This window comes from Streptomyces sp. NPDC048734 (assembly GCF_043198675.1).
In the GTDB taxonomy this organism is placed as follows: Bacteria; Actinomycetota; Actinomycetes; order Streptomycetales; family Streptomycetaceae; genus Streptomyces.
The window spans coordinates 1-55,793 of sequence record NZ_JBICUZ010000011.1 but is presented as its reverse complement, the minus strand read 5'-3'; the positions used below and the strand labels follow the sequence as shown (position 1 = coordinate 55,793).

Genomic DNA, 55,793 nt, shown 5'->3' with positions numbered 1-55,793 from the left:
CGGCCGGGTCGAACGGCGTTCAGCCCAGCCGACGCGCCAGACCCCCCGTGCACCGCACCTCGTCCCCCGCCGTGATCAGCAGCGCCTCCACGTCCGGGAGTGACTCCAGCCACCGCAGTCCCTCCCGCGACCCCATCGCGAAGGCGGCCGTCGCCCAGCAGTCCGCCCAGGTCAGCCGGGGCGCGACGACGGTCACGGCGATCAGGTCGGTCACCGCCGACCGTCCCGTGCGCGGGTCGACGATGTGCGCCCCCCGCTCCACCGTCCCCGACGTGGCCACCGCCAGCTCGTCCGCCCCCGCCGCCGAGACCACCGCCGCCAGCCCGCCGGGCCGCAGCGGATCCGACACCCCGACCCGCCAGGGCCGGTCGGGACCGGGGACGCCCAGCAACTGCACGTCGCCGCCGCCGTTGACGCTCACCCCGCTCACCCCCGCCGCGGCGATCACCCGCGCCGCGCGCTCGGCCGCCCACCCCTTGACGATCCCGGTGGGGTCGAGCCGGCCGTCCCGGTAGCGCACGCTGAACCAGCCCTCGCTGGCCCGCTCCGCCTCCGCGCCCAGTTCCAGCACCTCGGCCACCTCGGGGCCGCACTCCTCGACGGTCAGCTCGCCGCGCGCCAGCCGGGAGACCTGACTGTCCTCCCGGTAGGTGCTGAACACCTCGTTCACCCGGTGCAGACCGGCGACCGCCTCGTCGAGGGCCGCCCGCACCGCCGCGGGTTCCCCGCCGCGGACGTCGAAGGAGAAGACGGTCCCCATGACCTCCTCCGCGTGCCGCACCACGGCGGGTGTCTGCGACGACCCGGCCACCGGGTCAGCCACCGGCCCGGTCCAGTGCCGACTGGAGGGACTCCCGGTAGCCGGCGCTGGTGTAGGTGGCGCCGGAGACGGCGTCGATGTCGGCGGTACCGGCGGCCACGGCGGCCTGGTTGAGCTGGGGGACGGCGTCGGCGGTGATCCGGTCGCTCTGCCCGCCCTTGGGTGCCTGGACCGCCTCCGCCTTGGCGATTCTGCCGCCGCTGACCGTGATCCGGACCTGCACGGCGCCGTACTGCGTCTGCGCGGCCTCCCCGGTGAAGGTGCCGCCCGCCTGGGCGTTACCCGAGCCCTCCGGTGCCTTCGAGGCCTCCGGCGCCTTCGATCCCTGCTGGGCCCCCGAACCCTGCGCCCCCGCGCTCGCGTTGGCCTTGTCGATCGCCGACTGGAGGGACTTCTTGTAGCCGGCACTGGTGTAGGTGGCGCCGGAGACGGCGTCGATGCCGGGGCTCTGCTTGGTGACGACGGCCTGGTTGAGTTCGGGGACGGCGTCGGCGGTGATCCGGTCGCTCTGCCCGCCCTTGGGCGCCTGGACCGCCTCCGCCTTGGTGATCTGGTTCTTGCTGACGGTGATCCGCACCTGCACGGCCCCGTACTGCGTCTGCGCGGCGTCCCCGTCGAAGGTGCCGGACACCGGGGCGGTGCCCGCCGCCCCCTGGGAGGCCCCCGCGCCCGCCTTCATCTTGTCGATCGCCGACTGGAGGGACTTCTTGTAGCCCTCGCTGGTGAAGGTGGCGCCGGAGACGGCGTCGATGTCGGCGCTCTGCGCGGTGAGGGCGGCCTGGTTGAGTTTGGGTACGGCGTCGGCGGTGATCTGGTCGCTCTGGCCGCCCTTGGGCGCCTGGACCGCCTCCGCCTTGGCGATCCTGCCGTCGGCGACGGTCAGGCGTACCTGTACGGCGCCGTACTGCGTCTGCGCCGCTTCACCGGTGATCGCCCCGGACGCGGCCGCCGCGGCCCCGCCCTGGGCGGCCTCCTGAGCCGCCGCGCCGGCGGCCTGGGAGGAGCCGGGGTCCGACGCCGGCTTCAGTGACAGCAGCAGCACGATCCCGGACACGGTGGCCGCGCCCGCGAGTACGACGCGCCGCAGAGGGTGGCTTTTCTTCATCGTTCCTGATTCCCGTCGCTTCCCGTTGCCTGCCGCGGATCCGCGGGTGTCCGTCGTTCCGGTTCCGTTGCCGGAGGGCCTTCGCCGGCTGTCCCTCGCCGGCCGTCCGTCTCCGGCCGTCCGTCGCTCACATCTCGAACGACTCGTGGTGGATGCGGCGGGCGGGCACCCCGGCGCCGCGCAGTGCCTCGTACACGTTCTGGGCGAAGCCGGCCGGCCCGCACATGAAGACGTCGTGCTCCCCGATGTCCGGCAGCTTGCGCTGCAGGGACTCCGCCGAGATGTCGGGGCGTTCCCCGTCGGGGCTGTTGACGGCGTACATCAGCCGTGCCCCCCGCTCGTCGGCGATCTTCGCCAGCTCGTCCCACAGCGCCAGGTCCTGAGTGCTGTTGGCCCGGTAGAGGAGCGTGATGTCGCCGGCCGCGCCGGGGAGCGTCTCGAACAGCGCCCGCATCGGCGTGATGCCGACGCCGCCGGCCACCAGCAGCACCTTGCCCTGGCTGCGCCGGGACGCCGTCATCGCGCCGTACGGGCCCTCGGCCCACACCTTCACGCCGGGCTTCAGACCGCGCAGCGCGGAACTGTGGTCGCCGATCGCCTTGACGGTGATGCGCAGCAGCTCGGGGCGGGGCGCCGCCGACAGCGAGTACGGGTGGGAGCTGAACCGCATGCCCGGCGCCATGAACCGCCACCGGAAGAACTGTCCGGCCTCCGCGCCGATCCGGTGCAGCTTGCGCCCGCCGATCAGCACCGACACGATGCCGGGCGTCTCCTCGATGACCGCTTCGACGTACATGCGGTGGCGCAGGTTCAGCCGGATCGGGGTGAGGACGCGGTACCAGACGACCAGCGCGGTGACCGACCCGTACAACGCGTACCAGACGGTCTTCGCGGCGGGTTCGACGGCGAAGTCGTTTCCGGTGGTGATCTGGTGCCAGAACGTCAGGAACACCGCGGCGTACGTCAGGAGGTGGACGTGGTACCAGGTGTCGTACGGCATCCTGCGGCGCACCGGGCCGATCGACGCCAGGCCGATGACCACCAGCAGGGAGGTGCCGATGGCCGCCTTGCCCATGTCGGGCAGCTGGTTCACGGAGTCGATCGTCTGCTGCACGATGTCGCCGAGCGACCTGCCGGACTGGAGCGCGTATCCCCACATGATGAGGAACACGTGCGCGAAGGTGAGGCTGAGCGTGTAGCGGCCGGTCATCGCGTGCCAGCGGGCGACCCGGTCCGAGCCGACCCGGCGCTCCAGCGCGGGCACCCGGGCCATCTGGAGGACGACGAGGGCCATCAGGTATCCGGCGAGCAGGCCGGTGATCCGGCCGGCGTTGAGGATCTTGCCGTTGGTGTCCGCGATGGACGCGGTGTTGTCCCACCACAGCCACAGCACACCCGCGGCGCCCGCCCAGACGGCGAGCAGCAGCGGGACGGCCGGGGAGCGGCGCGGACGGATGCGCCGCATCGTCTGGCGGCGGGCGGCACGGCCGCCGGCGATCGTCGTGGTCACTGTTCCTCCGTGGTGCGGACCCTTGGCCCACAGATACGGGTCACGGCCGCACAGTGTTCAGCGTCGTACCGAGTCGTCCACCGCTCGACGGCGCCCGCGGAACGGGTGTCCGTACCCGCGCCCGGCAGCGGGCCCGGCACCGGCGCCCGGCAGCGGGCCCGGCACCGGCGCCCGGCAGCGGGCTCGGCACCGGCGCCCGGCAGCGGGTTCAGCAGCGGGCTCTGCAGAGGGTTCAGTAACGGGTGATCGCCGTCCCTCCGCCGTCCGTCCCGATCGCGATGTGCGGTCGCTCCCGCGGGCGGGCCCACGCCAGGATCCGCCGCATCGCGTCCACCGGAACCGACACGCAACCCGCCGTCGCGCCACGCCCGTCGACGTGGAGGAAGATCCCCGCCCCGCGGCCGCGCACCGGCTCGCGGTAGTTGAACCCGATCACCAGGGCGTGCGCGTACTGCGTCCGGAAGTCGATCAGGTGCTCGGACTCGGCGGCACGGCAGTCGGCCGCCCGCGGTTCGCTCCACCGGTTGTAGGAGCGGGACGCGTTGTCCTGACACCACCAGGAGTCCTCGTGCACGCGCCGGTGGGCGTACGTCGTCCCGCGGGGCGGCGCCTGGACGCCGAACGCGAACGGCAGGTCGTACAGCCCGGTCGGTGTCGTCTCGGTGCCCTGCCGGCGCACGGCTCCCTCGACCAGCCCGTTCGCGCCGAACCGGGCCGGTGCGGAACCGGCCCGTACCCACCGGCCGTCTCGCAGGTCCCACCAGGCGAGGGTGCCCGTCGTGGCGCCGGTCCCCGGGGCGACGGCGGTGATCAGCTGGGTGCCGCCGCCCGTGTCCGCCATCCGCGCGGGGAGCGGGGGCGACCCGCCGGTGCCCGGAGCCGCCCCGAGCAGCGGCAGGGACGCACAGGCGAGGGCGGTGGCGAGGGCACGAAGGCGCATGGTCAGACGCTAAGCGGCGGCGGCCGCCCCGGCAGGCCGGGTGGGCCGACCGTGCCCGGCCTGCCGGGGCGGCCGTGAACCGGCCTGCCGGGGCGGCCGTGAACCGGCCTGCCGGGGCGGCCGTGAACCGCCCGGCCGTGAACCGCCCGGCCGTGAACCGCCCGGCCGTGAACCGGCCTGCCGTGCCCGGCCGTGAACCGCCCGGTCCCGGCACCACGCCCGTCCGCGTCAGACCGGACGCAGGGGCAGGGGGAGCGGGAGTCCCGGGAGGCCGTCCATGCTCGTCGCCACGTGTTCCTTCTTCGCGAAGTACGCGCTGAGCGACTCGTCGTCCTCGCGCGCGAACCGCTTTTCGTGCAGATCCCGGTCCTCGTCGTACGTCATGAAGGGCACCGCGTATCCGCAGGTGTCCCGGACCAGTTCGGCGTGCACGACGATGACCGCCCGCAGCCCGTGCCGGGTCGGGTCGATGTCGGGGAAGTGGGCGAGGAGGTCCGTGAAGCGGGGGTCGTCACGGAAGACCGGTTCGCCGCGGCCGTGCACGCGCACGATGTTCGGCGGCCCCTGGAACGCGCACCACATCAGGGTGATCCGGCCGTTCTCCCGCAGATGCGCGATCGTCTCGGCGTTGGAGCCGGCGAAGTCCAGGTAGGCCACGGTGTGTTCGTCGAGGACGGCGAACGACCCCTTCAGTCCCTTGGGGGAGAGGTTCACCGTGCCGTCGCCGGACAGCGGCGCGGTCGCGGTGAAGAAGAGGGGCTGCTCCTCGATGAACGTGCGGAGTCGGCCGTCGATGCGTTGATAGGTCTTTCCCATGGCTGACGATTATTCGGGAAAGTCGTTCGCATGTCTGAGCGATTTCGTGATCGGCCGCCGCGGCGGCCGCCCCGGACGGCGTTCCCCGGGGCGGCCACCGCGCCTGTCACGTCACTTGTTCAACGTGCAGGGCGCGAGGGCGTCGAGGCCCTGGGGCTTGGCGGCGGTGCGGCCGATGGCGGTCGCGATGCGGTTGACGGTGGCGACGCGCTTGTCCTCGAGGGGGCCGAGGATGGCGTTCTGGACGAAGTTGGGGCCGCCCTGGCCGACGGTGTCGACGAGGCGCTTGTTGGCCTCGGCGATCTGGGTGTTGAGGAGGGCGAGGTTGCGGTCCACCTCGGCCTTGGCGGTGGCGGGGATCGCGGGCAGCTGGGAGGCCACGTCCGGGCAGTTGATCGTTCCGGCGGCTCCGGCGTTGCCCGCGTTCCCGTTGTTCCCGGCGTTGCCCGCGTTTCCGTTATTGCCTGCGTTCCCGTTGTTCCCGGCCTGCTGACCGGGTGCCGCAGCGGCGCCGTTGAGGGCGCAGGGTGCGAGGGCGTCGAGGCCCTGGGGCTTGGCGGCGGTGCGGCCGATGGCGGTCGCGATGCGGTTGACGGTGGCGACGCGCTTGTCCTCGAGGGGGCCGAGGATGGCGTTCTGGACGAAGTTGGGGCCGCCCTGGCCGACGGTGTCGACGAGGCGCTTGTTGGCCTCGGCGATCTGGGTGTTGAGGAGGGCGAGGTTGCGGTCCACCTCGGCCTTGGCGGTGGCGGGGATCGCGGGCAGCTGGGAGGCCACGTCCGGGCAGCTGATCGTTCCGGGGGAGGCGAGCGTCCGGGCGTTCGTGCCGTTGCTCTTGGACGTCTCCCCCGCGAGGGCGGAGTTCACGACCACCGCGCCGGTCAGTGCCAGAGCGGCGGCGCCGCCGATGACCGCCACACGGCGCTTGTTGTACTTCGGAAGAGCCCTGGACATGCGGATGCCTCACTTGGGTCAGGAGTGGGTGGGTCGAACGCGGCGCCTGCGTCCAGCGGTGAGTACGGGTAAGCGGTTGCCGTTGTTCAAAGGCGTTTCAAAAACATCCGCGAGTCCGGCGGGTGCCCGGACCCCCGTCGGACTCGATTGACGAATCATGCGGAAGGCTGCATACTCATGCACGAGTCAGCCTGTGAAGAGCATCGGTCGGCCTGCGAAGATCCGAGTTCGCCCGCACCCCCTCTAGGAGCAACGCAAGTGAGCAGCAACAGCGGTGACGTACGGCTCTGGGGCGGCCGGTTCGCCGACGGACCCGCCGAGGCCCTGGCGAAACTGTCCGCGTCCGTCCACTTCGACTGGCGGCTCGCGCCCTACGACATCGCCGGTTCGCGCGCCCACGCGCGCGTGCTCCACAAGGCGGGACTGCTCACCGACGACGAGCTGACGGCCATGCTCGCGGGCCTGGACCGGCTGGCGGCGGACGTGGCCTCGGGGGCCCTGGTCGGCACCGTCGCCGACGAGGACATCCACACCGCCCTGGAGCGGGGCCTGCTGGAGATCCTCGGCCCCGACCTCGGCGGCAAGCTCCGCGCGGGGCGCTCCCGCAACGACCAGGTCGCCACCCTCTTCCGGATGTACCTGCGCGACCACGCCCGGATCATCGGCGGCCTCGTCGCCGATCTCCAGGACGCCCTGATCGGCCTGGCGGAGGCCCACCCGGACGTGGCGATGCCCGGTCGCACCCACCTCCAGCACGCCCAGCCGGTCCTCTTCGCCCACCACGTCCTCGCGCACGTGCAGCCCCTGTCCCGGGACGCGGAGCGGCTGCGCCAGTGGGACGAGCGCACGGCCGTCTCGCCGTACGGCTCGGGAGCGCTCGCCGGTTCCTCGCTCGGCCTCGACCCGGAGGCGGTCGCCGCGGACCTGGGCTTCGAGCGCGGCAGCGTCGGCAACTCGATCGACGGCACGGCCTCCCGCGACTTCGTCGCCGAGTTCGCCTTCATCACCGCGATGATCGGCGTGAACCTCTCCCGGATCGCCGAGGAGATCATCATCTGGAACACGAAGGAGTTCTCCTTCGTGACCCTGCACGACGCGTTCTCCACCGGCTCGTCGATCATGCCGCAGAAGAAGAACCCGGACATCGCGGAGCTGGCGCGCGGCAAGAGCGGCCGGCTGATCGGCAACCTGACCGGTCTCCTGGCCACCCTCAAGGCCCTGCCCCTCGCGTACAACCGCGACCTCCAGGAGGACAAGGAACCCGTCTTCGACTCCTGCGAGCAGCTGGAGGTCCTGCTCCCCGCCTTCACCGGCATGATCGCCACCCTCACCGTCCACCGCGAGCGGATGGAGGAACTGGCCCCGGCCGGCTTCTCCCTCGCCACCGACGTCGCCGAGTGGCTGGTCAAGCAGGGCGTGCCGTTCCGGGTGGCGCACGAGGTCGCCGGCGAGTGCGTGAAGGCCGCCGAGGCCGAGGGCAAGGAGCTGGACGAGCTGACCGACGAGCAGTTCGCGAAGATCTCCGCCCACCTCACCCCCGAGGTGCGCTCCGTCCTCAACGTCCCCGGCGCCCTCGCCTCCCGCAGCGGCCGCGGCGGCACGGCGCCGAGCGCGGTCGCCGTCCAGCTCGCCGAGGTGAAGGCGGACGTGGCCCTCCAGCACCGGTGGGCGGACGCCAAGAAGTAGCGGCTCCGACGTCACCGGGGTGTCGCGGGTTACGTTGGTCGCCAGCCGTACCGGAGCCGACCCAACGGAGCCCGCGATGCCCTTCGCCCGCCTCGCCGCAGCGACGACCCCCACCTGCCACATCGGCCTGGGTCTCGCCGCGGTCGGCCGTCCCGGCTACATCAACCTCGGCCGGGACCGCGACCTCGGGGACGACCGCGGCGTCGAGACGCTGCGCGCCCGCACCCACGAACTCCTCGACGCCGCCTACGCCCAGGGCGTCCGCTACGTCGACGCGGCCCGCTCCTACGGCCGCTCCGAGGAGTTCCTCGCCGACTGGCTGACGGCCCGCCCCGAGGTGGACGACGTCGTCGTCGGCAGCAAGTGGGGCTACACCTACACCGCCGGGTGGAGCACCGACGCCGAGCTGCACGAGGTCAAGGACCACACCCTCGCGACGTACGAGCGGCAGCGCGCCGAGACGGCCCGCCTGCTCGGTGACCGTCTCGACCTCTACCAGATCCACTCGGTCACCCCGGACAGCCCGGCGCTGACCGACAAGGAACTCCACGCCAGGCTGGCCGAGGCCGCGGCCGGGGGCCTCACCGTCGGCTTCTCCACCAGCGGTCCCGCCCAGGCCGACGCCGTCCGCGCCGCCCTCGCCGTCGAGGTCGACGGCACCCCCCTCTTCCGCACCGTCCAGTCCACGTACAACGTCCTGGAGACCTCGGCCGGTCCGGCCCTCGCCGAGGCCCACGACGCCGGACTCACGGTGATCGTCAAGGAGGGCATGGCCAACGGCCGTCTCGCCGGGCCGCACGCACCGGACGCCCTCCGGGCGGTGGCCGAGGAGACCGGCCTCGGCTGTGACGCGGTCGCCCTCGCGGTGATCCTGCGGCAGCCGTGGGCCGGGGTCGTCCTGTCCGGCGCCGCGACGCTCACGCAGCTCTCCTCCAACCTGCACGCGGCCGTCGTCGACATCGACGAGGACCGCCTGACCCGGCTCGCCGCCCTGGCGGAGGAGCCGGCCGCCTACTGGGAGCGGCGCGGCCGGCTGCCCTGGCACTGAGAGGTCACCCCGGAGCCACCACGCGAGGTGCGCATGCCGCCGGTGAGACATTTATGTCTCACATGGGTTAATGTCGTCTCATGGCTGTCGACCGTGACCATGTGCTGCGCAGTGCCGCGGCCCTGCTGACCCGCAGATCCACCGCGACCATGGACGAGGTCGCCAAGGCCGCCGGGATCAGCAGGGCCACCCTGCACCGGCAGTTCGCCGGACGCGACGCGCTCGTACGGGCGCTGGAGGCGCTCGGCATCCAGGAGTGCGAGGCCGCCCTGGACCGGGCCCGCCCCGACGACGGCCCGGCGAGCGGGGCCGTCCGCCGCGTGGTCCGCGAGATCGAACCCGCGGCCGCCCTGCTGGCCTTCCTCTACAGCGAGAACCAGCTGTTCGAGGGAGAGGAGCAGAACGCGGGCTGGGCCAGGATCGACGACCGTGTCGCCGCCCTGTTCCGGCGCGGCCAGGCCGACGGCGAGTTCCGCATCGACCTGACGCCGGCCTGGCTCACCGAGGCCCTGTACGGCCTGCTGGCCTCCGGCGCCTGGGCGGTCGCGGAAGGCCGCGTCGCCCGCAACGACTTCACCCACATGATCGTCGAGCTGCTGCTCGGCGGCGCACTGAGGAGGGAGGAAGCATGACCGGCACGCTGCGGCCGGCGGCCCCGGACGAGGCGGTGAAGCGCTCCGGCCGCTGGCTCGCGCTCTCCGTCCTCGTGTTCGCCGTGCTGCTGGTGGCCGTCGACGCGACCGTCCTCGGCCTGGCGACCCCGTACATCAGCGAGGACCTCGAACCCTCGGGGACCCAGCTCCTGTGGATCGGCGACGTGTACTCCTTCGTCATCGCCGGTCTGCTGGTCTCGATGGGCAGCCTGGGCGACCGGATCGGCCGCAAGCGCGTCCTGCTCGTCGGCGCCACCGCCTTCGGCGCGATATCCGTGCTGAACGCGTACGCGACGACACCCGAGATGATGATCGCCGCCCGAGCGCTGCTCGGCGTCGCCGGCGCGACCCTGATGCCCGCCACCCTCGCCCTGATCCGCAACCTCTTCCACGACCCGCGCGAGCGGAGCCTGGCCGTGGGCATCTGGGGCGCCACGGCCTCCGCCGGCACGGCGGTCGGTCCGATCGCCGGCGGCTTCCTCCTCGAGCACTTCTGGTGGGGCTCGGTCTTCCTCATCAACCTGCCCGTGATGGCGGTCCTCGTCGTGGTCGGCGTCCGGACCCTGCCCGAGTCCCGCAACCCGGACCCGGGCCCGTGGGACCTGACCGGCGTGGCGCTCTCCCTCGTCGGCATGATCGCGGTCGTCTCCGCCGTCAAGGAGGCCGCCGCCCACGGCCTCACCTGGGCCACGGCCGGCGCCGCCCTGCTGGGCGCGGCGGCGCTGTACGGCTTCGTCCGCCGCCAACTGACGCTGCCGGTACCGCTGCTGGACATGCGCCTGTTCCGCAAGCGCGGCTTCAGCGGGGCGGTCCTGGCCGACCTGCTGACCGTCCTCGGCCTGTCCGGCCTGGTCTTCTTCCTGTCCCAGTACCTGCAACTGGTGCAGGGCAGGAGCCCGTTGGAGGCAGGACTCGCCGAACTGCCCGCCGCGGTCGGCGCGGTGGTCGCCGGTCTGCTCGCCGGCCACGCGGCCCGGCGCTTCTCGGTCCGGGCGGTCGTCTCCGGCGGCCTCGCGGCGATCGGGCTGGCGCTGGCCGCCCTCACGGTGATCGACGAGAGCACCGGCTACCCGCTGCTGGGAGCGTCCCTGCTGGTCGTCGGCGTGGGCGCGGGCCTCTCGTTCACGGTCACGGCCGACGTGATCCTGTCCTCGGTGCCGAAGGAGGAGGCCGGCTCGGCGTCCGCGGTCTCGGAGACGGCGTACGAACTGGGCGCGGCCCTCGGCATCGCCGTCCTGGGCTCGATCGTGACGGGCGTCTACCGCGGCTTCCCGTCCCCGCCGGGCACGCCCGCGGGAGCGCACGAATCGTTGGGCGGGGCGGTGGAGGTGGCCGCGGGCCTGCCCGCGGCCACGGCCGGGGAACTACTGGCGTCGGCGCGCGGGGCCTTCGTCGACGGCCTCACGATCGCGGCGGGCGTGGGCGCGGCGGTGCTCCTGACGACGGCGGTGGCCGCGTGGTTCATGCTCCGGGGCCAGCGGCTGGACAGCCGGACCTGAGAGCTGCGGAACCGGGCCGGGCCGGGGAACCGGGCCGGGCTGCGGAGCCCTGCGGCGGAGCCCTGCCGGGCCGCGGCTCCGCCGCGGGGGCGCGGCCGTCCGCGGGGCGGCCGCGCCCCCGCCGCGCGTCCTCAGGCGGCCTTCGCCTTCGTGGCGTACATGTCCACGTACTCCTGCCCGGACAGCCGCATGACCTCCGCCATCACGGAGTCCGTCACCGCCCGCAGCACGTACCGGTCCCGGTCCATGCCCTCGTACCGGGAGAACTCCATGGCCTCGCCGAAGCGGACCGTCACCTTCGAGGGGCGGGGCATCCCCGAGCCGCCCGGCTGGATCTTGTCGGTGCCGATCATCGCGAAGGGCACCACGGGCGCGCCGGTCATCAGGGTGAGGCGGGCGATGCCCGTACGGCCCCGGTACAGCCGGCCGTCGGGGGAGCGGGTGCCCTCGGGGTAGATCCCGAAGACCCGGCCCTCCTCCAGGATCCGGCGGCCGGTCATCAGGGCGGCGACCCCGCCCTTGCCGCCGTCACGGTCGACGGGGATCATGCCGACGCCGGTGAAGAACCAGGCCATCAGCCGGCCCTTGAGGCCCTTGCCGGTGACGTACTCGTCCTTGCCGATGAAGAAGACCTGCCGGTCGCAGACCAGCGGCAGGATCATCGAGTCGATGAAGGTCAGGTGGTTGCCGGCCAGGATGACCGGACCGTCGCCCGGGATGTGCTCCACGCCCTCGACCCGGGGGCGGAACATCAGGCGCATGACCGGTCCGAGCACTGCCTTGATGAGCGCGAAGCGGGACAACGGGCCCTCCGATGTCAAGGGATAACGGTATGAGTCTGTGCAGGTGAGGACGATACTCGCGCCGCCGGGGGCGGCGCACATCGGGTTCACCGAGGTCTTACGCACTGTTGACCTACGTTTACCTGCACGGCCGATCCGCCGCGGGCCCGACACACGGACGGAACGATGTGACGGACATCGCGCCCCCGAGCTCCGCGAGGCCCCCACGGCCTCCGTGCCGGTGGCCGGGTGCGGCCTCGGCCGGTACCGACCGCGTACCCCGCCTCGCGCCACCGAATCGGACACCCCGTCATGTCGCCGTACGGCACGCGCCATCCACCGTCACCCGGGTGTTCCGGTCGAGGTCTCCCGGCGGTCATGTCCGCGCACCTACGATCGGCGCGCACGGGACGAGCCGATGGCAGGAGGACCCTCATGGGGACGCAGGAGTCGCAGGAGCCGCAGAACTCGAACGCCCGGACGGGCGGTACCGGACGGCGGGCGTTCCTCGGAGCGGCCGCCGCGCTCGGCGCCGCCGGAACGACCCTGGGCCTCGCCGGCACCGCGGGGGCGACCGGGGCGCGGCCCGCCGGCAAGGGCATCCGCAGCCTTCCCGTGCCGACGATCATCGGCCACCGCGGCGCCAGCGGATACCGGCCCGAGCACACCTTCGGCTCCTATCAGCTCGCCCTCGACCTCGGCGCCGACATCGTCGAGGCCGGTGACCTCGTCCCCACCAAGGACGGTCACCTCGTCTGCCGCCACGAGCCGGAGATCGGTGGCACCACGGACGTCGCGAGCCACCCCGAGTTCGCCGGCCGCCGGACCACCAAGCTCCTCGACGGCGTCTCCACCACCGGCTGGTTCACCGAGGACTTCACGCTCGCCGAGCTGAAGACGCTCCGCGCGACCGAGCGCATCCCCGCCAACCGCCCCCACAACACCCTCTACGACGGCCGCTGGGAGATCCCCACCTTCGAGGAGGTCCTGCGCTGGCAGGACGAACAGACCCGCAAGCGCGGCAGGCAGGTCTGGATCTACCCCGAGCTGAAGCACCCCACCTACTTCCGCAAGCTCGGCCTGAACCTGGAGGAGCGCGTCGCCGGACTGCTGCGCAGGCACGGCAAGGACGGCCGGAACGCGCCCGTCATCCTCCAGTCCTTCGAGCCGACCAGCGTCCGGCGCCTGAACAGGATGGTCGGCAACCCGCTCGTCGTCCTGCTCTCCGGCGCCACCACCCGCCCCTGGGACTTCGTCGAGACCGGCGACCCGCGCACGGTCGCCGACCTGGTCACCCGCGAGGGCCTGCGCGAGATCGCCGGCTACGCCCAGGGCATCGGCCCCACCCTCGACCTGGTCGTCCCCAGGGACGCGGCCGGCAACCTCACCACGCCGACCACCCTGGTGAAGGACGCCCACGCGGCCGGCCTCATCCTGCACCCGTACACGATGCGCAACGAGAACCCCTTCCTGCCCGCGAACTTCCGCAAGGGCACCGGCGCGGACGCCTACGGCGACGTGTTCGGCGCGTACAAGGCGTACTTCGCCACCGGGATCGACGGTGTCTTCACCGACCAGCCGGACACGGGCCGCCTCGCCCGCGAGGACTTCGTCAACGGCTCCTGACCCCGTCGGGGTGACGACCGGCCGCCCGGGCAACCCGCCCCCGGGCGGCCGCGTCGTGCCGCACATGACGTACGACACGCTCGCCGCCCCGCGCCCGCTGCTCGCGGCGGAGGCCGACGCCGAGGCGCACGCCACCGGACCCGAGCCCGCCGACCTCGAACAGGCCGTCCGGCTGCGGCTCCTGGACGCCTTGCTGTCGCCGCGGGACCTCAGGTACCGCCGGATCGCGGGGGAGTTGGGTATCTCACAGGGAAGTTCCGGACCGGAACGTTCCAGATGTCTGACATGTCGGCGACGTCCGCTCCGACCGGAGGTTGCGGCCCGTGGAGCGCGGGGATAGGAGTGTAGGACCACAGGCGATCAGGTGAGCGGGAGGCGTGCGCACATGGGCATGAGCGTGACCATCTCGGTGGGAACCGAGCAGGATGCCGAGCAGATCTTCAGGCTTCAATACCTGTGCTTCCAGGGCGAGGCGGCGCTGTACGGCAACTACCGCATCGCCCCCCTCGTGCAGACCCTCGACTCCGTCCGGCAGGAGCTGGCCTCCGACTGCGTCTACGTGGCGCGGCTCGGAGAGGAGGTCGTCGGCTCGGTGCGCGGCACGATCACCGAGGACGGCACGGCCTCCATCGGCAGGCTCTGCGTCCACCCCCGCCTCCAGGGGCACGGCATCGGCGCGAGGCTGCTGCGCGCGGCCGAATCGGCGCTGGCCGAGGAGCGCGGCGCCCTCAGGTTCCGCCTCTTCACCGGCCACCGCAGCGAGAGCAACCTCCGCCTGTACCGCCGGGTCGGCTACCGGACGGTGGGCACCTCGAAGGGCTCGGACGGCGTCCCGATGATCGTCCTGGAGAAGTCGGCGGACGAGTTCGCCGCCACGGCCTGACCGCCCGGGTTCGCCGCCGCGGCCTGACCGCCCGGGCTCAGCCCGCCCGCCGCGCCTTCCGCAGCCAGAAGAGAGCGGTCAGGGGCAGCAGCACCGGGATGAACACGTAGCCCATCCCGTAGTCCGACCACACGGTCGAGTCCGGGAAGGCGCCCGGGTCCACCAGGGTCCAGGTGCCCACGGCCAGCACGCCCGCCAGCTCGGCGGCGCAGCACACCTGCGCCGCCCTGCGTGCCGTCTCCCCGCCCCGCACCAGCGAGTACGTGATGAAGCCGTACACCAGACCGGCCGCCGCGGACAATGAGTACGCGAGCGGCGCCCGGTCGAACTCCGTGGCGATCTGGTACGCCGACCGCGACACCGCGCCGACCACCATCACGCCGTAGAACCAGACCAGCAGCAGACCGGGCCCGCCGATCAGCCGCGCCGGCTTCTCCCTGACGGCCGTCACCTCAGCCTCCCCAGATGTCATGGAGCCGCACCTCCAGGACGGCGAGCACGACCCCGCCGGCCGCCACCGTCACCGAACCCCACCGGGTCCGCTCCGCCAGCGACATGAACCCCGCCGCCGGAACGCACGCGAACGCGCCCAGCAGGTACGCCACGAAGATCGTCGTGCCCTGTGCCGGGTCCTCGCCCCGCGCCAGCAGCACGATCCCGACGACCAGCTGCGCCAGCGCCAGCACCGAGACCACGGCCATCCCGATGAAGTGCCAGTCCTTCGTCGGCTGGTCACGGTAGGCCGCCCAGCCGCACCAGGCGGCGAGCAGCAGCGCGGCGACACCGGTCGTCAGCGTCAGGGCAGCGAGCATGCAGTGACCTTATTACGGCCGTATGCGGCCCCCACGGCCGGGCCCGCGCCGCGAACCGGACCCGGTCGGCGGCCGTGGCGTTGACCACAACCCGCCCCGACCGCGGACCCGGTCCGGCCCTCGCGAGAAGGTCCCGCCCTCCTTGTCCGCGCTGGTCGGCGGCGGGGGAGTGGAGGGCTCCGTTTGTGTGGGCGCGCTGTCCACGACTGTCCAGCATGTGGACGGCCGGGTCTTGTCAGGACCGTGGGTCTGCTTTACTGATCGCATGACCACGACGAGCTGCCGCACCCTTGCGACCGAGGCGACCATGACGCCCGGTGCTCGTTGTATGTGTCGAATGTGCGCCTGTTAGAGGGCCCCCGCGCCACCTCCGAGCTCGCGCCCCGAAGCGAGACGCCGTGGCACGTCCATGCGCCCGAGTACGTGACGAGGCACCTCCCCCACTGCCTGGACGGCGCGGGGAGACCCATCGCGCACATGTTCTCCCCCGGTCCCCTCGCCACCGCGAGAACCGTGTCGCGTCCCTGACCGAATGCATCCGTGCCCGGGCACACCCACGCCCGCGCACTCGACAGTGACGGAAACCCACGTGATCACCACCACGGGCCTGAGCAAGGTCTACCGCTCGCGCGGCCGTGAGGTCACCGCCCTCGACGGCGTCGATCTGCACGTCCGCGAAGGTGAGGTGTACGGCGTCATCGGCCAGTCCGGCGCCGGCAAGTCCTCGCTGATCCGCTGCGTCAACCTCCTGGAGCGCCCCACCTCCGGCACGGTCACCGTCGCCGGCCAGGACCTCACCGCCCTCGCCGGCCGCGGCCCGCGCGCCGGCCGGGAACTGCGCGAGGCGCGCAGCCGTATCGGCATGGTCTTCCAGCACTTCAACCTGCTGTCGTCGCGGACCGTGCGGGACAACGTCGAGCTGCCGCTGGAGATCCTCGGAAAGTCCGGGAAGGAACGTTCCCGCAAGGCGCTCGAACTGCTCGACCTCGTCGGTCTCGCCGACAAGGCGGGCGCCTACCCCGCCCAGCTCTCCGGCGGCCAGAAGCAGCGCGTCGGCATCGCCCGCGCCCTCGCCGGCGACCCCAAGGTGCTGCTCTCCGACGAGGCCACCAGCGCCCTCGACCCGGAGACCACGCGCTCTATCCTCCAGCTGCTGCGCGACCTGAACCGGCAGCTGGGCCTGACGGTCCTGCTCATCACCCACGAGATGGGCGTGGTGAAGTCGATCTGCGACTCCGCGGCGCTCATGGAGCGCGGCCGCGTCGTCGAGTCCGGCACCGTCGGCGAGCTGCTCGCCACGCCGGGCTCCCAGCTGGCCGCCGCGCTCTTCCCGGTGGGCGGCGAGGCGACCGGCGGCGACCGGACCGTCCTCGACGTCACCTTCCAGGGCGAGGCCGCCACCCAGCCGGTCATCTCCCAGCTGTCGCGCACCTACAACATCGACATCTCGATCCTGGGCGCGGCCATCGACACCGTCGGCGGCCTCCAGGTCGGCCGGATGCGCATCGAACTGCCCGGCCGCTACGAGGACAACGTGGTGCCGATCGGCTTCCTGCGCGAACAGGGTCTTCGGATCGACGTGCCGGGCGCCGCCGACGAGCGGCCCCAGCTGGTGAAGGACGGTGCCAAGTGACCTGGTCCGAAATGCAGCCCCTGCTGGAGCAGGCGTGTTGGGACACCCTCTACATGGTGGGCTGGTCCACGCTCATCGCCGTCGTCGGCGGTCTTCCGCTCGGGATCCTCCTGGTCCTCACCGACCGGGACGGCCTGCTGCAGAACGTCGTCGCCAACAAGGTGATCGGGCAGGTCGTGAACATCGCCCGCTCGATGCCGTTCATCATCCTGATGGTCGCGCTGATGACCTTCACCCGCTGGCTGACCGGAACGACCATCGGCCGCGAGGCCGCCATCGTGCCGCTCGCGATCGGCGCGATCCCCTTCTTCGCGCGCCTGGTGGAGATGTCCGTCCGCGAGGTCGACGGCGGACTCGTGGAAGCCGTGCAGTCCATGGGCGGCAGCACCTGGAAGATCGTCCGCAGCGTGCTCGTCCCCGAGGCGCTGCCGTCCCTGATCTCCGGCGCCACCACGACCGTCGTCGCCCTGATCGGCTACTCCGCCATGGCGGGCACCGTCGGTGCGGGCGGCCTGGGCGACATCGCGATCCGCTACGGCTACCAGCGCTTCGAGACCGGCCTGATGTGGATCACCGTCGCCGTCCTGGCCGTCGTCATCTCCCTGCTCCAGTTCGGCGGCGACCTCGCGGCCCGCTCCCTGCACCGGCGCACCGGCAAGGGCGGTCCGCTGCTCCTCTTCAGGCCGCTGCGCGGCGTCCTGTCCGGCACGGTCGCCACCGACGCCGTCAGGAAGAGCTGACCGCGCCCCCCGACCACACCCCTCGCGCCACCCCCTCTGTTCTCCCCGCACACCCACCGCGGGGACGCACCACCTCAGGAAAGGCACTTTTCGTGCGTAACACCGCCAAGATCACCACCGCCGTCCTCGCCGTCGGAGCCCTCACCCTCGGGCTCAGCGCGTGCGGCTCGGACAAGGACTCCGGCTCCGGCTCCGCCGACACGAGCGGCCCGCTGATCGTCGCCGCGAGCCCCGTCCCCCACGCGGAGATCCTCACCTTCGTCAAGGACGAGCTGGCCAAGGACGCGGGCCTCGACCTGGAGGTCAAGGAGTTCACCGACTACGTCACGCCGAACACGGCGACGGAGGACGGCTCGGTGGGCGCCAACTACTTCCAGAACCAGCCCTACCTCGACGACTTCAACAAGAAGAACGGCACCCACATCGTGCCCGTCGTCACGGTCCACCTGGAGCCGCTCGGCCTCTACTCCAACAAGTTCAAGAGCGTCGACGACCTCAAGAGCGGCGCGACCGTCGCCGTTCCGAACGACACCGTCAACGAGGCGCGCGCCCTGAAGCTGCTCGCCGCGAACGGCCTCATCACGCTCAAGGACGGCGCGGGCAACTCGGCGACCCCCGCCGACATCAGCAAGAACCCGAAGAACCTCAAGTTCAAGGAGCTGGAGGCGGCCCAGACCCCGCGCTCCCTGGACGACGTGGACGCCGCCGTCATCAACGGCAACTACGCCATCGAGGCCGACCTGAAGCCCTCGAAGGACGCCCTCGTCCTGGAGTCCGCCACGGACAACCCCTACGGCAACTTCCTCGCCGTCAAGGAGGGCGACGAGGACGACCCGCGCGTGCAGAAGCTCGCCAAGCTCCTCACCTCCGCCGAGGTCAAGAAGTTCATCGAGGACAAGTACGCCGGTTCCGTCATCGCGTCCTTCTGACACGGGTTCCGACTCCGTCCCGGCCGGTCAAGTCCTGACGTACACGAACAAGTTCATCACGGGGTCCGCGCCGTCCGCCGGTGCGGACCCCGTGATGCGACCCGGTGCTTTCATGCTGCATGCTGAGCAGTTCAGCGGGCCTGACGGCCAACCAGGTCGGACCCTGACGGTTTCGAAGGTTACGGAGCGGCGCATGACGAGCACCTTCCCCAACATCTCCATCAGCACGGAGCGGTTGGTGCTGCGTCCCCTCGACGAGGACGACGTGCCCGCACTGGCCGAGATGATGAACGACGAACAGGTCACGGCCTGGACCTCCGTCCCCCAGCCCTTCACCGCCGAGAACGCCCGCGCCTGGATCACCGGGCACGCCCCCGCCGAACGCGCCTCCGGACGCGGACTCGACCTCGCCGTCACCGAGTTCCTCACCCAGCGGCTCGTCGGCGTCATCCGGCTCGGCAGGACCAACTGGCACGTACGGTCCACCGAGCTGTCGTACATCATCGCCCCCTGGGCCCGCGGCGAGGGCTACGCCTCGGAGGCCGCCCTCGCCACCGCCCAGTGGCTGTTCACCGACCAGAAGCTCGAACGCATCGAGCTGCGCACGGCCGCCGACAACACCGCCTCGCAGCAGGTCGCGCAGAAGATCGGCTGCATCAGCGAGGGCGTCCTGCGCGGCGCCTGCATAGCGCGCGTGCGCGCCGACGACGGCACCTGGAGCGAGGCGCGCACCGACTTCATCGTGTGGAGCCTCCTCCCGGAGGACATCGAGGGCGCGGGGGAGCACCTCACGGAGAGCGGCGGCTACCCGTCGTACGGCGACTGGAACTGACCTCGGGGCACCGCGCCGCCGCCGCCCGCCCCGCGCGACCAGGTACTCTCACGGAGCCCCGCCAGCCGCGCAGACCCCCGGGAGACAGACGACGATGGCCGACCGCGTCACGGTGATCGGCTGGGACGGCTCGCCGCTGACCGCCGCCGCCCGTTCGGCCCTGGGCGCCGCCACCCTGGTGGCCGGTGCCGCCCACCACCTGGCCCTGCCCGAGGTGCCCCCCGCCGCCGAACGCATCCGCCTCGGCAGCGTCGCCCTCGCCGCCCGCCGCATCGCCGGCCACCGCGGCACGGCCGTCGTCCTCGCCGACGGCGACCCCGGTTTCTTCGGCGTCGTACGGACCCTGCGCGCACCCGAGTTCGGCCTGGAGGTCGAGGTCGTCCCGGCCGTCTCCTCCGTCGCCGCCGCGTTCGCCCGCGCCGGCATGCCCTGGGACGACGCCCAGGTGGTCGTCGCCCACCGGCGCACCCTGCGCCGGGCGGTGAACGTGTGCCGGGCCCACCCCAAGGTCGCCGTCCTCACCTCACCCGGTGCCGGCCCCGCCGAGCTGGGACTGCTCCTGGAGGGCGTCCACCGCACCTTCGTCGTCTGCGAGGAACTCGGCACCGACCGCGAGCAGGTCAGCGTCGTCACCTCCGAGAAGGCCGCCGACCACACCTGGCGCGACCCCAACGTCGTCATCGTCATCGGCGGCACCACCGGCACACCGCCGGCGGGCGACGGCGGCTGGATCGCCGGCCGCGACCCGGGCACCGGCCCCCGCGGCTGGACCCTGCCCGCCGGGGAGTACGGCGGCGGACTGGGCGAAGGGGAGGCGGAGCTGCTGCGGGCGGCTCAACTCGCCCGGCTCGGACCGCGGGTGGGCGACCTCGTCTGGGACATCGGCTGCGGCAGCGGCGCCTTCGCCACCGAGGCCGCGCGGGCCGGGGCGGCCGTCATCGCCGTCGACCGCGTCCTGGAGGCGTGCGCCCGCACCGACGCCGCCGCGCGCCGCTTCGGCGTCCAGCTCCAGATCGTCCGCGGCACCGCCCCGCACGTCCTGGAGGACCTGCCCGAACCGGACGTCGTCCGCGTCGGCGGCGGGGGAGCGGCCGTCGTCTCGGCGGTCGCCGACCGCCGCCCGCAGCGCATCGTCACCCACGCCATGACCCGCGACGCCGCCGAACTCGTCGGCCGCGACCTGACCGAGCACGGCTACCGCGTGGAGTGCGCGCTCGTCCAGTCCGTCGAACTCGACACGCGGGCCTGGACGGAGACGGAGCGGAGCGTCGCGTTCCTGCTCAGCGGGGTTCTGCCGGACCGTTCGGACCGACCCGGTCCGCCCTCCCCGTGATCCCGTCGTCCCCCCGCGCGCGGTAGGCTGGCCGATCGTCGTACCGCATTCGGGCACCCGGCTTTTCGTCGGTCGATGTCCGGAAAACGCGTCTGTTTCGGGGTGGGTGTGGTACGGCAGAACCTGAGGGCGCGCAACGTGGCGCAGTCCACAGCGGAGCGTCGCGGATCGAGCTGTCGCGACGCGGCAACGGCCGCGACAATGCCACTGAATGGCTTTGTCGTCTTTTCCGGGCGGGTCGCTCGTGCCGCTGGGCACGGACGCTCGTTCTTCACTACGGGGCGGTCGGTGCGCCGTTCCGGGTGAGCTGGTCGTAGGAGCACTAACCGATGGGCGAGGGGTACGCATGACCGACACCGGCCAGGTTCCGGGCGAGGGACTGCCGGAGAACGCAGGCATGGTGGAGCAGCAGGGCGCCCCCGCGCCCGGCGCGTACACCTACCTCTCCGAGACCACCGCCCAGGACGAAGACCTGTTGCTGCTGCCCGGCGCCCAGAGCGCCTGGGGCAACGAGGTGGCGCCGCCCGCGCCGGAGCCCGTGGTCGAGGCGGTGCACGAACCCGGCCCGCACGAGACGGCGGGCCGCGACACCGGTTCCGTCGACCTGGGTGCCGTCCGCCTCCCGAACCCCTCGGCGCCGCCCGCGGCACCGCGGCGCCCCCTGCACCTCGGCCCGCCCATCCCCGACACCTCCGCGAGCCCGGTCCGCTCCCTCGCCGACCGGGGCCCCGCCGGCGCACCGGTGCGCCACCCCGGCACGCCCACCTCCGGGCCGGAGTACCTCGACGTCCAGCACCTGCGCGACATGCCTCCGCAGGGGGCGGCGCCGTGGGGCGCGCAGCCTGCCGGCCAGGCGCAGGTCGCCCCGGGGACGGCTCCCGCGGAAACGGTTGCCCCGGCGGCCCGGCAGCAGCCCGAGCAGCGGGGCGCGGCCCAGGCGGTCATGGCCCGCCTGGCCTCGGAGACGGGCGCGCCGCAGCCCGAGGACCCCGCGCGGACACCCCGGACACCGGAGGCGGCCGAGCCCGCGGCCGCCGAAGCGGCCGTGCCCACGGCCCCGGTGCCGCAGCCGGCGGACCCGGCCCGGACCGCCGACGCCGTGCCCGGACCGGGCCCGGAGCCGGCGGCGCGGGTACCCGAGCCCGTGCCGGACGCCGCGGCGCCCGGGACTCCCCAGGGGCCCGACGCGGACGCGGTCCCCGACGCTTCCCTGGCCCCCGAGGCGGACGCGGTCCCCGAGGCGGACGCGGTCCCCGATGACGAGGCGGCGCCGCCCGTCGAGGCGGCCGAGGCGCCGGCGGAGGTGCGGGCCCCCGAGGCTCCGGCGCCCGCCGCGACCCCCGAGGCACCCGCCGTCGAGATCGCGCCGGCTCCGCAGGTCCCGGAGGCCGCCGAAGCCGTCGTTCCTCAGGCGGCGGAGGCCGCCGTGCCCCTCGTTCCTCAGGCTCCGGAGGCTCCCCAGGAGCCCGAGGCCGTCGTCGCGCCGGATCCCGCGCAGGAGCCCTCGGCAGGCCCGGCCCTGACCCCGGACGCGCCCCAGACGGCCGGAGCCGTGCCCGCCCCGGGCCAGGCGCCCGAGCACGCGGTCGCCGCTCCGGAGGCGCCCGCCGCTCCGGAGGCGCCCGCGCCGGAAGCGGCCACGCCGCTGCCCGAGCCGATGACCGTCGCGCCCGCCGAGCCGGAAGCCCCCGCCCCGGCACCGGACGTCGTCGTGCCCGCCCCGGTGTCCCCGGCCGCCGAGACCCCGGCCCCCGAGGCCGCCCTCGCCGAGCCGGCCCCTGTCCAGCCGGACCACCAGGCGGCCCGGCAGCCCGACCAGCAGCCGGAGCCCGAGCAGACGGCCCCGGAGCACGCCGGGACGGAACCGCCCGCCGAGCCCGCTCCGAGCGCCGAGCACCCCCGGCCCGCCGAGTCCGCCCCGGACGCACCCCTCGCCCAGCCCGCCCAGGACGTCCACCCCGGCCCGGTGCCGCAGCAGCAGGAGCACCCGCAGGGCCCCGCGCACACCGCGGACCCCGCGTCCCGGCTCCCGGACGCCCCCGGCCCCGTCGTGGCGACGGTCCAGGACGCACCGCCGGCGGACCCGACGCCGGTCACCCCCGCCGTGTCCGCCCTCCAGCCCGCCGAGCACGTCCCCTCCCCGGAGCTCCAGCCGCATCAGCCGCTGGGCCAGTTCGTGCCGGTGGAGGGCACGGTGCCGACCACCCCGCACCTGGCTCCCACCCCGCCGCACGCCCTCGTGCTCCCCGCCGACGAGCCGGTGACCCCGGAAGTCACACCCGAGGCAGCCGTGCCCGAGGCAGCCGTGCCCGAGGCAGCCGTGCCCGAGGCAGCAGTGGCGGAGGCGCCCGTTCCCGGGACAGCAGTGGCGGAGCAAGCGTCCGTTCCCGGGGCGACCCCGGCCGCGCCGCCCGCCGTCGCCCCGTCGGCGGACATCCCCGCCCCCCGCGAAGCGGACCCCACCGCCCCGGACCCCACCGCCCCGGACCCCACCGCCCCGGACCCCACCGCCGTGGAGGCCGCCCCCGTGCAGGAGCCCGAACCGCAGGCCGCGCAGAACGCGGAGGACCTGGACACCAGGGCCGCCGACCAGGAAGAGAGCACGGCCGCGGTGGAGGACGTGAGGGAGTCCACCGGCCCCGCCGCCCCCGCGTACGACGACGCAGAGCGCGAGGCCGTCCTGAAGGTCATGCGCGAGCGCCGGGACATCCGCAACGGCTTCCGCGGCGACCCCATCCCGCACGAGGTGCTGCTGCGCGTCCTGGAGGCCGCCCACCACGCCCCCTCCGTCGGCCACTCGCAGCCCTGGGACTTCGTCGTGATCCGCTCCGCCGAGACCCGGCGCGCGATGCACGAGCTGGCGATGCGGCAGCGGGACGCCTACGCGAAGTCCCTGCCCAAGGGCCGGGCCAAGCAGTTCAAGGAACTGAAGATCGAGGCCATCCTCGACACGCCGGTGAACATCGTCGTCACCGCCGACCCGACCCGTGGCGGCCGCCACACCCTCGGCCGCCACACCCAGCCGCAGATGGCGCCGTACTCCTCCGCGCTCGCCGTGGAGAACCTGTGGCTGGCGGCCCGCGCCGAAGGCCTCGGCGTCGGCTGGGTCAGCTTCTTCGACGAGCGCGAGATGGTGCGCTCCCTCGGCCTGCCCGAGCACCTCGACGTCGTCGCCTACCTCTGCGTCGGGTACGTCGACGAGTTCCCGGACGAGCCCGAGCTGATGCAGGCCGGCTGGGCCAAGCGCCGCCCCCTGTCGTGGGTCGTCCACGAGGAGACGTACGGCCGCCGCGCGCTGCCCGGCGAGGACCCGCACGACCTGCTCGCCGAGACCGTCGCGGGGATCCGCCCGCTGGACGCCAAGGCGCTCGGCGAGGCCTGGGAACGGCAGAAGCGCATGACGAAGCCGGCCGGCGCGCTGGGCATGCTGGAGATCATCTCCGCGCAGCTGTCCGGGCTGTCCCGCCAGTGCCCGCCGCCGATCCCGGAGCCCGCGGCCGTCGCGATCTTCGCCGGCGACCACGGGGTGCACGCCCAGGGCGTCACCCCCTGGCCGCAGGAGGTCACCGCGCAGATGGTGGCCAACTTCCTCGGCGGCGGCGCGGTCTGCAACGCCTTCGCCAACCAGGTGGGTGCCGAGGTCTGCATCGTGGACGTCGGCGTCGTGGCCGACCTCCCGGCCACCCCCGGCCTGCTGCCCCGCAAGGTCCGCGCGGGCACGTCCGACATGACGACCGGCCCCGCGATGTCCCGCGAGGAGGCCAAGCAGGCCATCGAGGTCGGCATCGAGACCGCCCGCGACCTGGTGGCGGCCGGGAACAAGGCCCTCCTCACTGGCGAGATGGGCATCGCCAACACGACGGCCTCCGCGGCCCTCATCTCGGTCTTCACCGGCGCCGACCCGGCCGAGGTCACCGGCCGTGGCACCGGCATCAACGACGAGACCCTCGCCCGCAAGACCGAGGTCGTCCGCCGCGCCCTGGAACTCCACCAGCCCGACCCGGCCGACCCCGTCGGGGTCCTCGCGGCCGTCGGCGGCTTCGAACACGCGGCGATGGTCGGCCTCCTGCTGGGCGGCGCGTCCCTGCGCACGCCCGTGATCCTGGACGGGGTGAGCGCCGGCGCCGCCGCACTGGTCGCCCGCGCGATCGCCCCCGAGGTCCTCGCGGCCTGCATCGCGGGCCACCGCAGCGCCGAACCCGGCCACGTCGCCGCCCTCAACAAGCTGGGTCTGCGCCCCCTGGTCGACCTCGACCTCCGCCTGGGCGAGGGCACCGGCGCCCTGCTGGCCCTTCCGCTGGTCCAGAGCACGGCGCGGGCGATGCACGAGGTGGCGACCTTCGACTCGGCCGGAGTGACCGAGAAGTAGGACGCCCCGGGGTCGGCGGGCATGTGCTCCTGCATGCCCCCGGCCCCGCCGTACGCTGAACGCACCTCTAAAATGCGCACGTCAGGGCCGCTCCAGAGCCGCAGCGCCCGCCTCCGCCCGTTCGAGGAGCCGCCCCTCATGGCCGAACACCCCGCCTACCCCGTAGGCCTCCGCCTCACCGGCCGCCGTGTGGTCGTCGTCGGCGGCGGCCAGGTCGCCCAGCGACGCCTGCCGGCCCTGATCGCCGCGGGCGCGGACGTCCTGCTCGTGTCCCCCGAGGCGACCCCCTCCGTCGAGGCGATGGCGGACGCGGGGGAGATCACCTGGGAGCGGCGGGCCTACGCTCTCGGCGACCTCGCCGACGCCTGGTACGCCCTGATCGCCACCGGCGACCCCGACGCCAACGCCGCCGCCTCCGCCGAGGCGGAGCGCCACCGCGTGTGGTGCGTGCGCTCCGACGACGCCGACGCGGCCACCGCCTGGACCCCCGCGACGGGCCACAGCGAGGGCGTCACCGTCGCCGTGCTGACCACGGACGCCAAGGGCCGCGACCCCCGGCGCACCGCGGCCATCCGCGACGCGGTGGTCGAGGGCCTGCGCGACGGCACCCTGGTCGCGCCCCACCACCGCACCCGCACCCCCGGCGTCGCCCTCGTCGGCGGCGGCCCCGGCGACCCCGACCTGATCACGGTCCGCGGCCGTCGCCTCCTCGCCGAGGCGGACGTCGTCATCGCGGACCGCCTCGGCCCGCGCGACCTCCTCGCCGAACTCCCGCCGCACGTCGAGGTGATCGACGCCGCGAAGATCCCGTACGGGCGGTACATGGCCCAGGAGGCCATCAACAACGCGCTGATCGAGCACGCCAAGCAGGGCAAGTCGGTCGTCCGGCTCAAGGGCGGCGACCCGTACGTCTTCGGCCGCGGCATGGAGGAACTCCAGGCCCTCGCCGAGGCCGGCATCGCCTGCACGGTGGTCCCCGGCATCTCCAGTTCGATCTCCGTCCCCGGTGCGGCCGGCATTCCGGTCACCCACCGCGGGGTCGCCCACGAGTTCACCGTGGTCAGCGGCCATGTCGCCCCCGACGACGAGCGTTCCCTGGTCGACTGGCCCTCCCTCGCCAAGCTCACCGGCACACTGGTGATCCTGATGGGGGTCGACAAGATAGGGAAGATCGCTCAGACGCTGATGGCGCACGGCAAGCCGGCCGACACCCCGGTCGCGCTCGTCCAGGAGGGCACGACGGCGGCCCAGCGCCGCGTCGACGCCACCCTGGCGACGGTCGCCGAGACGGTCCGCACCCAGGAGGTCAGGCCGCCCGCGGTCATCGTCATCGGCGAGGTCGTCGGCGTCGGCCTGCCTGTCTCGGCGCGACCGCCGGTACGTAACCCCCGGTAGCAGACCTCTGTCAGGCCGTTGGCACCGCACCCAGGACAAGGCAGTATCACCGCTGTGGCCGATCTCATCACCATCGAGGATCCCGACGACCCGCGCCTGCGCGACTACACCGGCCTGACCGACGTGGAGCTGCGCCGCAGGCGCGAGCCCGCCGAGGGCCTGTTCATCGCCGAGGGCGAGAAGGTCATCAGACGGGCCAAGGAATCCGGCTACGAGATGCGCTCGATGCTGCTGTCCGCCAAGTGGGTCGACGTCATGCGCGACGTCATCGACGAACTCCCGGCCCCGGTCTACGCCGTCAGCCCGGAGCTCGCCGAGCGGGTCACCGGCTACCACGTCCACCGCGGCGCCCTGGCCTCCATGCAGCGCAAGCCGCTCCCGGCCGCGGCGGAACTCCTGCACACCGCCCGCCGCGTCGTGATCATGGAATCGGTCAACGACCACACCAACGTCGGCGCGATCTTCCGCTCCGCGGCGGCCCTAGGCATGGACGCGGTCCTGCTCTCCCCGGACTGCGCCGACCCCCTCTACCGCCGCAGCGTGAAGGTCTCGATGGGCGCGGTCTTCTCCGTGCCGTACGCCCGCCTGGACAGCTGGCCCAAGGGCCTGGAATCGGTCCGCGAGGCCGGCTTCACGCTGCTCGCCCTCACCCCCGACGAGAAGGCCGGCAGCCTGGACGAGGCGGCGCCCCACACCATGGACCGGGTCGCGCTCATGCTCGGCGCGGAGGGCGACGGCCTCTCCACCCAGGCCCTGGTCGCCGCCGACGAGTGGGTCCGCATCCCCATGTCCCACGGCGTCGACTCCCTCAACGTGGGTGCCGCCGCCGCCGTCGCCTTCTACGCCGTCGCGACCGGCCGCCCGTCGGCATAGGCTCCGTCCGCCCTCGCGGGCGACCACCCGCCGGACCCGCCACCGGTCTCCCGCACGTCCGCCTGCGCCTGGTGCCGGTGCCGTACGACGTCGTTCTCGCCGCCGAGGCCCCGGGCCGGGCCCTGACAACCCTGGACGACCGCGATGCCGAGCGCCACGAGCAGCGTCACCACGACGAAGACGAACAGCCGCTGCCGCAGCAGCCGCGGATTGGCGGGCCGCAGCCCGGTGCCCGTGGTGCGTGGTGTCCGCCGGCCGGTCCCGCTGCGCGGCGCGGGTCTGCTGCCGCTGCCGGAACGGGTGTTGCGGGAGGAGCCCGTGTTCCGCGAGGCCGGGGTCGGCCGGGCCCCCGGCCGGGACGAGGGGTTGCCGCCGCCCCGCGAGGCGCTGCCGCCCCGCGAGGCGCTGCCGCCCCGCGAGGCGCTGCCGCCCTGCGAGGCGCTGCCGCCGCGCGAGGGCGCCCCGCCCCTGGGCGGCACGGTCCCGCGCGCGGACGGCACCCCGCCGCGGGACGGCGGCGGACCGGGCTGCCGCAGCGTGCGCTCCGGGTAGCTGGTGTCGGCCAGCCGCCCGGTGGCCCGGTCGGCCTCACCCGCACGCGGTGCGGGCGGCCGCACCTCGGCCGGACCGTGGGCCTCACGGGCCGCGATCTCCTTCAGCCGCAACGAGAGGTCGAGCGTGCTGGGCCGCTCCTGCGGATCCTTCGCCAGACAGGACCGGATCAACGGGGCCAGGGCGTCCGGGACGCCGTGCAGATGGGGCTCCTCGTGCACCACCCGGTACAACATCACCTCGGAACTGCCGTGCCCGAAGGGGGAATCGGCGGTCGAGGCGTACGCGAGGGTGGCGCCGAGCGAGAAGACGTCGGTGGCCGGCGTGACGAGCGCACCGCGCACCTGCTCCGGCGCGAGGAACCCGGGGGAGCCCACCGCCGTACCGACGTGCGTGAGCGTGGAGGCACCCGTCGCCCAGGCGATGCCGAAGTCGATGATCCGCGGGCCCTTGGGGGAGAGCAGGATGTTCGAGGGCTTCAGGTCCCGGTGCACGACCCCGGCCTCGTGAACGGCGACGAGCCCCTCCGACAGGGCGGCCCCGATCGAGGCCAGCTCGGCAGCCCCGAGGGGGCCGTCGTCGGCGACCTTGTCGTGCAGCGAGGGGCCGGGCACGTACTGGGTGGCGAACCACGGCCGGTCGGCGTCCAGGTCCGCCGCGACCAGCCGGGCGGTGCACCCGCCCCGGATCCGCCGCGCCGCCGACACCTCACGCGCGAACCGGGACCGGAACTCCTGATCCTCGGCCAGATCGGGCCGGATCACCTTCAGCGCGACCCGCTGCCCCTTCTTGTCGGAGCCCAGGTAGACGACGCCCATCCCGCCCGCGCCGAGCCGTCGGTGAAGCTTGAACGAGCCGACGACGCGCGGGTCCTCGCGCCTCAGGCGCATCATCGCCATGTTCATCCCCGCTGCCCGGTCCGTGTGACGTGGCACAGCTTACGTTTCCACGGCCGCTCGCGCGCAGAGGCCGCGCCCTCTCGGTCCCACCGATTGTCCGTTCCGGGCGGGGGACGTGAAGAGTGGTCAGAGACCCGGCGGGCAGGCTCACTTCGCTTTTCCCGTGATCACAACCACCAGTCGTGGAAGGGGGATTGAACCCGTGAGGGCCGACCGGGCGGCGAGCGCCGCCGACGCCGGCGGGACGGCGCGAACCCATGACGGGACGGCCGGTCGAGCGGGCCGCCGGGTGGGGACCGGGGTGTGCGCAGGGGTGGCGGAAGTGAGCGAAGTCACCCGGTGGGGACAGTTGGGGAAAACCGGCCCGCACCGGGCACCCCCTTCCGGGAAGACCCCGAGACCCGCGACCCCGTCTCCACCCAGGGGAGTACTCCGCAGGTCATGGCTCATCCTCCGGGAGGCCCGGCAATCGGTACGAGGGCATGACGCCCGGCGCCCGCCGCACGCCTAGATTTGAGGTCGAGCGGCGGGTGCAGCACTCGTCCCCCGAGGTCAGACACCCGCCGCTCGCCAAGGACAACGGAGAACGGTCAGGAGAGGGACCATGGCCCACACGGCACCGCGGACGCACCTCCGCACCGCGCGACCCCGCCGTACGGGCCGCCGCCACCCCCTGGTGGCGACGGTCATGGCCCTCCCCCTGGCGGTCCTGCTCCTCGTCGTCTTCGACGGCTGGGAGACAGTGGCCACACAGGCGTCGTCCGTGGGTGTGATGCTGGGGCGCTGAGCGGCGACCCCAGGCCCGGAAGAGCGGTCCGGGCGGGGACATCCATCCATGAAACCCCGTGGGGACGGGGGTGCGGCGGACGGCAAAAAATGCCGGCGCAGCTGGGGAGCTGCGCCGGCATTGCCCTTTCGGGAGCCCTCCCCCGCAGCGCACCCCGCCCGGCGCGCCCAGCCCGTCCGGCGTTCGAGGACGAGGCCCGTTCAGGGCCGAAGCGGCGGTCTGGGGGCGGCAGCCGCCCAGGGGCGGGAAGGGCGGCGGGGGCGAGAACCCGCTCACCCACAGCAGCGCCCCTCGATACCCTGCGGAGCAGACCCGTACCGCCCAGGGAGCCCCGTGCCCACCCATTCCCTCCTCACCGCACTCACCTCCCGCGCCCGAGCCCACGCGCACACCCGTACCCCCACCTGCCCCTGTGGTGCGGCCACCCTCGCCGACCGCCCCGACGCCACCGTCGTCCGCCACGCCGACACCGTCGCCAAGGCCCACGCCCCGGACACCGACCCCGCCGCCCTCGTCCCCCGCCTCACCACCGCCACCCGCCTCCCCGCCGTCCTCCTGCCCCCGCTCGTCCCGACGCCGACCGTCCTAGGCACCCGGCTCGTCACCTTCTGGCCGTACGGCGCCCCCGTGGACCCGCAGGACCCGGACGCCGCCCCCTGGGAAGCCGCCGGCAGCCTCCTCGCCCGCCTCCACCGCACCCCCGCACCGACCCCGCTGCCTCCGATGCGCGGCCCCGCCAAGGCCGCCCGCGCCGTGGCCCGCCTCCGTGAGGCTGGGGCCCATCCCGGAACCCGCCCCGTCCTGAGCGCTTGGGCCCGCCTGCCCGCCTGGGCCCGCGGCGAGGCCCCGATGCCCGACGACACCACCGTCTGCCACGGCGACCTTCACCTCGGGCAGCTGGTCCGCCACCCCGCCCCCGACGGCCCGTGGCGCCTCATCGACGTCGACGACCTGGGCGTCGGAGTCCCCGCCTGGGACCTGGCCCGCCCCGCCGCCTGGTACGCCTGCGGGCTGCTCCCGCCCGAGGAGTGGACCCGCTTCCTGACCGCCTACCGGCAGGCCGGCGGCTCCGCCGTCCCCGCCGACGGCGACCCCTGGCCCGCCCTCGACGTCCCGGCCCGCGCCCTCACCGTCCAGACCGCCGCCCGCGCCCTCACCAAGGCCCTCGCCGCGCGCAGGGAGCTGGACGAGGTCGAGCGGGCCCTCGTCGACGCCTGCGCGCGCATGGGTTCGGTACCGGCCCCGTCGGCGCCGGACTCCGCGAAGTAGGGTGCAACCGACCGCAGTGGGACAGAGTCTGTCCTGGTGACAGGCGAAGCAGAACCGAACGGCGAGGAGTTGAGCCGAAGCATGCAGTGTCCGAAGTGCCACGCCCCGATGCACACGTACAACCGCAACGGCGTCCAGATCGAGCAGTGCAGCAACTGCCGGGGAATCTTCCTCGACTACGGCGAGCTGGAGGCGCTGACCCGCGTGGAGTCCCAGTGGACCCAGCAGGCCCCGCCGCCCCCGCCCGCCCCGCAGGGGTACCCCGCCGCCCCGGCCGCTCCCGCCTGGGGCGCCCCGCACGGCGGCCACGGTGGTCACTACGGGAACAAGCGCCACAAGAGCTTCGGGCACATGCTCTTCTCCAGCTGAGCCGCGCACACGAAGGAGCCCCCGGCCGCACTGGGCGGCCGGGGGCTCCGGGGTGTGGACGATACTGGGATTGAACCAGTGACCTCTTCCGTGTCAGGGAAGCGCTCTCCCGCTGAGCTAATCGTCCTCGGGAAGGTCACGACCAGGGGCCGTGGATGCTGCGTGCGCGATACTGGGATTGAACCAGTGACCTCTTCCGTGTCAGGGAAGCGCTCTCCCGCTGAGCTAATCGCGCGGGGGATCCGAAGATCCAGTGGACGATACTGGGATTGAACCAGTGACCTCTTCCGTGTCAGGGAAGCGCTCTCCCGCTGAGCTAATCGTCCTTGGAGGTGGAGACGGGATTTGAACCCGTGTAGACGGCTTTGCAGGCCGTTGCCTCGCCTCTCGGCCACTCCACCAGGAGTGTAGGGGACCGGGAAGGCCCCTTCTTCCTTCGAGCGGACGACGAGGCTCGAACTCGCGACCTCAACCTTGGCAAGGTTGCGCTCTACCAACTGAGCTACGTCCGCCTGTCGTTTCGGTCCGCTCGCGCGGCCCGGCGACGAGTTGAACTCTAGCGGATTCCGGGGCCAGTACAAAAACGCGTTTGTGCAGCGTGCTGCGCTGCGTCCCGCCGAGCACCCGCCCGGGCCACCGCCGGGACATCCCCGGGCCACCCCCGGGACACCCGTCCTAGACTCGACACCGTGCTCCACCTCCCGCCTCTCGCCCGCTTCGGCGACCGCGTCGCCACCGGCCTGCTCGACGTCACGGAAGACCCTCAGGCCCTGGACTCCACCGGTTTCTGGGCCGTGTCCGCCGATTTCGAGGGCCGTCTGGTCTGCGCCCGCTTCGCCGACGTACGGGTCGAGCCGGTGCCCGCTCCGGTGCCGGGGGCGTGGCGGGGGCCCGCGGCCGGTGACTGGACGTCGTCCCTGGACCGCGCGGCGTACACGGCCGGGGTGCGCCGGATCCGCGCGTACATCGCGGCCGGCGAGGTCTACCAGGCGAACCTGTGCCGGGTGCTCTCCGCGCCGCTGCCCCGCGGCGCCGACCCGGACGCGCTGACGGCCCTGCTCGCCCGCGGCAACCCGGCGCCGTATGCCGGAACGATTCGGCTGCCGGGGCACGGGGTCGAGATCGCCACCGCGTCCCCTGAGCTGTTCCTGCGGCGGGACGGGCGGGTCGTGGAGTCCGGGCCCATCAAGGGGACCGGACGCACCGAGGCGGACCTCCTCGAGAAGGACCACACCGAGAACGTGATGATCGTGGACCTGGTCCGCAACGACCTCGGCCGGGTCTGCGCCACCGGCAGCGTGACCGTGCCCGACCTGTGCGCCGTGGAGAAGCACCCGGGCCTGGTCCACCTCGTGTCCACCGTCCGCGGCGAGCTGCGCGAGGACGCCGGCTGGGCCGAGCTGCTCGCCGCCGCGTTTCCGCCGGGCTCCGTCACCGGTGCCCCCAAGTCCAGCGCCCTGCGGATCATCGACGAACTGGAGACGGCACCGCGCGGCCCGTACTGCGGCGGCGTCGGCTGGGTCGACGCCGACCGGGGAACCGGCGAGCTGGCCGTGGGCATACGCACCTTCTGGATCGACCGCGAGGCCGGCGCCCTGCGCTTCGGCACCGGAGCCGGCATCACCTGGGGCTCCGACCCCGAGGCGGAGTGGCGGGAGACCGAGCTGAAGGCGTCCCGACTGCTCGCGGTAGCGTCGGGAACGTACGAGGTGAGTGGAGAGGGACTGACGTGAAGATCTGGCTCGACGGCGGGCTGCAGGACAGCGAGTCCGCCCGTGTCTCCGTCTTCGACCACGGCCTGACCGTGGGCGACGGCGTCTTCGAGACCGTGAAGGCGGTGGACGGCGAGACGTTCGCGCTCACCCGGCACCTCGACCGGCTGACCCGCTCCGCGCGCGGTCTCGGCCTGCCCGACCCCGACCTCGACGAGGTCCGTCGCGCCTGCGCCGCCGTCCTGGCCGCGAACCCGATGCCGCTCGGCCGGCTGCGCATCACCTACACCGGCGGCCACGGGCCCCTCGGCTCCGACCGCGGCGAGCACGGGCCGACCCTCGTCGTCGCCCTCGGCGAGACCGGCCGCCGCCCCGACTCCACGGCCACGATCACGGTCCCCTGGACCCGCAACGAGCGCGGCGCCCTCACCGGCCTGAAGACGACGTCGTACGCCGAGAACGTCGTCGCCCTGGCCCGCGCCCACCGACACGGCGCCAGCGAGGCGCTGTTCGGCAACACGGTCGGCCGGCTCTGCGAGGGCACCGGGTCGAACGTCTTCGTCGTCCTGGACGGCGAGATCCACACCCCGCCGCTCGCCTCCGGCTGCCTCGCGGGCATCACCCGCGAGTTGACCGTCGAGTGGACCGGCGCCAAGGAGACCGACCTGCCGCTGGACGTGCTGGAGCGCGCCGACGAGGTCTTCCTCACCTCCACCCTGCGGGACGTCCAGGCCGTGCACCGCGTCGACGGCCGCGAACTGCCGGGCGCCGCGGGGCCCGTGACCGCCAAGGCGATGCGCGTCTTCGACGAACGGGCGGCCGACGACCTGGACCCCTGAGCCCCTGCCGTCGCTTCCCCACCCGCCCCGGTTATTCGGCTGACCCGGGGCGCGCCAGCGGGTAGAACACCCGTGATGACCACGACCCTGCGGCCGACCGAGCCGCTCCAGCGCAGTGCCGACGGGGCGCTGTCCCGCCGTTTCCAGGTGTGCGTGAACAGCCGCCCCGTCGGCGCGGTCCACCTCTCGACCCATCCCGGCTTCGGTCCGGCGGTCGCCCGCATCGACGACCTGCGCGTCGAGGAGGCCGACCGCGGGCGCGGCCGGGGTGCGGTCGCCGCGCTCGCCGCCGAGGAGGTGGCGCGCGGCTGGGGCTGCCGCAGGATCGAGATCCGGGTGCCCGCCGAGGCCGCGGCCGCCCTGCGGCTGGCGCACGCGCTCGGGTACGTCCACCGCAACCGCGGGATGGAGAAGCCGCTCGGCACCGCCGCGCCCCGGCTGCCCGACGGCAGCCGGGCCAGACCCATGACCGAGGCCGAGTTCGGGCCCTGGCGCCGGCGGGGCCTCGTCGAGTACGCGCGGGTCTGGATCGACCGCGGTGTCCCCGAGGAGGAGGCCTGGGCCAAGTCCCGGCGGGACAACCTGCTGCCGCGGGGCGTGGCCACGGAGGACATGCTGTTCAGCGTCCTGGAGCACGAGGGCGGCCGGGTCGGCACGCTGTGGATGTCCTTCGCCGGCGACAAGGCCTTCGTGTTCGACGTCGAGACCGACGAGCCCTTCCGCGGCAGGGGCCACGGCCGCACCTTGATGCTGCTGGCCGAGGCCCAGTCGATCGCTGCCGGCAAGCCCGTCATCGGCCTCAACGTCTTCGAGGGGAACACGCCCGCCGAGCGCCTCTACGACTCGCTCGGCTACGTACCGGTGGGGTACTCCCTCTACAAGCAGTTGCTCTGAGACGCCTCAGCCCTGTCCGGCCAGCAGCCGGTCCGCGATCTCCTCGACGCGCTCGCGGAGCCCCTCCTGGCTCTTGCCGCCGTCGAGGCGCTCGCCGCCGATGACGTACGTCGGGGTGCCGGTGATGCCGATCGCCTTGCCCTCGGCCTGGTCGGCGTCGACGATCAGGATGTGCCGCCCGTCGATGAGCGCCGTGTCGAACTCCTCGGCGTCCAGGCCCAGTTCCCGCGCCACCTCGACCAGGAAGGATTCTCCCCCGCGGTCCAGTTCCTCGACCCGCGCCAGCACCGCCTCGACGTACGGCCAGCCCCGCCCCTGCTCCGCGGCCTCCTCGGCGGCCTGGGCCGCGGCGAAGGAGTGCCGGTGCTTCTCCAGCGGGAAGTGCCGCAGTCGCGGCTCCAGCCGGTCGCCGTAGCGCTCGCGCAGGGCGCGCAGATCGGCCAGGGCGGTACGGCAGTCCGGGCACTGGAGCTCGCACCAGACGTCGAGGACGACGGTGGGACGGGCGGAATCGGGCGCCGGGACGGCCGCGGGGGAGGAGTCGCTCATGCCCCCAGTCTTCCAGCCCCCGCCCCGGCCCCCCAATCCGGACGGCCCGCACCGCCGCGAAGCACGACGCCCACCGGCACCCGGGGAGGAGCCGACCCGGAGATGTCCCTGATGTCCGGCTGAGGCATGGCCCGGCGACCACTCGCAGGTGCAGGATGGAGGAGCGATGCGCCGCCCCGCGGCGGCGCGGAGCCGTACCGCCTCTGCCCGAGTGTCCCGTGTCTGGAGGACCGGATGATTGCCGAGACCGTGTGTTCCGCCGTCGCCGCGGCCGGCCTGGGCATCGCGGCCGTCACGGCGTACCGCAAGCGTTTCCTGGCGGCTGCCCGGACGGCGGCCTACGCACTGGTGCCCCTCGGCCTGGTGATGACGGGGGTCGTGGAGTGGGCCGCCGACACCGCCTTCAGCCCGACGGCCTGGGCGGGCTTCGGCGTCCTCGGCGCCGCCTGGGCGCTGCTGGCGACCACCCGCGTGGTCGAGCGCCGCAGGGGTGGCGGCACCCGCAAGGAGCGCAGAGCGGCGGCGCGCTCCGCACCGACCGGCGCCGTGGCGCCGACCGCGTCGGCACCCTCGCTGGGGCAGGGCGCCCGGCCCGCCTCCCGCCCCGCCGCCGCGCCCCGGACGACCCCCTCGGACGACTTCAGCGACATCGAGGCCATCCTCAAGAAGCACGGCATATGAGGCGGTGCCGGCGACCGGTGACGGCCCGGCGCCAGTGCGTCACCCGGGCTGACGAGGTCTCGCGCGGCAGGACCGCCCCGCGGCGGAAACGACACAGTCGGGCGGCGCGCGCGCGGAAATGATCACGGCTGGAAACCGACATCACGGAATTCGGCGAACAACCGCTCAATCCGGGCATGCTGATCGCGTGCGGTGCGCCGCCTGCGTCATCATCGCCGCGAGATGCTGGACACGACACGGAGTGATGCCGCGCCCCCTCAGGACGAGCCGCGCGGATGCCTCTTCGCCCTTTCCCAGCCGCCGCTGATGATCTTCCTGGCGGTGATCGGGTGTCTGCTGCTCATGGCCTCGCTGCATGACCTGCTGCTGCTCTGAGCCGTACCCGCGGTCCCCGGCGTCACCCGCCGGGGCCGCGTCGGCGTCACAGACGAGGGCCTCAGCCCGCCGCCTCCTTGCGGCGCGCCCGGTAGGCGGCCACATGCAGGCGGTTGCCGCAGGTGCGACTGTCGCAGTACCTGCGTGACCGGTTGCGGGAGAGGTCGACGAAGGCGCGACGGCAGTCCGGGGCCTCACAGCGCCGCAGTCGCTCCTGTTCCCCGGCCACCACGAAGAAAGCCAGGGCCATCCCGCAGTCCGCCGCGAGATGGTCCGCGATGGAGGCGCCGGGGGCGAAGTAGTGCACATGCCAGTCGTAGCCGTCGTGGTCGGTGAGCCGGGGGGTGGTGCCCGCGGCGGCGACCAGCTCGTTGATGAGCGCGGCGGCGGCGCGGGGGTCCGGAGCCGCGAAGATCCGGGCGAACCGTCCCCGGACCTTGCGCACCGCGGACAGATCGAACTCGGAGAGCACGCCGACGTCGCTGATCTCGTGCTTTCGCACGAAATCCCCGAGGGTGGCGACATCCGGCAGCCCGTCCGGGGTGGTGTCGTCCTCCGGTGCGGTGTTCACCAGATCCACCACGGCATCGAGCGCACACCGGGTGTCGTGGGTGATCAGCACGTTTCGCTCCCTGGCCTGGAGGGTCGGGCGGGCGCCCGCCGATGCTGGCCGATGGTAGCCGCACCGGGCCGTCCGGCCACCGGTCGGTCGAGGCCGGAATCGCGCGGCCGTCCGCCGGTGGACGGGGCGGCGGCCACGGGATCCGGCGTGCACGCCGAAGCCGCCCCACGGACAAACCGTGGCGCGGCGTCGGCGCGTGCCCTATGCGGTTGTTGTCCGAGCCCGAGCCGTCTCCCCGAGTGGACGGCGCCGGGCGGCTCAGTGGGAGCCCTCTCCCTAGCTTTCCGCCAGGATGTGCGAGAGCTCCTGATCGAGGTCGAAGTGACGGTGCTCCGTGCCCGGGGGCACGGCCGCGTCCGTCCGCTTCAGGAAGGATTCCAGGGCCCGCGCCGGGGCCTCGAGCAGGGCTTCCCCCTCCGGGGAGCTCAGGGCGATGCAGACGACGCCCTGACCGTGACTGCGCGACGGCCAGACTCGGACGTCGCCGGTGCCCGTGGGCCGGTGCAGGCCCTCCGCGAGGAGGTCGCGGGCGAACACCCACTCGACGGTTTCCTCGGCTCCGGTGTGGAAGGTGGCGTGCACGGCGTAGGGGTCGGCCGTGTCGTACCGCAGGCCTGCGGGGACAGGCAGGGAGGACTCGCTCGACACAACGAGGCGCAGGTGCAGCTCGCAGCTGACCGTGGTGTTCATAAGCGCCAGGGCCTTTCGCTCAGTGTGCGCTCGGGGATTCGCACGTCGGCGAAATCGACATGCCACCTAGGGTGCCGTTGTAAACCCCTCTGCGTGGTTTGCGTGTGTTTACGTAACTCTTCCGGCCCAGAGATGTGATCGCGGAGTACCACCATTACGGTGACTCGAATCTCTCGGGTAGGGTTTGGCTGTATGAATACGGGGAGTGACGCTCCGGGCGAGGTGGCCATGGCGGCGAACGACGCGAGGTCGGACGGGGCGGCGAAGCAGCAGGAGCAGGCCCTCGGATCCCGGGCCCCGGAGTTCATCAGGGCACGCCGGGTCCTGCACCTGAGCTGGCAGGTCGGGATCTTCGTCGTCGGCCTCGCGGTCGTGGTCGCCGGCATCATCATGCTGCCGCTGCCCGGTCCCGGCTGGGTCGTGATCTTCGGCGGCATGGCGATCTGGGCGACCGAGTTCGTCTGGGCCCAGCTGGTGCTGCGCTGGACCAAACGCAAGGTCACCGAGGCGGCGCAGCGCGCGCTCGACCCGAAGGTCAGGCGCCGCAACATCATCCTGACCTCGATCGGACTCGTGATCATCGCGGCCGTCGTCGGCTTCTACGTGTGGAAGTTCGGGATCGTGATGCCCTGGAAGATCAAGGACCAGTGAACCGCCGCCGAAGCGCGGGGGTGGCGGTCCGACCATGGTCACGGGGACCCGCTGACATGCGGTAACGTACTTCCTGTGCCCGGGCGATTAGCTCAGTGGAAGAGCGCTTCGTTCACACCGAAGAGGTCACTGGTTCGAACCCAGTATCGCCCACCCGGCACGGCGGCCCGTCTGCGACAGAGCAGACGGGCCGCCGTCGTGTGCGCGGACTCTCCCGGACTGTCGCGCCGCCCGCGAAGGCCCGCGCATCCCGCGTCGCGGACGTGCGCGGGGGTGCACGGTCGTCGGCGTCACCCCGTCACGGTGGACGGCCCGTGACCGCCGCCCTCGGGCGTGGCTCGTGCCGGCCCTTCCGGTTCCTGCGGCCGGTTCCGTGACCGGGCTGTACGGCCGGCTCCCGTGTCCCGCCCCTGCGACCGGCTGCCGTCACCGTGCTCGAGGGCCGGCTCCCGTGACCGGATCCGTCGATCGGTCCTCACGGCGGGACCAGGTGACCGCCCCAACGGCCGGCTCCCGCGATCGGCCCCAACACGACCTGGTCCCGGCGGTCGGCCCCGTTGCGGCGGTCCTGCGTGGGGCCTCCGCGGGGTGACCTCGGGCGGGGCCCACGCAGGTCGGCGTGACGGCCGCCGCGGATCGACCTGGCGTGGCCGGTCGACGTCGGTCGGCCCGCGGCCGCGGTGTCCGCGGGGCGGCCTCTGTCCGGCGCTCCGGCGTCGGAGCGCCGATCGGAGTACCGGTTCCGGGGATCTGCCGCCCTGACCGATCAGGCGGCCGATCAGGTGTCCGGAAGGGCAACCGGGGCGACGGTCGGAATCGATCACGTTCTCCGTCGAGGGATCGATCGAGACCCCGGTCCCCGCGTGAACAAGAACCGACCGGTCCCGTCCCCACGGCACCCGAGCAGCGCGTCCCGGGATCTCCCGGCCCGCCCCGAGCAGGTCACCCACCCTGCATCGCCCCGCCTCCCGCCGTGCCTCCCGGCTCTCCCGTCCCACCGCGGCAGGCGCATTTCAGCCGCCCGCAGTGGCCGATCGAACCGCCGGTTGCTGTCCGGGTGGCCGAACGTGCGCCTCCGACCTGCGCGTTCACCCTGTCGATGGCATGACGTCAGCTCCACGGTGCCCCGATGCCGCGCAGTCGCCGATCGAGAAATTCCTGTCCGAATCATTGACGCTCCCCCCACCCCCTCGTACCTTGTGCCAGCAAGCGCTTTCTTGAAACGATTCATGCAAGCGGCAACGACGCTGCGGGGAGGCCGGCTGTGGGAACCAGCAGGAATGTGGAGAGGCGAACGATCCTGAAGGCGGCGGGGGCCACGGCGGCGACGCTCGGCCTGGCCGCGACCACGGGCTGCGGAGGGAGCGGGGGCGCGTCCTCCGACGGGACGGTGACGCTCCGTTACGCTTGGTGGGGCGGTGAGCCGCGCACCATTGCGATCAAGAAGACGATCGCACTCTTCGAGAAGAAGTTCCCGAAGATCAAGATCAAGCCTGAATTCACCGACTACGAGGCGTTCTGGGAGAAGTTCCAGACCCAGGCCTCCGGTGGGAATCCGCCGGACGTTTTCCAGAACGCGGTCACTTTCCTGCGCAAGTACGACAAGCGCGGCGTTCTGATGGATCTCAAGACGCAGGCGGACGCGGGCAATCTGCGCCTGGAGAACTTCCGCAACGGCGTTCTGGCGAACGGTCAGGTCGACGGCAAGCAGATCGGCGTCCCGGTCGGCGCCAACACCATGGCGCTCGTCATCGACCTCAACGCCTTCAAGAAGGCGGGCGTCGAGGCGAAGTTCGGCTGGACCTGGGACGAGTACTTCGACGTGCTCCAGACGATCCAGGACAAGCTGAAGATCGCCGGCGACACCGGTTACTTCAGCATCATGTACCTCTACGACCTGTACCTGCGCCAGAACGGCAAGGCGTTCTTCACCGACTCCGACCTCGGATTCACCGAGGACGACCTGACGCAGTGGTGGGAGGACGGCTACAAGCGCGTGAAGTCCGGGCTCGTCGCCGACCCGAAGAAGATCGAGCAGGCCAAGCCCAAGTCCGGTCTCTCGGCGGGCCTCGCCGCGTCCGAGTTCACCTGGGACAACTTCTCCATCCGCTACCAGGGTGAGGGCGAGTCGGACTACGGGCTCGCGCCGATCCCGACCACGAACGGCAAGGACACCGGTCAGTACCTCGGCTCGCTGATGCTGAGCGCCTTCTCGGGGACCAAGCACCCCAAGGAGGCCGCGCAGTTCATCGACTTCATGGTGCACGACCCCGAGGTCGGCAAGATCATGGGCTACGACCGCGGCATCCTCGCCACGACCGAGCAGTACGAGGCGTTCACGCCCACCGACGACAACAACAAGGGCGTCAAGGCGTACGAGGACGAGGTAGCCGCGGCCGGCGTGCTCGGGAAGATCACCCCGCACCCGTCCGGCGCCGACATCATCGAGGCGGCGTTCGGTCGCCTCGGCGGTGAGGTCGCCCAGGGCAAGTCCAAGCCGGCCGCCGCCGCCAAGGCGCTGTTCAGCGAGGCCAAGGCCGCGTTCGCGGGCTGAGGGGACCTACCGTCATGACGCTTGTCAAAGAAGCGCCCGCGCGCCCGGCCGGGAAGCGGTCCGCCGCTCCCGTCGCCGGGCGGCGCGGGCGGCGCCGCGAGAACCTCGCCGGCTATCTCTTCATGTCGCCGTGGATCGCGGGATTCCTGCTGCTCACGGCGGGACCGATGATCGCGTCCCTCTACTACGCGTTCACCAGCTACAACCTGTTCACGCCGCCCCAGTGGGTGGGGCTGGACAACTTCACGACGATGTTCGAGGACCCGCGCTGGCAGAAGTCGGTGGAGGTCACGCTGAAGTACGTCGTCGTGGCCACTCCGCTGAAGCTGCTGCTCGCACTCGGCGTCGCGCTGCTGCTCGCGCAGAAGCGGCGTGGCCAGGGCGTGTACCGGGCCGCGTTCTACATGCCCTCGCTCATCGGCGCCAGCGTCTCCGTGGGTTTCGTGTGGCGGGCGCTGTTCTCGGACGACGCGGTCGTGGACCGCACGCAGAAGATCTTCGGTTTCGACGTGGGTGGCTGGATCGGCAACCCGGACTACGTCCTCTACGCCCTGGTGGCCCTCAGCATCTGGCAGTTCGGCGCGCCCATGGTCATCTTCCTGGCCGGCCTCAAGCAGGTTCCGCGGGAGCTGTACGAGGCCGCCGAGGTGGACGGGGCCGGGCCCTTCCGCAGGTTCTGGAACATCACGCTTCCGATGATTTCCCCGGTGCTGTTCTTCAACGTGCTGCTGGAGTCCATCCACGCGTTCCAGGTGTTCGGCTCCGCGTACGTTGTCTCCGACACCCGGTGCGGGCCCGCCGACGCCACGCTCGTCTACACCTGTTACCTCTACCAGAAGGGCTTCAAGGAGGCCCAGATGGGCTTCGCCTCCGCGATGGCCTGGACGCTGGTGGTCGCGGTGGCGCTCGTCACGGCGGTCCTGTTCTGGTCGCAGAAGAAGTGGGTGCACTACGAGGAGGCCGCCAAGTGACCACTGCCACCAGCCCTGCCGTGCGTACCGCGGACGAGCGGCGGCGCACCGGATCGATCGCCTGGCACGTGGGCGCGCTCGTCCTCCTCGCGGTCGTCCTGTATCCCGTGATCTGGGTGGTCGGAGCTTCGTTCAAGCCGAGCAAGGACATCATCGCCAGCCTCGACCTGCTGCCCGCCGAGCCGGTCTGGGCGAACTTCTCCGGACTCGCCGACGGCATCTCCGGCATCTCCATCAGCAGCTTCTTCGTCAACTCGCTGATGTACGCGGTTCTCGCCGTGGTCGGTGTAGTGGTGTCCAGCTCGCTGACCGCGTACGCCTTCGCCAAGATCCGGTTCGCCGGGCGGAACCTGCTGTTCACGCTGATGATCGGCACGCTGCTGCTGCCGTACCACGTCCTGCTCATCCCGCAGTACGTGATGTTCCGCAACCTGGAACTCGTCGACACGCTGGTGCCGCTCGTCGCGGGCAAGTTCCTGGCCACGGAGGCGTTCTTCGTCTTCCTGATGGTGCAGTTCATGCGCGGGCTGCCGCGCGAGCTGGACGAGGCCGCCAAACTCGACGGCTGCGGCCACCTGAGGACCTACTGGTCCATCGTGCTGCCGCTGTGCCGGCCCGCCCTCATCACCAGCGCCATCTTCACCTTCATCAACGCGTGGAACGACTTCATGGGGCCGTTGATCTACCTCAACACCCCCGAGAAGTACACCGTCTCGCTCGGCCTGATGATGTTCCGCGACCAGGAGGGCATCTCCAACTACGGCAGCATGATCGCGATGTCGCTGGTGGCGCTGGTGCCGGTCATCGCCTTCTTCATGGCCTTCCAGCGCTACCTCATCGACGGCATGGCGACGTCCGGACTGAAGGGCTGAGGCCGTCACCATGGCGCAAGCACGCGTGAAGGAGCGCGCCCCGCGCAAGGAGCGCCCGCGCAGGGAGTCCGTGTTCGGCGAGCGCTTCGCGGTGTTCGCCGAGTGCCTGCTCACCGGCGTGTGGATCGCCGTGGCCTGTCTCGGGGTCGTCACCTGTCCCGCCGCCTTCGCCGCCGGCGCACGGCACCTGCGGCGGCGTACGCGTCATGAGGGCGGCGGCCTGCGGGAGTTCGTCGCGGACTTCCGGGCGGCCCTGCGCCGAGGGTGGGCCGTCGGGCTCGCCGGGTGGGCGGCGGGCGCCGCGGTCTGGGTGGACGTCCAGGCCGCGCGGGCCGGGCTGCCCGGCGGGCCGTTCGTCGGGGCCGTCGGTCTGTTCGCACTGATCGGGCTGGTCGTGGCCCTGCTGCGGGCGGCGGCCCTCTGGACGCCGGGAGCCTCCTGGCGGACCTTACTCGCGGACGCCGGGCGCCGGACGGTGCTCGACCCCGCGGGGTCCTTCCTGATCGTCGGCGGGCTGGGCGTCGTGGCTCTGTCCGCCCTGTTCATCGCGCCGCTGGCGGTCCCCGTCCTGGGGGCCGTCGCGGCGGCGGCCGTCGCCGTCGAGGAGCGCCACCGGCACCGCTGACGGGCGGTGCCCCTCCGGGCCGGCACCCCGGGCGCCGGACCTCAATCTGTCATGCCCCTGACCAGCCCTTGCACTCCGCACGGAAGGAAAGGCAGCATCCCATGTCTCCCATCCCCCGCAGATCCCTCCTCAAGGCGGCGGCCGTCGCCGGAGCCGCCGCACAGTTCTCCTGGGCGCTAGGGACGAAGAACGCCGGGGCCGCCCCCGTGGCAGCGCCCGCGGACGCCGACCCGGTCACCCTGGACTGGCTGGAGGACGGCGGCCTCGGCGCCGCCCCCGGCTCCACGCTCGGCGTGCCCTGGCCGATGGGCGTCCACCGGGAGGACCAGACCTTCGCGCTGACGGACGCCGACGGCAAGGCCGTCCCCGTGCAGTCCTGGCCGATCGCCTACTGGCCGGACGGATCGCTCAAGTGGACCGCCCACGCAGTCAGTTCTGGCAACGGCAAGCTCACCCTGGCCGCCGGGGCGCCGGCCGCCCCCGCCAAGAAGGTCACCGTCGACAGAAGCGGCGGCACCATCGACGTGTCGACCGGCGTCATCACCGTAAAGATCGGCAAGTCCGGCGCCACCCTCGTCAGGTCGGTCACCCGCGGCTCCACCGAGATCGCCAGGAACGGCCGCCTGGTGCTGATCCGGCAGCCCGAGATCGAGGACGGGGACCAGGGCGCCGTCAAGACCGAGCGCTTCGACGGGGCCGTCGACGCCGTCACCGTCGAGCAGGAGGGCCCGGTCCGCGCCGTCGTCCGCATCGACGGCAAGCACCGAAAGGGCAGCCGCAGTTGGCTGCCCTTCTCGATCCGCCTCTACTTCTACGCAGGCGCCGACTCCTTCCGCATGGTGCACACCATCACCTACGACGGCACGCAGGAGCCCGGCAAGGCCGGCGGCGACTTCATCCGCGGCCTCGGCGTGCGCTTCAGCGTCCCGATGCGCGACGCGGCCTACGACCGGCACATCCGCATCGGCGGCGAGGGCACGGGCCTGCTGCGGGAGGCCGTCAAGGGCATCACCGGCCTGCGCCGCGACCCGGGCGCGGCCGTGCAGGCGGCCCAGTACGCGGGGGAGAAGCTGCCCGACCCGGCCACCTGGGACCAGCGGGTCACCACCCGGCTCCAGTACATCCCCGAATGGGGCGACTACACCCTCTCCCAGCTCTCCGCCGACGGCTTCACCGTGCGCAAGCGCACCAAGAAGGGCCACGGCTGGATCGGCGCCGGCGGCGGCAGGCGAGCCTCCGGCTTCGGGTACGTCGGCGGGGCGAGCGGCGGACTCTCCTTCGGGCTGCGGGACTTCTGGGAGAAGTTCCCCGCCCAGCTCGACATCCGCGACGCCCAGACCGAGGAGGCCGAGGTCACCCTCTGGCTCTGGTCACCCGAGGCGCAGCCCATGGACCTGCGCTTCTACCACGACGGCATGGAGCAGGACACCTTCGCCGAACAACTCGAGGGCCTCAACATCACCTACGAGGACTACGAGCCCGGCTTCGGCACCCCCTACGGCATCGCCCGCACCTCCGAACTCCTCTTCTGGGCCAACGAGTCGACGCCGACCCCCGCGCAGCTCGCCGAACAGGTCGAGGCCGTCCGGGTGCTGCCCCAGCTCGCCGCCCCGCCCAAGCAGCTCATCAAGGCCCAGGTCTTCGGACCGGGCCTCTACTCCGAGCCGGACCGCTCCACCCCCGCCAAGGCGAAGATCGAGGACCACCTCGACTTCCTCTTCACCTACTACAAGGACCAGGTGGAGCAGCGCCGCTGGTACGGCTTCTGGGACTACGGCGACATCATGCACACCTACGACACCGTGCGGCACCAGTGGCGCTACGACATCGGCGGCTACGCCTGGGACAACTCCGAACTGTCGCCGGACCTCTGGCTCTGGTTCGCGTACCTGCGCAGCGGCCGGTCGGACATCTTCCGCTTCGCCGAGGCGATGACCCGGCACACCGGCGAGGTGGACGTCTACCACCTCGGCCAGTGGGCCGGCCTCGGCACCCGGCACGGCGTCCAGCACTACGCCGACAGCGCCAAGCAGCAGCGCATCGCCAACACGACGTACCGCCGCTACTACTACTTCCTCACGGCGGACGAACGGGTCGGCGACCTCATGCACGCCAACGTCGACTCCGACGAGACGTTCCTCGTCCTGGACCCGATCCGCAAGATCCGCACCGAGCCGTACACCCCCGACCGGCACGCCCTGTCGATCGGCTTCGGCACGGACTGGAGCGGCCTGGTGTCGGCCTGGCTCACCGAGTGGGAGCGCAAGGGCCCCAAGTGGGAGAAGGCCAGGGCGCGCGTGCTGTCCACGATGGAGACGATCGCCGCCCAGCCCAACGGCTTCGTCCAGGGCACCGGCCTCTACGACCTGGACACCGGGAAGTTCGCCGTCGCCGAGAAGCCCGCCGTCGGCGTCTCGCACCTCTCCGCCGTCTTCGGCCTCAACGAGCTGTGCGCCGAGCTGATCCACCTCGTGGACATGCCGAAGTTCAACGAGGCCTACTTCGACTACTGCCGCTACTTCAACGCCACCAAGGCCGAGCAGGCGGCCCGCTACGGCTCCAACTTCGGCACCCTGCTGCTGTTCCAGGGCCACTCCCGCCTCGACGCGTACGCCGCCGTGCAGACCGGGGACGACAAACTCGCCAAGCGGGCCTGGGAGAAGTTCTACAACTCCGACGGCTACAAGGAGTCCGCCCCCTGGAAGACGGAGGCGCTGAGCGGGCCCGCCACCCTGGTGCCGGGCAGCGAGGCCGCGTGGGTGTCCACCAACGACACCGCGCTCTACGGCCTCGCCGCCATCGAGAACCTGGCACTCCTCGGCGACAGGATGCCGTCGTAGGGGAGCGGTTCGCGAAGGACCGGCTCCGGGAGGACCGGTTCCCCGAGGGCTGGTGCCGTGGCGGGCAGCGTTCGCCCGTGAAGGAGCGGCGGCCGGTGCGTGCTTTGGGGGTACCCCCGGCCGGAGGCTGGGGGAGTGCCGGCCGGAGGCCCTCGTACCGGGCCTGCTCGGGTCTTCGGCCGGTGCGGCGACTGGGGGTCCCCCCCTCCGGGGGAGCGTGCCGGGCGTCGCGACAGGGCGAACGTCGCCCGTCGCGGCGCTAGTTCATCCTGCCCAGAACCTCCCGCACGTGCCGGACGTCCCGCAGTCGCCGCTCGTACGTCGCGCCCACGGCGAGCAGCAGGACTCCGGCGAGTGCGGGGGGTACCCAGCGGGGGAGCGCGTCGGTCACCTGCACCAGGTAGGGGGCCAGTTCGTGGAGGGCGTCCAGCACCAGCACCGAGCCGCCCAGGAGCAGCGGGGCCCGCAGCCGGTGCCGGGCACCGAGCAGGGTGACCAGCAGGGCGGCCGCGCCCAGCAGCAGCGGGCGCGGCCACTGAGGGTCGCTCCAGACCGCGGCGAGGCTCGGCACCAGGGTCGCGGCCAGGCCGGGGCCGTACGCCGTCCAGGACCCGGTCAGCGGTTCGCGGTGCCGGCGCCAGGCCCCGACGAGCAGCGCCGGGACGGTCACGGGAAGGGTGTACGCCTCCGGGGTGGTGACGTCCCAGGCGGCGAGCCTGACCCAGGTGGCCAGCAGGAACAGGGCGGCGGCCGGGTAGGCGGCCCGGCGGCGGTCGGGCCGGGCCGCCGTGCCCGCGGCGATCACGCCGCAGGCCGCCAGCACCGTGGCCAGCATCGGCGCGTCGGTCGCCGCCAGGCCCAGGGCGAGCAGCGCGGCGGCGGCTCCCGCCGCCTCGACCGGCACGGTCGCCGCCGACGCGCCGAGCCGGGCGGCGGCCAGAGCCGCGGCCACGGGGACGCAGAGAACGAGCAGCGCCGTGTGGGACGGCCGCAGGTCCGCCGCGGCGCCGGTCGCGACGGCCAGCGCGGTGGCGTACCCGAGGGCGGCCGGCGCCGCGACCGGGGTGAGGCGGGGCCACCGGCACGCCGTCGCGCACGACACCGCCAGCACCGACAGGACGGTCAGGGTCGCCGACTGGGTCGCCAGGGAGAGGAACGCCAGGTGGAGCGAGCCGGCCAGAGCCGGCCACGGCGTGGGCAGGAAGACCGTCGCCACCGTCACGGCACCCAGCACCGCCAGCGCCGCGACGTAGGGGAGTCCGAGCACCGCCGGGAGGGCCACGCAGGCCGCCCAGGCCAGGACCAGGGCTCCGGTCCGCGCCCACGGCCGCCGGGCCTCGTACCGCCCGGTCAGGAACAGGACACCGGCGACGGCCACCAGGACGAGGAGGGCCTGCCCCGCGTACGGCGGCCACGGCGTGTGCACGGTGACCGCGGCGCGGGCGTCCGACGGCTCGCCCCGCCAGGGGCGCTCCGCCCAGCCGAGCGGTCCCAGCAGCGTGACGACCACCAGCGGCACCGCCCACAGCAGCGCCAGCGCCTGCACCGCGGCACAGGCCCGGACCACTCCCTGCCGCACCGGCTCGGGGAGCCGGTGCGCGCGCACCGCCGCCAACAGCGCGACGGCGAGCACCAGATGGACCGGGACCGCCCAGCCGGCCGGCAGGGACGCCCGCAGCGGGCCGCCGCCCGCCGCCACCAGCAGCAGGCCTCCGGCGACCGCCGTGCCCGTCGCGACGCCCGGCTCCGGCAGCCGCGCGGCCGCCACCAGCGCGATCACCGCCGCGAAGACGAGGAGCGCCGCCGCACGGGCGGCGTCGCCCGGGCCGGTGGCCGTCCACGACAGCCAGCCCGCCGCCAGAACGCCCCAGCCGCCCAGACCGTACCCGCCGGCGGTGGCGGTCACCCGGACGGCACCGACGGCCCCGGCCGGCAGCAGCAGCGCCAGGACCGTGTCCAGGCCGGCCGTCACCAGCAGCGCCGTGGCGACCGCGTGCGGGTCCGCGCCCGCCGCGACCGCCCAGAGGGTCAGGGGGAGCTGGGCCGCCACCAGCGCGGCGGGCAGCGGCAGCCGCAGCGCGCCGAGACCGCGGCCGTACGCCGCCCAGAGCCCGGCGAGCACCGCCGCGGCGGCCGCCGCGTAGCCCGTGCCGTCGGTACCGGCGAGGGCCGTCTCGTGCAGGGCGTAGGCGTCCAGCACCGTCAGGGCCAGGCCGAGACCGGCCACCGACTCCGCCGTCGAGCGCAGCCCGCGCCGCAGCAACGGCAGCGGGGCGGCGAGCACCGCCAGCGTGACCGTGCCGAGCACCAGGGCCCGTCCGGTGATCCCGAGGTGCCCCCAGCTGACGAGCGTGAACGCGATCGCCGCAACGGTGAGCAGGATGCCGCCGAGCAGCAGGAGCACGTTCTGGACCCGCGGGGCGCTCGCCTCGCGGCGCGGCACGGCCGGGGGCAGGGGCGGCGCGGCCGGGCGCGACGACTGGAGCGAGGCGACCAGCCAGGCGCGGCGCGCGAGCAACTGGGCCCGGCGGGCGTCCAGTTGCCACAGCTCTGCGTCGAGGAGCCGCAGCTCCTCGGCCGGGGGCGGAAGGTGCGTCATGCAACGGAGTGTGACTCGCGCCTCGCCGCGGGGCATGGGCGTGGCTACTCAGGACGTACTCAGATCCCGGCCTTCCCGGCCCGCGGGCGGGCACACTCGGCGCATGGACCTCAACCACTACCGCTTCCTCAGCCGGTGGCCGCTGCCCGCGCCGCCCGCCGCCGTCCACGCGGCGCTGGAGCGGGTCGAGGACTATCCGCGCTGGTGGCCGCAGGTCCGCGAGGTGACCCGGCTGGACGACACCAGCGGCGTCGTCACCGTCCGCTCGCTCCTGCCCTACGGCCTGACCTTCACCGCGCGCGAGGTGCGGCGGGACCCGGTGGCCGGTGTGCTGGAGATCGCGATGGCCGGGGACCTCGAGGGCTGGGCGCGCTGGACGGTCACCGCGCACGGCGCGGGGAGCCTGGCCCGCTACGAGCAGGTCGTCGACGTCACCAAGCCGCTGCTCAGGAGGTTCGCCGTGCCCGGACGTCCACTGTTCCGCGCCAACCACCGGCTGATGATGAGGGCCGGGCGGCGCGGCCTGCTCCGGTATCTCGAAGCGGTTTGAAGGATCCCCGGGGGGACCTGTATTGTTCAGTCCGTTCCCGGGCGATTAGCTCAGTGGGAGAGCGCTTCGTTCACACCGAAGAGGTCACTGGTTCGAACCCAGTATCGCCCACCGGGAAAGGCCGGTCCGCATCACGCGGACCGGCTTCTTTCATGCCCCGGCGGGAGCGGTCGGACGCCCCTCGTCACGCCGCCGCCGACAGCGCCGGGCGCAGCGGCCAGGACGTGTCGACCGTCTCGGGGGTGCCGCTGCGCGCGAACCACGCCTGGAGCCCGCGGGCCTGCGCCGCGTGCCAGGACGTCTGCAGCACGTGCAGTTCGGCGGGGGACAGCCGCTCCAGCCGGGCCGCGAAACGCCGGCCCAGCGCCCGCACTACCTCCAGCGCCGCCAGCGCGTCCGCGGCCGCGTCGTGCGCCTCGGCCAGCGTCACGCCGTAGTGCCCGCACAGGTCGGTGAGCGTGCGACGGCCCTTGCGGTAGCGGTCCAGGTGCTTGTCCAGGACCCGCGGGTCCAGCACCCGCAGCGGCGCCGGCTCCAGCCAGTGCCCCAGCGCGGACGCGCGGTGCCGACGCAGCTCGCGGTCGAGCAGCGTCAGGTCGAACGGCGCGTTCATCACCACCAACGGACGCCCGGCAGAAGCCTGTTCGCCGAGGAGTTCGGCTATCTCGTACATCACCGGGGCCGGCCAGCGGCCGTTGCGCTGAAGGTGTTCGTCCGTCAGACCGTGCACCGCCGTGGCCCCCTCGGGCACCGGCACGCCCGGGTTCACCAGCCACCGGCTCACCCGGGGCCGGTGGCCCGGCGCGTCCTGCACGACGAGCGCGGCCGACACGATCCGGTCGGTCTCGACGTCGACGCCCGTCGTCTCCGTGTCGAAGGCCGCCAGCGGCCCCTCGTACCAGCACGTCATATCCACCAACCCCTCGCTCACCCAAGGCAGCCGACGTTCCGTCCGCCGCCCGTCTGGTGATACCCGGGCTGTTTGCGCCGTACGCCGGGAGGAGACAACAGGAGTACGGGTCCTTCCAGTTCAGGGGCCCGACGTGAAGTTCTCCCAGTCCCCGGTGCCGGGGATCCTCATTGCTCGGAAGGCTGTTCGGTCATGGTGACAGCGCAGCCCGAACGGGGCGGGCTGCTGCCCGAACTCACGGGCCCCCTTCGCGGATCGCTCGCCACCACGGCGTGCATGGAGACACTCCAGGTCGGTTACCTCCACGCGGTCGCCGCGGCCGCGGGCTGTTCGCTGTCCCAGCCGTTCCCCGACAACGGCATCGACTGGCACGTCAGCCACAGCGCCCCCGGTCACACCGTCGACGACGAGGTGACCATCAAGGTGCAGCTGAAGGCCACGTACCAGCTCCCGCCCGACCCGCCGGGGCGCTCCTTCTCCTTCACGCTGGACAACGACCACCTGCGCAAGCTCGCCCGCACCCCGGTGTCGGTGCACAAGATCCTCGTCGTGATGATCGTGCCGCGGTCGCGGGACCAGTGGCTGCGGGCCGGCCACGACCGGCTCGACCTGCGGCACTGCTGCTACTGGGTCAACCTGGCGGGGCATCCGGTCACCGGCCGGTTCCGGACCACCGTGCGGGTCCCGACCGCACGGATCTTCGACGACCGGGCGCTGTGCGAGATCATGACGCGGGTCGGGACGGGAGGCAGGCCATGACGCACCGCCCGCTGCAGGAGTCCCTGAGGCCGGTACGGCCACACCCCGTCGACTCCTCCTGGAACCGGCCCCCCGAGGCCGCCGAGGTCGACCCGGCCGTCCTCGGAGCCCTGCTGCGCCGGCACGGCTGGCAGCGCCGCGGCGGCGCCGCCGGCCGTTACGGCCGCTGGACCCCGCCCGGACCGGGCGGCGCCGCGACCAGCCTGCTCGTACCGGAGAACCGCGCCTTCCCCGACAGCGACGACCTGCTCGGCGAGGCACTGCTGGCGCTGGAGCGCAGCCAGACGCCCGCCGCCCGGGAGGTCCTTCTCGCCCTCGCCGTGCCGAGCGACGAGATCCGCTGGTGGCGGGAGACCCCGTCCGGGCCCGCCGAGGCGGCCGGAACCGCCTCCTGGGCGGCCGAGGACCGGCTGCGCGGCGCCGCCCGGCAGACGCTGCTCGCCGGCGCGCTCGCCACCCGCGCGCGGGCCGGCTACCACGGTGCCCGCCACCGGCGGTCGGCCGGCGCCATGCTGGAGAGCGTCCTCGTCGGCACCGCCGCCGACGGCCGCCGCCTGACCGCCTTCGCCCCCGTCGCCACCGCCCGCCCCCTCGCCGTACGCCTCCACCAGGCGGTCCACGCCGTCCGCGAGGCCATCGACTACCGGCGCGCCACCGGCGGCATGGACGCCTTCGACGGGGCCGTGGAGGCCGGCGCCAGCCGCGAGCTGACCGAGGCGGTCGTCGCCCTGGTGCGCGGCACCGAGGGAGCCCGGATCGCCGTCGAGTGGGCACCCGCCGCCGGGGTCCCCGAGGACTGCGCGGCCGGTGCCGGACCCGTGGAGTTCTCCCCCGGAGACCTCACCGCCCTGCGCGAGGCGGGCGCCCGCTACCTGCGCGAGGAACCCTCCGTGTCCGTGCGGATCACCGGCACCGTGGTCCGGCTGCGCAGGTCGGGGCCGCGCGGCGAGGGCGGCGTACGGCTGCGGGTGCTCGCCGGGGCCGAGGTCCCGCAGGTCCGGCTCACCCTCGACGAGGAGGACTACCGCATCGCCGGCCAGGCCCATCTGGTCGGACTGCCGGTGCGGGTGCAGGGACGGCTGGAGAGCCGGGGCGGGTTCCGCAGGCTGAGCGGCGCCCACGGAGTGGTCCCGGTGCAGGTGGACGATGCCGAACGGGACCGGCTGATGAAATCCCTCCAGGAGAACCTGGACTTCTTCGAGGAGGCCTGCGGGGGAGAATGATTTCGCGGAGGGCGGTCCCGGGTCGGTACGATCGCCTCTTGCGTGGCGATGGATTCCGGCCGCGCTTCCGCCTTCAGTCAGGAGAGACCGGTGTCAGACGTCCGTGTGATCATCCAACGCGATTCCGAGCGGGAAGAGCGCACGGTGACGACGGGCACCACGGCCGCCGACCTCTTCACCGGTGAGCGCTCGATCGTCGCCGCGCGCGTGGACGGCGAGCTGAAGGACCTCACCCACGAACTGCGCGACGGCGTGACCGTCGAGGGCGTCGAGATCTCCTCCCCGGACGGTCTCGACATCCTGCGCCACTCCACCGCGCACGTCATGGCGCAGGCTGTGCAGGAGCTGTTCCCCGAGGCCAAGCTCGGCATCGGCCCGCCGGTCAAGGACGGCTTCTACTACGACTTCGACGTGGAGAAGCCGTTCACGCCCGAGGACCTCAAGGCCGTCGAGAAGAAGATGCAGGAGATCCAGAAACGCGGGCAGCGGTTCTCGCGCCGGGTGGTGACCGACGAGGCCGCCCGCGAGGAGCTGGCGGAGGAGCCGTACAAGCTGGAGCTGATCGGTCTCAAGGGCTCCGCCTCCCACGACGACGGCGCGGACGTCGAGGTGGGCGCCGGCGAGCTGACCATCTACGACAACCTGGACGCCAAGACCGGCGAGCTGTGCTGGAAGGACCTCTGCCGCGGCCCTCACCTGCCCACCACCCGCCTCATCCCGGCGTTCAAGCTGATGCGCAACGCGGCCGCCTACTGGCGCGGCAGCGAGAAGAACCCCATGCTCCAGCGCATCTACGGCACCGCCTGGCCCTCCAAGGACGAGCTGAAGGCGCACCTCGACTTCCTCGCCGAGGCGGAGAAGCGCGACCACCGCAAGCTGGGCAGCGAGCTGGACCTGTTCTCCATCCCCGAGCAGATCGGCTCCGGCCTCGCCGTCTTCCACCCCAAGGGCGGCATCATCCGCCGGGTCATGGAGGACTACTCGCGCCGCCGCCACGAGGAGGAGGGCTACGAGTTCGTCTACACCCCGCACGCGACGAAGGGGAAGCTCTTCGAGACCTCGGGCCACCTGGACTGGTACGCCGACGGCATGTACCCGCCCATGCAGCTCGACGAGGGCGTGGACTACTACCTCAAGCCCATGAACTGCCCGATGCACAACCTGATCTTCGACGCGCGCGGCCGCTCCTACCGCGAACTGCCGCTGCGCCTCTTCGAGTTCGGGACCGTCTACCGGTACGAGAAGTCCGGTGTCGTGCACGGTCTGACCCGTGCCCGCGGCTTCACCCAGGACGACGCGCACATCTACTGCACCCGCGAGCAGATGTCGGAGGAGCTCGACAAGACGCTCACCTTCGTCCTCGGCCTGCTGCGCGACTACGGCCTGACCGACTTCTACCTGGAACTGTCCACCAAGGACCCGGAGAAGTTCGTCGGCTCGGACGAGGTCTGGGAGGAGGCGACCGAGACGCTGCGCCAGGTCGCCGAGAAGCAGGGCCTCCCGCTCGTGCCCGACCCGGGCGGCGCCGCCTTCTACGGCCCGAAGATCTCCGTGCAGACCAAGGACGCGATCGGCCGCACCTGGCAGATGTCGACCATCCAGCTGGACTTCAACCTGCCGGAGCGCTTCGATCTCGAGTACACCGGCCCCGACGGCTCGAAGCAGCGCCCGGTGATGATCCACCGTGCCCTCTTCGGCTCGATCGAGCGGTTCTTCGCGGTGCTCCTGGAGCACTACGCGGGCGCCTTCCCGGCCTGGCTGGCCCCGGTGCAGGCGATCGGCATCCCGATCGGCGACGCGCACGTGGAGTACCTGGAGAAGTTCGCCGCGGCCGCGAAGAAGCAAGGGCTGCGGGTCGAGGTCGACTCCTCCTCCGACCGCATGCAGAAGAAGATCCGCAACGCCCAGAAGCAGAAGGTGCCCTTCATGGTCATCGCGGGCGACGAGGACATGTCGAACGGCTCGGTGTCCTTCCGCTACCGCGACGGCTCCCAGGAGAACGGCATCCCGCTCGACGAGGCCGTCGCGAAGATCGCGAAGGTCGTCGAGGAGCGCGCGCAGGTCTGATCCACCGGACGCGGGGCCCCGGCGAGTCCGCTCCCCGGGGCCCTGCCCCGTTCCCCCGCGGTCTCGGCTTTCCGGGGGGCGTCCCGTCGTGTCCTCGTGGAGCCGGGCTTCGGCGGGGTTCCGTCGTGTCCTCGTGGAGCCGGGCTCCGAGGAGGGCTTGCCGTGCCCGGGGAGCCGACCTTCCGGGGCGACTCGCGGTGCCTTCGGCGGGTCACCCGTCCGAGGGGCGCTCCGTCTCGTCCCCCCGCTCGCCCTCGCGCGAGAAGACCTGGATCAGCCAGGACGAGAAGGAGCCGGTCACCGCGCCCAGCAGGGCCAGGCCGCACACCATCAGGCCGACCGCGACGAACCGGCCCATGGGAGTGACCGGCGTCACATCGCCGTAGCCGACGGTGGACAGGGTGGAACAGGCCCACCAGACCGCGTCGCCGAACGTGTGCATCTCCGTGCCCGGCGCCCCGCGCTCCTCGGCGTACACGGCGAGCGACCCCGCGAAACCGAGCAGCAGCGTCGACACTCCCGCGTAGAACATCACGCGCGCGTGCAGCGACAGCCGTGGCTCCCCGCGCCGTCGCAGCACGGTTTCGTAGAGCCGCACGATCCGCACCGGGCGCAGCAGCGGCAACAGCACCACCAGGGTGTCCAGGGAGTGCCGCCGTACGAAGCCCGGGCCCTGCCCGCTGAGCCGCCAGCGCACCGCGTAGTCCACCACGAACAGCACCCACGACGCGAGCAGGACCGCCAGACTGCAGTCCCGCCAGGCGTCGGCGAGATCGGGGGCGAGAACGAGGACGGCGTACCCGGCGAGGTAGGTCAGCGAGGCGAGGGAGAGGAGCATCTCGGTGCTCCGTTCCCAGCGGATCAGACGGCTGTCTTCGGTCATCGGCCCAGCCTGGCGCCCGTCGCGTTCACGCTCCCCCCGCCGACACGCCGCGAACGGGCGAAGCCATATGCTGCCTAGCATGACGAGTGAGCCGGAGCAGCAGATCGGAGTGGGGACGCAGGACGCGTTCCAGCGCCTGTGGACGCCCCACCGGATGGCCTACATCCAGGGGGAGAACAAGCCCACGGGCCCCGGAGCCGACGACGGCTGTCCGTTCTGCGCGATCCCGGCGAAGTCCGACGAGGACGGCCTGGTGGTCCGGCGCGGCGAGCACGTGTACGCCGTCCTGAACCTGTACCCGTACAACGGCGGCCACCTGATGACCGTCCCCTACCGGCACGTGGCCGACTACACCGACCTGACCGGGCCGGAGACCACGGAGCTGGCCGAGCTGACCAAGCAGGCGATGACCGCGCTGCGCACCGCGTCCGGCGCCCAGGGGTTCAACATCGGCATGAACCAGGGGTCGGTCGCGGGCGCCGGCATCGCCGCGCACCTGCACCAGCACATCGTGCCCCGCTGGGGCGGCGACACGAACTTCATGCCGGTGGTCGGCCACACGCGCGTGCTGCCGCAGCTGCTGGCGGACACCCGCAAGATGCTGGCGGAGGCGTGGCCTGCCGCTTGACGGCGGGGAGCGCATGACCAGACTGTCCGGCGCTTGAGGACGAGGCCGTCCAGGCCGACAGCGGGGGTGGGGGGGGGGGGGGGGGGGGGGGGGGGGGGGGGGGCGGCCCGGCCCCCCCCCCCCCCCCCCCCCCCCCCCCCCCCCCCCCCCGCCGGCCCCGGCCCCCCCCCCGGGGCGGCGGGGCG

50 protein-coding genes and 7 tRNA genes are annotated in these 55,793 nt (G+C 72.9%); 36 read left to right on the top strand and 21 right to left on the bottom strand.

Translation table 11 applies throughout. From position 1 onward, the window contains the following. Positions 1–19 precede the first annotated feature (19 nt). The 6 genes from ACGFQC_RS26335 to ACGFQC_RS26310 all read right to left on the bottom strand — a co-directional run bounded on the left by ACGFQC_RS26335 (position 20) and on the right by ACGFQC_RS26310 (position 6,145). The gene (locus ACGFQC_RS26335; protein ID WP_363089159.1) at positions 20–823 is read right to left on the bottom strand and encodes an FAD:protein FMN transferase; all 804 of its coding nucleotides are present in this window, start codon (positions 821–823) and stop codon (positions 20–22) included. Beyond that, positions 816–1,925, bottom strand: a complete 1,110-nt coding sequence (locus ACGFQC_RS26330) for an FMN-binding protein (RefSeq protein ID WP_363089158.1) — start codon at positions 1,923–1,925, stop codon at positions 816–818. Before ACGFQC_RS26330 ends, ACGFQC_RS26335 begins: the two co-directional genes overlap by 8 nt. A 127-nt stretch (positions 1,926–2,052) precedes the next feature. Next, positions 2,053–3,435: a ferredoxin reductase family protein gene (locus ACGFQC_RS26325; RefSeq protein WP_363089157.1), complete on the bottom strand. Its 1,383-nt coding sequence runs from the start codon at positions 3,433–3,435 to the stop codon at positions 2,053–2,055. A 232-nt stretch (positions 3,436–3,667) separates the two neighbouring features. Further along, complete coding sequence (locus ACGFQC_RS26320) at positions 3,668–4,375, bottom strand: L,D-transpeptidase family protein (RefSeq protein ID WP_363089156.1); 708 nt, start codon at positions 4,373–4,375, stop codon at positions 3,668–3,670. A gap of 228 nt (positions 4,376–4,603) precedes the next feature. Next, positions 4,604–5,191, bottom strand: coding sequence for a pyridoxamine 5'-phosphate oxidase family protein (locus ACGFQC_RS26315; protein ID WP_363089155.1), 588 nt, complete (start codon positions 5,189–5,191; stop codon positions 4,604–4,606). A gap of 111 nt (positions 5,192–5,302) precedes the next feature. Further along, positions 5,303–6,145, bottom strand: coding sequence for a hypothetical protein (locus tag ACGFQC_RS26310; protein ID WP_363089154.1), 843 nt, complete (start codon positions 6,143–6,145; stop codon positions 5,303–5,305). Positions 6,146–6,403: 258 nt separating this feature from the next. Here ACGFQC_RS26310 and argH point away from each other — a divergent pair, with 258 nt between their 5' ends. The 4 genes from argH to ACGFQC_RS26290 all read left to right on the top strand — a co-directional run bounded on the left by argH (position 6,404) and on the right by ACGFQC_RS26290 (position 11,031). After that, entirely contained in the window at positions 6,404–7,831 is a 1,428-nt protein-coding gene (argH, locus tag ACGFQC_RS26305; RefSeq protein ID WP_363089153.1) for an argininosuccinate lyase, read from the top strand. A 76-nt stretch (positions 7,832–7,907) separates the two neighbouring features. Continuing rightward, positions 7,908–8,879: an aldo/keto reductase gene (locus ACGFQC_RS26300; RefSeq protein ID WP_363089152.1), complete on the top strand. Its 972-nt coding sequence runs from the start codon at positions 7,908–7,910 to the stop codon at positions 8,877–8,879. Between the two features lie 80 nt (positions 8,880–8,959). After that, positions 8,960–9,511, top strand: coding sequence for a helix-turn-helix domain-containing protein (locus ACGFQC_RS26295; protein ID WP_363089151.1), 552 nt, complete (start codon positions 8,960–8,962; stop codon positions 9,509–9,511). Further along, entirely contained in the window at positions 9,508–11,031 is a 1,524-nt protein-coding gene (locus tag ACGFQC_RS26290; protein ID WP_363089150.1) for an MFS transporter, read from the top strand. The genes ACGFQC_RS26295 and ACGFQC_RS26290 overlap by 4 nt, the downstream gene beginning before the upstream one ends. 131 nt (positions 11,032–11,162) lie before the next feature. Here ACGFQC_RS26290 and ACGFQC_RS26285 read toward each other — a convergent pair whose 3' ends face one another. Then, positions 11,163–11,834 (bottom strand): lysophospholipid acyltransferase family protein, encoded by a 672-nt coding sequence (locus ACGFQC_RS26285; RefSeq protein WP_363089313.1) that lies wholly within the window; start codon positions 11,832–11,834, stop codon positions 11,163–11,165. A 414-nt stretch (positions 11,835–12,248) separates the two neighbouring features. Between ACGFQC_RS26285 and ACGFQC_RS26280 the strand changes: the two genes are divergently transcribed. The 3 genes from ACGFQC_RS26280 (at position 12,249) to ACGFQC_RS26270 (ending at position 14,322) form a co-directional block, all read left to right on the top strand. Continuing rightward, positions 12,249–13,439 (top strand): glycerophosphodiester phosphodiesterase, encoded by a 1,191-nt coding sequence (locus ACGFQC_RS26280; RefSeq protein WP_363089149.1) that lies wholly within the window; start codon positions 12,249–12,251, stop codon positions 13,437–13,439. A 64-nt stretch (positions 13,440–13,503) separates the two neighbouring features. Next, positions 13,504–13,779, top strand: a complete 276-nt coding sequence (locus ACGFQC_RS26275; protein WP_363089148.1) for a hypothetical protein — start codon at positions 13,504–13,506, stop codon at positions 13,777–13,779. 45 nt (positions 13,780–13,824) lie between these two features. Beyond that, on the top strand, positions 13,825–14,322 hold the full coding sequence (locus tag ACGFQC_RS26270) for a GNAT family N-acetyltransferase (RefSeq protein ID WP_363089147.1): 498 nt from the start codon (positions 13,825–13,827) through the stop codon (positions 14,320–14,322). Positions 14,323–14,359: 37 nt separating this feature from the next. On the opposite strand, the gene ACGFQC_RS26265 is transcribed toward ACGFQC_RS26270, so the two are convergent. Next, complete coding sequence (locus ACGFQC_RS26265; protein ID WP_393288756.1) at positions 14,360–14,794, bottom strand: hypothetical protein; 435 nt, start codon at positions 14,792–14,794, stop codon at positions 14,360–14,362. After that, the gene (locus ACGFQC_RS26260; protein ID WP_363089146.1) at positions 14,775–15,134 is read right to left on the bottom strand and encodes a hypothetical protein; all 360 of its coding nucleotides are present in this window, start codon (positions 15,132–15,134) and stop codon (positions 14,775–14,777) included. The genes ACGFQC_RS26265 and ACGFQC_RS26260 overlap by 20 nt, the downstream gene beginning before the upstream one ends. Positions 15,135–15,723: 589 nt before the next feature. On the opposite strand from ACGFQC_RS26260, the gene ACGFQC_RS26255 reads away from it, so the two are divergent. The 8 genes from ACGFQC_RS26255 (at position 15,724) to ACGFQC_RS26220 (ending at position 27,238) form a co-directional block, all read left to right on the top strand. Then, on the top strand, positions 15,724–16,767 hold the full coding sequence (locus ACGFQC_RS26255) for an ATP-binding cassette domain-containing protein (RefSeq protein ID WP_363089145.1): 1,044 nt from the start codon (positions 15,724–15,726) through the stop codon (positions 16,765–16,767). Continuing rightward, a complete protein-coding gene (locus ACGFQC_RS26250) occupies positions 16,764–17,507 on the top strand; it encodes a methionine ABC transporter permease (RefSeq protein WP_363089144.1) in 744 nt (247 codons plus the stop codon). Before ACGFQC_RS26255 ends, ACGFQC_RS26250 begins: the two co-directional genes overlap by 4 nt. A gap of 92 nt (positions 17,508–17,599) precedes the next feature. Beyond that, positions 17,600–18,436: a MetQ/NlpA family ABC transporter substrate-binding protein gene (locus ACGFQC_RS26245; protein ID WP_363089143.1), complete on the top strand. Its 837-nt coding sequence runs from the start codon at positions 17,600–17,602 to the stop codon at positions 18,434–18,436. A 193-nt stretch (positions 18,437–18,629) separates the two neighbouring features. Then, a complete protein-coding gene (locus ACGFQC_RS26240; protein ID WP_363089142.1) occupies positions 18,630–19,268 on the top strand; it encodes a GNAT family N-acetyltransferase in 639 nt (212 codons plus the stop codon). Positions 19,269–19,362: 94 nt separating this feature from the next. Further along, positions 19,363–20,601, top strand: a complete 1,239-nt coding sequence (cbiE, locus tag ACGFQC_RS26235) for a precorrin-6y C5,15-methyltransferase (decarboxylating) subunit CbiE (RefSeq protein ID WP_363089141.1) — start codon at positions 19,363–19,365, stop codon at positions 20,599–20,601. Positions 20,602–20,947: 346 nt separating this feature from the next. Continuing rightward, on the top strand, positions 20,948–24,970 hold the full coding sequence (cobT, locus tag ACGFQC_RS26230; RefSeq protein WP_363089140.1) for a nicotinate-nucleotide--dimethylbenzimidazole phosphoribosyltransferase: 4,023 nt from the start codon (positions 20,948–20,950) through the stop codon (positions 24,968–24,970). A gap of 138 nt (positions 24,971–25,108) precedes the next feature. Then, on the top strand, positions 25,109–26,365 hold the full coding sequence (gene cobA, locus ACGFQC_RS26225) for a uroporphyrinogen-III C-methyltransferase (RefSeq protein ID WP_363089139.1): 1,257 nt from the start codon (positions 25,109–25,111) through the stop codon (positions 26,363–26,365). 54 nt (positions 26,366–26,419) lie between these two features. Next, positions 26,420–27,238, top strand: coding sequence for an RNA methyltransferase (locus tag ACGFQC_RS26220; RefSeq protein WP_363089138.1), 819 nt, complete (start codon positions 26,420–26,422; stop codon positions 27,236–27,238). On the opposite strand, the gene ACGFQC_RS26215 is transcribed toward ACGFQC_RS26220, so the two are convergent. Next, complete coding sequence (locus ACGFQC_RS26215; RefSeq protein ID WP_363089311.1) at positions 27,205–28,695, bottom strand: protein kinase; 1,491 nt, start codon at positions 28,693–28,695, stop codon at positions 27,205–27,207. The genes ACGFQC_RS26220 and ACGFQC_RS26215 overlap by 34 nt on opposite strands. 598 nt (positions 28,696–29,293) lie before the next feature. On the opposite strand from ACGFQC_RS26215, the gene ACGFQC_RS26210 reads away from it, so the two are divergent. The 3 genes from ACGFQC_RS26210 to ACGFQC_RS26200 all read left to right on the top strand — a co-directional run bounded on the left by ACGFQC_RS26210 (position 29,294) and on the right by ACGFQC_RS26200 (position 31,114). Next, positions 29,294–29,476 (top strand): hypothetical protein, encoded by a 183-nt coding sequence (locus ACGFQC_RS26210; protein ID WP_363089137.1) that lies wholly within the window; start codon positions 29,294–29,296, stop codon positions 29,474–29,476. Between the two features lie 333 nt (positions 29,477–29,809). Then, positions 29,810–30,745 (top strand): aminoglycoside phosphotransferase family protein, encoded by a 936-nt coding sequence (locus ACGFQC_RS26205; protein ID WP_363089136.1) that lies wholly within the window; start codon positions 29,810–29,812, stop codon positions 30,743–30,745. Between the two features lie 81 nt (positions 30,746–30,826). Continuing rightward, complete coding sequence (locus tag ACGFQC_RS26200) at positions 30,827–31,114, top strand: zf-TFIIB domain-containing protein (RefSeq protein WP_363089135.1); 288 nt, start codon at positions 30,827–30,829, stop codon at positions 31,112–31,114. A 55-nt stretch (positions 31,115–31,169) separates the two neighbouring features. On the opposite strand, the gene ACGFQC_RS26195 is transcribed toward ACGFQC_RS26200, so the two are convergent. The 5 genes from ACGFQC_RS26195 to ACGFQC_RS26175 form a co-directional block, all read right to left on the bottom strand. Continuing rightward, positions 31,170–31,241, bottom strand: a tRNA-Val gene (locus tag ACGFQC_RS26195). A gap of 36 nt (positions 31,242–31,277) precedes the next feature. Further along, positions 31,278–31,349 (bottom strand) — tRNA-Val (locus ACGFQC_RS26190). A 19-nt stretch (positions 31,350–31,368) separates the two neighbouring features. Then, positions 31,369–31,440, bottom strand: a tRNA-Val gene (locus tag ACGFQC_RS26185). A gap of 1 nt (position 31,441) precedes the next feature. After that, positions 31,442–31,515, bottom strand: a tRNA-Cys gene (locus ACGFQC_RS26180). A 38-nt stretch (positions 31,516–31,553) separates the two neighbouring features. Further along, positions 31,554–31,626, bottom strand: a tRNA-Gly gene (locus tag ACGFQC_RS26175). Between the two features lie 177 nt (positions 31,627–31,803). Here ACGFQC_RS26175 and ACGFQC_RS26170 point away from each other — a divergent pair. The 3 genes from ACGFQC_RS26170 to ACGFQC_RS26160 all read left to right on the top strand — a co-directional run bounded on the left by ACGFQC_RS26170 (position 31,804) and on the right by ACGFQC_RS26160 (position 34,559). Next, positions 31,804–32,847, top strand: coding sequence for a chorismate-binding protein (locus ACGFQC_RS26170; protein WP_363089134.1), 1,044 nt, complete (start codon positions 31,804–31,806; stop codon positions 32,845–32,847). Further along, positions 32,844–33,665, top strand: a complete 822-nt coding sequence (locus ACGFQC_RS26165) for an aminodeoxychorismate lyase (protein ID WP_363089133.1) — start codon at positions 32,844–32,846, stop codon at positions 33,663–33,665. Before ACGFQC_RS26170 ends, ACGFQC_RS26165 begins: the two co-directional genes overlap by 4 nt. A 75-nt stretch (positions 33,666–33,740) precedes the next feature. Next, a complete protein-coding gene (locus tag ACGFQC_RS26160; RefSeq protein ID WP_363089132.1) occupies positions 33,741–34,559 on the top strand; it encodes a GNAT family N-acetyltransferase in 819 nt (272 codons plus the stop codon). Between the two features lie 6 nt (positions 34,560–34,565). On the opposite strand, the gene ACGFQC_RS26155 is transcribed toward ACGFQC_RS26160, so the two are convergent. Then, a complete protein-coding gene (locus tag ACGFQC_RS26155; RefSeq protein WP_363089131.1) occupies positions 34,566–35,108 on the bottom strand; it encodes a DsbA family protein in 543 nt (180 codons plus the stop codon). A gap of 234 nt (positions 35,109–35,342) precedes the next feature. Here ACGFQC_RS26155 and ACGFQC_RS26150 point away from each other — a divergent pair, with 234 nt between their 5' ends. Continuing rightward, positions 35,343–35,789, top strand: coding sequence for a hypothetical protein (locus tag ACGFQC_RS26150; RefSeq protein WP_363089130.1), 447 nt, complete (start codon positions 35,343–35,345; stop codon positions 35,787–35,789). Positions 35,790–36,011: 222 nt separating this feature from the next. Next, positions 36,012–36,164: a hypothetical protein gene (locus ACGFQC_RS26145; RefSeq protein ID WP_363089129.1), complete on the top strand. Its 153-nt coding sequence runs from the start codon at positions 36,012–36,014 to the stop codon at positions 36,162–36,164. Between the two features lie 61 nt (positions 36,165–36,225). Here the strand turns inward: ACGFQC_RS26145 and ACGFQC_RS26140 are convergent, their stop codons facing one another. After that, a complete protein-coding gene (locus ACGFQC_RS26140; protein ID WP_363089128.1) occupies positions 36,226–36,786 on the bottom strand; it encodes a CGNR zinc finger domain-containing protein in 561 nt (186 codons plus the stop codon). A gap of 276 nt (positions 36,787–37,062) precedes the next feature. After that, positions 37,063–37,476: an SsgA family sporulation/cell division regulator gene (locus ACGFQC_RS26135; RefSeq protein WP_004002642.1), complete on the bottom strand. Its 414-nt coding sequence runs from the start codon at positions 37,474–37,476 to the stop codon at positions 37,063–37,065. 192 nt (positions 37,477–37,668) lie between these two features. On the opposite strand from ACGFQC_RS26135, the gene ACGFQC_RS26130 reads away from it, so the two are divergent. The 7 genes from ACGFQC_RS26130 to ACGFQC_RS26100 all read left to right on the top strand — a co-directional run bounded on the left by ACGFQC_RS26130 (position 37,669) and on the right by ACGFQC_RS26100 (position 45,989). Beyond that, positions 37,669–38,127, top strand: a complete 459-nt coding sequence (locus ACGFQC_RS26130) for a TIGR02611 family protein (RefSeq protein WP_363089127.1) — start codon at positions 37,669–37,671, stop codon at positions 38,125–38,127. 81 nt (positions 38,128–38,208) lie between these two features. Beyond that, a tRNA-Val gene (locus ACGFQC_RS26125) sits at positions 38,209–38,280 on the top strand. 1,111 nt (positions 38,281–39,391) lie between these two features. Further along, positions 39,392–40,681, top strand: coding sequence for an extracellular solute-binding protein (locus tag ACGFQC_RS26120; protein WP_363089126.1), 1,290 nt, complete (start codon positions 39,392–39,394; stop codon positions 40,679–40,681). Between the two features lie 14 nt (positions 40,682–40,695). Then, on the top strand, positions 40,696–41,652 hold the full coding sequence (locus ACGFQC_RS26115; RefSeq protein WP_363089125.1) for a sugar ABC transporter permease: 957 nt from the start codon (positions 40,696–40,698) through the stop codon (positions 41,650–41,652). Beyond that, positions 41,649–42,524 carry a carbohydrate ABC transporter permease gene (locus tag ACGFQC_RS26110; protein WP_363089124.1) on the top strand — a complete coding sequence of 292 codons (876 nt, stop codon included), beginning with the start codon at positions 41,649–41,651 and terminating at the stop codon, positions 42,522–42,524. Before ACGFQC_RS26115 ends, ACGFQC_RS26110 begins: the two co-directional genes overlap by 4 nt. A gap of 10 nt (positions 42,525–42,534) precedes the next feature. After that, positions 42,535–43,149: a hypothetical protein gene (locus ACGFQC_RS26105; protein ID WP_363089123.1), complete on the top strand. Its 615-nt coding sequence runs from the start codon at positions 42,535–42,537 to the stop codon at positions 43,147–43,149. A gap of 101 nt (positions 43,150–43,250) precedes the next feature. Continuing rightward, on the top strand, positions 43,251–45,989 hold the full coding sequence (locus ACGFQC_RS26100) for a Tat pathway signal sequence domain protein (protein WP_363089122.1): 2,739 nt from the start codon (positions 43,251–43,253) through the stop codon (positions 45,987–45,989). 259 nt (positions 45,990–46,248) lie between these two features. Here the strand turns inward: ACGFQC_RS26100 and ACGFQC_RS26095 are convergent, their stop codons facing one another. Beyond that, positions 46,249–48,588, bottom strand: coding sequence for an SCO7613 C-terminal domain-containing membrane protein (locus tag ACGFQC_RS26095; RefSeq protein WP_363089121.1), 2,340 nt, complete (start codon positions 48,586–48,588; stop codon positions 46,249–46,251). A 103-nt stretch (positions 48,589–48,691) separates the two neighbouring features. Here ACGFQC_RS26095 and ACGFQC_RS26090 point away from each other — a divergent pair, with 103 nt between their 5' ends. Both ACGFQC_RS26090 and ACGFQC_RS26085 read left to right on the top strand, forming a co-directional pair. After that, positions 48,692–49,138 (top strand): SRPBCC family protein, encoded by a 447-nt coding sequence (locus ACGFQC_RS26090; protein ID WP_363089120.1) that lies wholly within the window; start codon positions 48,692–48,694, stop codon positions 49,136–49,138. 39 nt (positions 49,139–49,177) lie between these two features. Beyond that, positions 49,178–49,249: transfer RNA gene (locus ACGFQC_RS26085), tRNA-Val, on the top strand. 73 nt (positions 49,250–49,322) lie between these two features. On the opposite strand, the gene ACGFQC_RS26080 is transcribed toward ACGFQC_RS26085, so the two are convergent. Then, positions 49,323–50,048, bottom strand: a complete 726-nt coding sequence (locus ACGFQC_RS26080; protein ID WP_363089119.1) for a 3'-5' exonuclease — start codon at positions 50,046–50,048, stop codon at positions 49,323–49,325. A 192-nt stretch (positions 50,049–50,240) separates the two neighbouring features. Here ACGFQC_RS26080 and ACGFQC_RS26075 point away from each other — a divergent pair, with 192 nt between their 5' ends. The 3 genes from ACGFQC_RS26075 (at position 50,241) to thrS (ending at position 54,097) form a co-directional block, all read left to right on the top strand. Beyond that, the gene (locus ACGFQC_RS26075; protein WP_363089118.1) at positions 50,241–50,807 is read left to right on the top strand and encodes a DUF4365 domain-containing protein; all 567 of its coding nucleotides are present in this window, start codon (positions 50,241–50,243) and stop codon (positions 50,805–50,807) included. Then, positions 50,804–52,030, top strand: coding sequence for a hypothetical protein (locus ACGFQC_RS26070; protein ID WP_363089117.1), 1,227 nt, complete (start codon positions 50,804–50,806; stop codon positions 52,028–52,030). The genes ACGFQC_RS26075 and ACGFQC_RS26070 overlap by 4 nt, the downstream gene beginning before the upstream one ends. A gap of 90 nt (positions 52,031–52,120) precedes the next feature. Beyond that, complete coding sequence (thrS, locus tag ACGFQC_RS26065; protein WP_363089116.1) at positions 52,121–54,097, top strand: threonine--tRNA ligase; 1,977 nt, start codon at positions 52,121–52,123, stop codon at positions 54,095–54,097. A 211-nt stretch (positions 54,098–54,308) separates the two neighbouring features. On the opposite strand, the gene ACGFQC_RS26060 is transcribed toward thrS, so the two are convergent. Then, the gene (locus ACGFQC_RS26060) at positions 54,309–54,980 is read right to left on the bottom strand and encodes a potassium channel family protein (protein WP_363089115.1); all 672 of its coding nucleotides are present in this window, start codon (positions 54,978–54,980) and stop codon (positions 54,309–54,311) included. A 67-nt stretch (positions 54,981–55,047) separates the two neighbouring features. Here ACGFQC_RS26060 and ACGFQC_RS26055 point away from each other — a divergent pair, with 67 nt between their 5' ends. Continuing rightward, on the top strand, positions 55,048–55,608 hold the full coding sequence (locus ACGFQC_RS26055) for an HIT domain-containing protein (RefSeq protein WP_363089114.1): 561 nt from the start codon (positions 55,048–55,050) through the stop codon (positions 55,606–55,608). The last annotated feature ends 185 nt before the right edge of the window (positions 55,609–55,793 follow it).

Excerpts from the sequence above, each read along its gene's own strand:
- ACGFQC_RS26155 (WP_363089131.1), bottom strand. The coding sequence starts at position 35,108 with ATGAGCGACTCCTCCCCCGCGGCCGTCCCGGCGCCCGATTCCGCCCGT.
- ACGFQC_RS26320 (WP_363089156.1), bottom strand. The coding sequence starts at position 4,375 with ATGCGCCTTCGTGCCCTCGCCACCGCCCTCGCCTGTGCGTCCCTGCCG.
- ACGFQC_RS26280 (WP_363089149.1), top strand. The coding sequence starts at position 12,249 with ATGGGGACGCAGGAGTCGCAGGAGCCGCAGAACTCGAACGCCCGGACG.
- ACGFQC_RS26275 (WP_363089148.1), top strand. The coding sequence starts at position 13,504 with ATGACGTACGACACGCTCGCCGCCCCGCGCCCGCTGCTCGCGGCGGAG.
- ACGFQC_RS26115 (WP_363089125.1), top strand. The coding sequence starts at position 40,696 with ATGACGCTTGTCAAAGAAGCGCCCGCGCGCCCGGCCGGGAAGCGGTCC.
- cbiE (WP_363089141.1), top strand. The coding sequence starts at position 19,363 with ATGGCCGACCGCGTCACGGTGATCGGCTGGGACGGCTCGCCGCTGACC.
- ACGFQC_RS26055 (WP_363089114.1), top strand. The coding sequence starts at position 55,048 with ATGCTGCCTAGCATGACGAGTGAGCCGGAGCAGCAGATCGGAGTGGGG.
- ACGFQC_RS26330 (WP_363089158.1), bottom strand. The coding sequence starts at position 1,925 with ATGAAGAAAAGCCACCCTCTGCGGCGCGTCGTACTCGCGGGCGCGGCC.
- ACGFQC_RS26260 (WP_363089146.1), bottom strand. The coding sequence starts at position 15,134 with ATGCTCGCTGCCCTGACGCTGACGACCGGTGTCGCCGCGCTGCTGCTC.
- ACGFQC_RS26135 (WP_004002642.1), bottom strand. The coding sequence starts at position 37,476 with ATGAACACCACGGTCAGCTGCGAGCTGCACCTGCGCCTCGTTGTGTCG.
- ACGFQC_RS26070 (WP_363089117.1), top strand. The coding sequence starts at position 50,804 with ATGACGCACCGCCCGCTGCAGGAGTCCCTGAGGCCGGTACGGCCACAC.
- ACGFQC_RS26200 (WP_363089135.1), top strand. The coding sequence starts at position 30,827 with ATGCAGTGTCCGAAGTGCCACGCCCCGATGCACACGTACAACCGCAAC.
- ACGFQC_RS26295 (WP_363089151.1), top strand. The coding sequence starts at position 8,960 with ATGGCTGTCGACCGTGACCATGTGCTGCGCAGTGCCGCGGCCCTGCTG.
- ACGFQC_RS26060 (WP_363089115.1), bottom strand. The coding sequence starts at position 54,980 with ATGACCGAAGACAGCCGTCTGATCCGCTGGGAACGGAGCACCGAGATG.
- ACGFQC_RS26210 (WP_363089137.1), top strand. The coding sequence starts at position 29,294 with ATGGCCCACACGGCACCGCGGACGCACCTCCGCACCGCGCGACCCCGC.
- ACGFQC_RS26130 (WP_363089127.1), top strand. The coding sequence starts at position 37,669 with ATGAATACGGGGAGTGACGCTCCGGGCGAGGTGGCCATGGCGGCGAAC.
- ACGFQC_RS26240 (WP_363089142.1), top strand. The coding sequence starts at position 18,630 with ATGACGAGCACCTTCCCCAACATCTCCATCAGCACGGAGCGGTTGGTG.
- ACGFQC_RS26290 (WP_363089150.1), top strand. The coding sequence starts at position 9,508 with ATGACCGGCACGCTGCGGCCGGCGGCCCCGGACGAGGCGGTGAAGCGC.
- ACGFQC_RS26215 (WP_363089311.1), bottom strand. The coding sequence starts at position 28,695 with ATGAACATGGCGATGATGCGCCTGAGGCGCGAGGACCCGCGCGTCGTC.
- ACGFQC_RS26145 (WP_363089129.1), top strand. The coding sequence starts at position 36,012 with ATGCTGGACACGACACGGAGTGATGCCGCGCCCCCTCAGGACGAGCCG.
- ACGFQC_RS26090 (WP_363089120.1), top strand. The coding sequence starts at position 48,692 with ATGGACCTCAACCACTACCGCTTCCTCAGCCGGTGGCCGCTGCCCGCG.
- ACGFQC_RS26310 (WP_363089154.1), bottom strand. The coding sequence starts at position 6,145 with ATGTCCAGGGCTCTTCCGAAGTACAACAAGCGCCGTGTGGCGGTCATC.
- cobT (WP_363089140.1), top strand. The coding sequence starts at position 20,948 with ATGACCGACACCGGCCAGGTTCCGGGCGAGGGACTGCCGGAGAACGCA.
- ACGFQC_RS26100 (WP_363089122.1), top strand. The coding sequence starts at position 43,251 with ATGTCTCCCATCCCCCGCAGATCCCTCCTCAAGGCGGCGGCCGTCGCC.
- ACGFQC_RS26075 (WP_363089118.1), top strand. The coding sequence starts at position 50,241 with ATGGTGACAGCGCAGCCCGAACGGGGCGGGCTGCTGCCCGAACTCACG.
- ACGFQC_RS26080 (WP_363089119.1), bottom strand. The coding sequence starts at position 50,048 with ATGACGTGCTGGTACGAGGGGCCGCTGGCGGCCTTCGACACGGAGACG.
- ACGFQC_RS26105 (WP_363089123.1), top strand. The coding sequence starts at position 42,535 with ATGGCGCAAGCACGCGTGAAGGAGCGCGCCCCGCGCAAGGAGCGCCCG.
- ACGFQC_RS26095 (WP_363089121.1), bottom strand. The coding sequence starts at position 48,588 with ATGACGCACCTTCCGCCCCCGGCCGAGGAGCTGCGGCTCCTCGACGCA.
- cobA (WP_363089139.1), top strand. The coding sequence starts at position 25,109 with ATGGCCGAACACCCCGCCTACCCCGTAGGCCTCCGCCTCACCGGCCGC.
- ACGFQC_RS26265 (WP_393288756.1), bottom strand. The coding sequence starts at position 14,794 with ATGACATCTGGGGAGGCTGAGGTGACGGCCGTCAGGGAGAAGCCGGCG.
- ACGFQC_RS26270 (WP_363089147.1), top strand. The coding sequence starts at position 13,825 with ATGGGCATGAGCGTGACCATCTCGGTGGGAACCGAGCAGGATGCCGAG.
- ACGFQC_RS26300 (WP_363089152.1), top strand. The coding sequence starts at position 7,908 with ATGCCCTTCGCCCGCCTCGCCGCAGCGACGACCCCCACCTGCCACATC.
- ACGFQC_RS26315 (WP_363089155.1), bottom strand. The coding sequence starts at position 5,191 with ATGGGAAAGACCTATCAACGCATCGACGGCCGACTCCGCACGTTCATC.
- ACGFQC_RS26150 (WP_363089130.1), top strand. The coding sequence starts at position 35,343 with ATGATTGCCGAGACCGTGTGTTCCGCCGTCGCCGCGGCCGGCCTGGGC.
- ACGFQC_RS26160 (WP_363089132.1), top strand. The coding sequence starts at position 33,741 with ATGACCACGACCCTGCGGCCGACCGAGCCGCTCCAGCGCAGTGCCGAC.